This window comes from Pseudomonas sp. 3MAES_34.3B, from assembly GCF_058145875.1.
Map to the genome: position 1 here is coordinate 2,560,761 of NZ_CM176960.1, position 57,671 is coordinate 2,618,431.

The 57,671-nt window shown below is 63.1% G+C and carries 39 protein-coding genes (2 of these 39 cut by a window edge); 22 read left to right on the plus strand and 17 right to left on the minus strand.

Going from position 1 to position 57,671, the window contains the following annotated elements:
• The 4 genes from AC3Z8Y_RS11465 to araH form a co-directional block, all read left to right on the plus strand.
• On the plus strand, positions 1-125 hold the end of the coding sequence (locus AC3Z8Y_RS11465; protein ID WP_490089791.1) for an SMP-30/gluconolactonase/LRE family protein. Its footprint begins 766 nt before the window's first position; only the last 125 of its 891 coding nucleotides appear in the window; its start codon lies beyond the left edge, outside the window; the stop codon is at positions 123-125.
• 126 nt (positions 126-251) lie between these two features.
• Entirely contained in the window at positions 252-1,256 is a 1,005-nt protein-coding gene (locus AC3Z8Y_RS11470; protein ID WP_225774054.1) for a substrate-binding domain-containing protein, read from the plus strand.
• A gap of 23 nt (positions 1,257-1,279) precedes the next feature.
• The gene (araG, locus tag AC3Z8Y_RS11475; RefSeq protein ID WP_490089792.1) at positions 1,280-2,830 is read left to right on the plus strand and encodes an L-arabinose ABC transporter ATP-binding protein AraG; all 1,551 of its coding nucleotides are present in this window, start codon (positions 1,280-1,282) and stop codon (positions 2,828-2,830) included.
• The gene (gene araH / locus AC3Z8Y_RS11480; RefSeq protein WP_490089793.1) at positions 2,823-3,791 is read left to right on the plus strand and encodes an L-arabinose ABC transporter permease AraH; all 969 of its coding nucleotides are present in this window, start codon (positions 2,823-2,825) and stop codon (positions 3,789-3,791) included. Before araG ends, araH begins: the two co-directional genes overlap by 8 nt.
• 9 nt (positions 3,792-3,800) lie before the next feature.
• Here the strand turns inward: araH and AC3Z8Y_RS11485 are convergent, their stop codons facing one another.
• A complete protein-coding gene (locus AC3Z8Y_RS11485; protein WP_490089794.1) occupies positions 3,801-6,416 on the minus strand; it encodes an ATP-binding protein in 2,616 nt (871 codons plus the stop codon).
• Positions 6,417-6,625: 209 nt separating this feature from the next.
• Between AC3Z8Y_RS11485 and AC3Z8Y_RS11490 the strand changes: the two genes are divergently transcribed.
• Positions 6,626-9,193 carry a M10 family metallopeptidase C-terminal domain-containing protein gene (locus AC3Z8Y_RS11490; RefSeq protein WP_490089795.1) on the plus strand — a complete coding sequence of 856 codons (2,568 nt, stop codon included), beginning with the start codon at positions 6,626-6,628 and terminating at the stop codon, positions 9,191-9,193.
• Between the two features lie 78 nt (positions 9,194-9,271).
• Here AC3Z8Y_RS11490 and AC3Z8Y_RS11495 read toward each other — a convergent pair whose 3' ends face one another.
• The 4 genes from AC3Z8Y_RS11495 to AC3Z8Y_RS11510 all read right to left on the minus strand — a co-directional run bounded on the left by AC3Z8Y_RS11495 (position 9,272) and on the right by AC3Z8Y_RS11510 (position 13,748).
• Complete coding sequence (locus tag AC3Z8Y_RS11495) at positions 9,272-11,782, minus strand: ATP-binding protein (protein WP_490089796.1); 2,511 nt, start codon at positions 11,780-11,782, stop codon at positions 9,272-9,274.
• A gap of 20 nt (positions 11,783-11,802) precedes the next feature.
• On the minus strand, positions 11,803-12,108 hold the full coding sequence (locus AC3Z8Y_RS11500) for a DUF6482 family protein (protein ID WP_490089797.1): 306 nt from the start codon (positions 12,106-12,108) through the stop codon (positions 11,803-11,805).
• 81 nt (positions 12,109-12,189) lie between these two features.
• Positions 12,190-13,287: a tartrate dehydrogenase gene (locus AC3Z8Y_RS11505; protein WP_490089798.1), complete on the minus strand. Its 1,098-nt coding sequence runs from the start codon at positions 13,285-13,287 to the stop codon at positions 12,190-12,192.
• 131 nt (positions 13,288-13,418) lie between these two features.
• Positions 13,419-13,748, minus strand: coding sequence for a hypothetical protein (locus AC3Z8Y_RS11510; protein ID WP_490089799.1), 330 nt, complete (start codon positions 13,746-13,748; stop codon positions 13,419-13,421).
• A gap of 482 nt (positions 13,749-14,230) precedes the next feature.
• On the opposite strand from AC3Z8Y_RS11510, the gene AC3Z8Y_RS11515 reads away from it, so the two are divergent.
• The gene (locus AC3Z8Y_RS11515; protein WP_490089800.1) at positions 14,231-15,685 is read left to right on the plus strand and encodes an aminotransferase-like domain-containing protein; all 1,455 of its coding nucleotides are present in this window, start codon (positions 14,231-14,233) and stop codon (positions 15,683-15,685) included.
• Between the two features lies 1 nt (position 15,686).
• On the opposite strand, the gene AC3Z8Y_RS11520 is transcribed toward AC3Z8Y_RS11515, so the two are convergent.
• On the minus strand, positions 15,687-16,136 hold the full coding sequence (locus AC3Z8Y_RS11520) for an acyl-CoA thioesterase (RefSeq protein ID WP_490089801.1): 450 nt from the start codon (positions 16,134-16,136) through the stop codon (positions 15,687-15,689).
• Between the two features lie 209 nt (positions 16,137-16,345).
• Here AC3Z8Y_RS11520 and AC3Z8Y_RS11525 point away from each other — a divergent pair, with 209 nt between their 5' ends.
• Positions 16,346-17,758 (plus strand): serralysin family metalloprotease, encoded by a 1,413-nt coding sequence (locus AC3Z8Y_RS11525; protein ID WP_490089802.1) that lies wholly within the window; start codon positions 16,346-16,348, stop codon positions 17,756-17,758.
• A complete protein-coding gene (locus tag AC3Z8Y_RS11530; RefSeq protein WP_490089803.1) occupies positions 17,751-18,137 on the plus strand; it encodes an AprI/Inh family metalloprotease inhibitor in 387 nt (128 codons plus the stop codon). Before AC3Z8Y_RS11525 ends, AC3Z8Y_RS11530 begins: the two co-directional genes overlap by 8 nt.
• Before the next feature lie 13 nt (positions 18,138-18,150).
• Here the strand turns inward: AC3Z8Y_RS11530 and AC3Z8Y_RS11535 are convergent, their stop codons facing one another.
• Positions 18,151-19,338, minus strand: a complete 1,188-nt coding sequence (locus tag AC3Z8Y_RS11535; protein WP_490089804.1) for an MFS transporter — start codon at positions 19,336-19,338, stop codon at positions 18,151-18,153.
• A gap of 182 nt (positions 19,339-19,520) precedes the next feature.
• Between AC3Z8Y_RS11535 and AC3Z8Y_RS11540 the strand changes: the two genes are divergently transcribed.
• A complete protein-coding gene (locus AC3Z8Y_RS11540) occupies positions 19,521-20,258 on the plus strand; it encodes an SDR family oxidoreductase (protein WP_490089805.1) in 738 nt (245 codons plus the stop codon).
• A 9-nt stretch (positions 20,259-20,267) separates the two neighbouring features.
• On the opposite strand, the gene AC3Z8Y_RS11545 is transcribed toward AC3Z8Y_RS11540, so the two are convergent.
• Positions 20,268-21,374 carry an SMP-30/gluconolactonase/LRE family protein gene (locus tag AC3Z8Y_RS11545; protein ID WP_490089806.1) on the minus strand — a complete coding sequence of 369 codons (1,107 nt, stop codon included), beginning with the start codon at positions 21,372-21,374 and terminating at the stop codon, positions 20,268-20,270.
• Positions 21,375-21,670: 296 nt separating this feature from the next.
• On the opposite strand from AC3Z8Y_RS11545, the gene AC3Z8Y_RS11550 reads away from it, so the two are divergent.
• Together AC3Z8Y_RS11550 and AC3Z8Y_RS11555 are read left to right on the plus strand one after the other, a co-directional pair.
• Positions 21,671-21,928, plus strand: coding sequence for a helix-turn-helix transcriptional regulator (locus AC3Z8Y_RS11550; protein ID WP_490089807.1), 258 nt, complete (start codon positions 21,671-21,673; stop codon positions 21,926-21,928).
• Positions 21,918-23,177 (plus strand): type II toxin-antitoxin system HipA family toxin, encoded by a 1,260-nt coding sequence (locus AC3Z8Y_RS11555; RefSeq protein WP_490089808.1) that lies wholly within the window; start codon positions 21,918-21,920, stop codon positions 23,175-23,177. Before AC3Z8Y_RS11550 ends, AC3Z8Y_RS11555 begins: the two co-directional genes overlap by 11 nt.
• A 226-nt stretch (positions 23,178-23,403) precedes the next feature.
• Here the strand turns inward: AC3Z8Y_RS11555 and AC3Z8Y_RS11560 are convergent, their stop codons facing one another.
• On the minus strand, positions 23,404-24,411 hold the full coding sequence (locus tag AC3Z8Y_RS11560) for a hypothetical protein (protein ID WP_490089809.1): 1,008 nt from the start codon (positions 24,409-24,411) through the stop codon (positions 23,404-23,406).
• Between the two features lie 70 nt (positions 24,412-24,481).
• Here AC3Z8Y_RS11560 and AC3Z8Y_RS11565 point away from each other — a divergent pair, with 70 nt between their 5' ends.
• The 4 genes from AC3Z8Y_RS11565 (at position 24,482) to AC3Z8Y_RS11580 (ending at position 34,135) form a co-directional block, all read left to right on the plus strand.
• The gene (locus tag AC3Z8Y_RS11565; protein WP_490089810.1) at positions 24,482-24,832 is read left to right on the plus strand and encodes a hypothetical protein; all 351 of its coding nucleotides are present in this window, start codon (positions 24,482-24,484) and stop codon (positions 24,830-24,832) included.
• A 1,309-nt stretch (positions 24,833-26,141) separates the two neighbouring features.
• Positions 26,142-27,989, plus strand: coding sequence for a hypothetical protein (locus tag AC3Z8Y_RS11570; RefSeq protein ID WP_490089811.1), 1,848 nt, complete (start codon positions 26,142-26,144; stop codon positions 27,987-27,989).
• A gap of 1,333 nt (positions 27,990-29,322) precedes the next feature.
• Positions 29,323-33,339, plus strand: coding sequence for a hypothetical protein (locus AC3Z8Y_RS11575; RefSeq protein WP_490089812.1), 4,017 nt, complete (start codon positions 29,323-29,325; stop codon positions 33,337-33,339).
• Positions 33,323-34,135 (plus strand): hypothetical protein, encoded by an 813-nt coding sequence (locus tag AC3Z8Y_RS11580; protein ID WP_490089813.1) that lies wholly within the window; start codon positions 33,323-33,325, stop codon positions 34,133-34,135. Before AC3Z8Y_RS11575 ends, AC3Z8Y_RS11580 begins: the two co-directional genes overlap by 17 nt.
• Positions 34,136-34,157: 22 nt before the next feature.
• Here the strand turns inward: AC3Z8Y_RS11580 and AC3Z8Y_RS11585 are convergent, their stop codons facing one another.
• Entirely contained in the window at positions 34,158-35,120 is a 963-nt protein-coding gene (locus AC3Z8Y_RS11585; protein WP_490089814.1) for a glycosyltransferase family 9 protein, read from the minus strand.
• Between the two features lie 71 nt (positions 35,121-35,191).
• Complete coding sequence (locus AC3Z8Y_RS11590; RefSeq protein ID WP_490089815.1) at positions 35,192-36,325, minus strand: site-specific integrase; 1,134 nt, start codon at positions 36,323-36,325, stop codon at positions 35,192-35,194.
• A 79-nt stretch (positions 36,326-36,404) separates the two neighbouring features.
• Between AC3Z8Y_RS11590 and AC3Z8Y_RS11595 the strand changes: the two genes are divergently transcribed.
• From AC3Z8Y_RS11595 to AC3Z8Y_RS11615, 5 genes are all read left to right on the plus strand, one after another.
• A complete protein-coding gene (locus AC3Z8Y_RS11595; protein WP_490089816.1) occupies positions 36,405-37,370 on the plus strand; it encodes a DNA-binding protein in 966 nt (321 codons plus the stop codon).
• 102 nt (positions 37,371-37,472) lie between these two features.
• Positions 37,473-40,295, plus strand: coding sequence for a PAS domain-containing hybrid sensor histidine kinase/response regulator (locus AC3Z8Y_RS11600; RefSeq protein WP_490089817.1), 2,823 nt, complete (start codon positions 37,473-37,475; stop codon positions 40,293-40,295).
• 127 nt (positions 40,296-40,422) lie between these two features.
• Positions 40,423-42,996, plus strand: coding sequence for a glycosyl hydrolase family 28-related protein (locus AC3Z8Y_RS11605; protein WP_490089818.1), 2,574 nt, complete (start codon positions 40,423-40,425; stop codon positions 42,994-42,996).
• Positions 42,997-43,180: 184 nt separating this feature from the next.
• Entirely contained in the window at positions 43,181-44,065 is an 885-nt protein-coding gene (locus tag AC3Z8Y_RS11610; protein WP_490089819.1) for a cache domain-containing protein, read from the plus strand.
• Between the two features lie 144 nt (positions 44,066-44,209).
• Positions 44,210-47,350: an autotransporter family protein gene (locus tag AC3Z8Y_RS11615; RefSeq protein ID WP_490089820.1), complete on the plus strand. Its 3,141-nt coding sequence runs from the start codon at positions 44,210-44,212 to the stop codon at positions 47,348-47,350.
• Positions 47,351-47,905: 555 nt separating this feature from the next.
• Here AC3Z8Y_RS11615 and AC3Z8Y_RS11620 read toward each other — a convergent pair.
• The 4 genes from AC3Z8Y_RS11620 to AC3Z8Y_RS11635 form a co-directional block, all read right to left on the minus strand.
• Positions 47,906-48,910: an SUMF1/EgtB/PvdO family nonheme iron enzyme gene (locus AC3Z8Y_RS11620; RefSeq protein WP_490089821.1), complete on the minus strand. Its 1,005-nt coding sequence runs from the start codon at positions 48,908-48,910 to the stop codon at positions 47,906-47,908.
• Positions 48,907-50,592: an arylsulfatase gene (locus AC3Z8Y_RS11625; protein WP_490089822.1), complete on the minus strand. Its 1,686-nt coding sequence runs from the start codon at positions 50,590-50,592 to the stop codon at positions 48,907-48,909. Before AC3Z8Y_RS11625 ends, AC3Z8Y_RS11620 begins: the two co-directional genes overlap by 4 nt.
• Before the next feature lie 80 nt (positions 50,593-50,672).
• Positions 50,673-52,046 carry a DUF1329 domain-containing protein gene (locus tag AC3Z8Y_RS11630; protein WP_490089823.1) on the minus strand — a complete coding sequence of 458 codons (1,374 nt, stop codon included), beginning with the start codon at positions 52,044-52,046 and terminating at the stop codon, positions 50,673-50,675.
• 9 nt (positions 52,047-52,055) lie between these two features.
• Positions 52,056-53,690 carry a DUF1302 domain-containing protein gene (locus tag AC3Z8Y_RS11635; RefSeq protein ID WP_490089824.1) on the minus strand — a complete coding sequence of 545 codons (1,635 nt, stop codon included), beginning with the start codon at positions 53,688-53,690 and terminating at the stop codon, positions 52,056-52,058.
• A 469-nt stretch (positions 53,691-54,159) separates the two neighbouring features.
• On the opposite strand from AC3Z8Y_RS11635, the gene AC3Z8Y_RS11640 reads away from it, so the two are divergent.
• Together AC3Z8Y_RS11640 and AC3Z8Y_RS11645 are read left to right on the plus strand one after the other, a co-directional pair.
• Positions 54,160-55,218: an aromatic ring-hydroxylating dioxygenase subunit alpha gene (locus AC3Z8Y_RS11640; RefSeq protein WP_490089825.1), complete on the plus strand. Its 1,059-nt coding sequence runs from the start codon at positions 54,160-54,162 to the stop codon at positions 55,216-55,218.
• Positions 55,219-55,229: 11 nt separating this feature from the next.
• On the plus strand, positions 55,230-56,180 hold the full coding sequence (locus AC3Z8Y_RS11645; protein ID WP_490089826.1) for a PDR/VanB family oxidoreductase: 951 nt from the start codon (positions 55,230-55,232) through the stop codon (positions 56,178-56,180).
• 16 nt (positions 56,181-56,196) lie between these two features.
• Here AC3Z8Y_RS11645 and AC3Z8Y_RS11650 read toward each other — a convergent pair whose 3' ends face one another.
• On the minus strand, positions 56,197-56,910 hold the full coding sequence (locus AC3Z8Y_RS11650) for a GntR family transcriptional regulator (protein WP_181120866.1): 714 nt from the start codon (positions 56,908-56,910) through the stop codon (positions 56,197-56,199).
• 79 nt (positions 56,911-56,989) lie between these two features.
• Positions 56,990-57,671 carry the 3' portion of a maleylacetate reductase gene (locus tag AC3Z8Y_RS11655; RefSeq protein ID WP_490089827.1) on the minus strand. The gene runs 386 nt beyond the window's last position, so only the last 682 of its 1,068 coding nucleotides appear in the window; its start codon lies off the right edge, out of view; the stop codon is at positions 56,990-56,992.

Genomic DNA, 57,671 nt, shown 5'->3' on the forward strand with positions numbered 1-57,671 from the left:
CGGACCTTCGTACGCTGTACCTGACATCAGCGATACCGGCCCACGGGGCCACAGCCTTGGACGGGGGTGTGTACTCCGCGCAGGTGAACGTGAAAGGCACGCCGTGCACTCGCTTTGCTGGATAAAAAAACCGCGCCGTTAATGGGTGACACTTCGTTACATATTGGATCGGCGCGCTGTGCTTGACTGAACTCGCGGTATTCGGCCCCGTCGGTACCGTTCGGCTTTCTAACAAGAACAAGGAGTGAGCCATGCCCCTTACCAAAGGGTTTCGCGTCTTTTGTGGCGCTGTAGCAACCACCGCCGCGCTGAGCTGGGCAGGCCAGGCTCTGGCCGCTGACCCGGTCAAGATCGGCTTCCTGGTCAAGCAACCCGAGGAGCCCTGGTTCCAGACCGAATGGGCGTTCGCTGAAAAAGCGGCGAAAGAAAAGGGCTTTACCCTGCTGAAGATCGCCGTTCCCGACGGTGAAAAAACCCTTGCAGCCATCGACAGCCTTGCCGCCAACGGCGCCAAAGGCTTCGTGATCTGCGCGCCGGATGTGTCCCTAGGCCCGGCCATTGTCGCCAAGGCCAAGGCGAACGACCTCAAGGTAATGGCGGTAGACGACCGCTTCGTGGACGCCAAGGGCAACTTCATGGAGGACGTACCCTACCTGGGCATGGCCGCCTTCGAAGTGGGCCAGAAGCAGGGCGCGGCCATGGCCGGAGAAGCGAAGAACCGCGGCTGGGACTGGAAAGACACCTGGGCTGTGATCAACACCTACAACGAGCTGGACACCGGCAAGAAGCGCACCGACGGTTCCGTGGACGCGCTCAAGAAAGCCGGGTTGCCTGAAGACCACATTATCTTCGCCCCTCAGAAAACCCTCGATGTGCCAGGCAGCATGGACGCCACCAACTCCGCGCTGGTGAAACTGCCCTCTGCGGCCAAGAACCTCATCATCGGTGGCATGAACGACAACACAGTGCTGGGCGGCGTGCGCGCCACCGAGAGCGCCGGGTTCAAGGCAGCCAGCGTGATCGGTATCGGCATCAATGGCACTGACGCCATTGGCGAACTGAAAAAGCCTGACAGTGGTTTCTTCGGCTCCATGTTGCCTAGCCCGCACATCGAAGGCGAGAAGACAGCCACCATGGTGTTCGAGTGGGTCACCACTGGCAAGGAACCCCCGAAATACACCGCCATGGACGAAGTGACCCTCATCACCCGGGCAAACTTCAAGCAAGAGCTTGAAAAAATCGGCCTGTGGAATTGAGCCAGGCGACGAGGACCTTCCCGATGTTGTCGACCGTTTCGCAACCCGGCGCCGCCCAGGCGCTTTCCTTCAAAGGCATCGGCAAGCAGTTCCCGGGCGTACGCGCCCTGGCCGATATCAGTTTCACCGCTTACCCGGGGCAGGTACATGCCTTGATGGGCGAAAACGGCGCGGGCAAGTCCACGTTGCTGAAAATCCTCGGGGGCGCCTACACGCCCTCCGAGGGTGAACTGTGCCTGGGGGAGCGCAGCCTGAAGTTCCGTAATGCCGCCGATAGCTTGGCCAGCGGCATCGCAGTCATCCACCAGGAGTTGCACCTGGTACCAGAAATGACCGTGGCCGAGAACCTGCTGCTCGGGCATTTCCCCTCACGCCTGGGGATCGTCAACCGTCGCGCCATGCACAAGCGGGCGCAGGAGTTACTGCGTGGGCTGGCCGAGGAAATCCATCCGCAGACGCGGCTCGGCGATTTATCGCTCGGCCAACGGCAGCTGGTGGAAATCGCCAAGGCCCTGTCCCACGACGCACGTGTGATCGCTTTCGACGAGCCCACCAGTAGCCTTTCCGCACGGGAGATCGACCGGCTGATGGACATCATCGGCCACCTGCGCGACGAGGGCAGGGTGGTGCTGTACGTGTCCCATCGCATGGAAGAAATTTTCCGTATCTGCGACGCGGTGACCGTCTTCAAGGATGGCCGTTTCGTGCAAACCTTCGAAGACATGGCGGTGCTCAGTCACGACAAGCTCGTGACCTGCATGGTCGGCCGGGATATCCAGGACATCTATAACTATCGCGAACGCGCCCACGGCGAACTGGCACTGGATGTGGATCGCCTGCTGGGCCCTGGCCTGCGCGCGCCCGCCAGTTTCTCGGTTCGCCGCGGCGAAGTGCTGGGCTTTTTCGGCTTGGTCGGGGCAGGGCGTACGGAGCTGCTTCGCCTGCTCTCCGGGCTGACCCCCGCAAGCGCCGGCACCCTCCAGCTGGACGGCAAGCGGCTGAAGCTGGCGAGCCCGCGCGATGCCATTCAAGCGGGCATTCTGTTATGCCCCGAAGACCGCAAGAAAGAAGGCATCGTGCCGCTCGCCAGCGTGGGCGAGAACATCAACATCGGTGCCCGGCCTCGGCATGTGCGCCTGGGCTGCCTGTTGCGGGGGCGCTGGGAGCGTGACAACGCTGAAAAGCAGATTCGCGCACTGAACGTCAAAACCCCTTCAGCCGACCAGGCAATGCTCTACCTGTCCGGTGGCAACCAGCAAAAGGCGATCCTTGGGCGCTGGTTGTCCTTGCCCATGAAGGTATTGCTGCTCGATGAGCCTACCCGGGGCATCGACATCGGGGCCAAGTCAGAGATCTACCAGATCATTCATAACCTTGCCGCCGATGGCGTAGCGGTGATCGTGGTGTCCAGCGACCTGATGGAAGTGATCGGTATATCGGACCGTGTGATCGTGATGTGTGAAGGCGAGATCACCGGTGAACTGCCCCGCAACCGGGCGAACGAATCCAGCCTGCTGCAACTGGCCCTGCCCGGCGCCCGTACAGCCCCAGAACAAGAGGTGAACCATGGCTAGCGTACCCCATACCCCGTTGATTTCCGCGCACCGCCTGAACATGCGGCGTTTCCTGGATGATTGGGTCATGCTGCTGGCCGCCATCGCGATCTTCGCCTGCTCGGCGATCTTCATCGACAACTTCCTTTCGCCCTTGAACATGCGCGGCCTGGGGCTGGCGATCTCGACCACCGGGATCGCCGCCTGCACCATGCTGTTCTGCCTGGCCTCGGGGCATTTCGACCTGTCGGTGGGGTCGGTGATCGCATGCGCCGGGGTTATTGCCGCCATCGTGATGCGCGAAACCGACAGCGTAGCGTTAGGCGTAGGGGCGGCCCTGGGCATGGGGCTGGTAGTAGGGCTGATCAACGGCATCGTGATCGCCAAGCTGCGGATCAACGCATTGATCACCACGTTGGCGACCATGCAGATCGTACGCGGCCTGGCCTACATCTTCTCCAACGGCAAGGCCGTGGGCGTGATGCAGGAAGATTTCTCGATCTTCGGTAACGGCCAGCTGTATGGCGTGCCCGTGCCCATCGTGATCACGCTGCTGTGCTTTTTGTTCTTCGGCTGGCTGCTGAACTACACCACCTACGGTCGCAACACCATGGCCATTGGCGGTAACCAGGAAGCCGCGCGGCTGGCCGGGGTATCGGTAGACCGTACCAAGATCATCATCTTCGCGGTGCATGGCGTGATCGGTGCGCTGGCCGGTGTGGTACTGGCATCGCGCATGACCTCGGGCCAACCGATGATCGGGCAGGGCTTCGAACTGACGGTGATTTCGGCCTGTGTACTGGGCGGTGTGTCTCTGGCCGGCGGCATCGGCATGATGCGTCATGTGATCGCCGGCGTCCTTATTCTGGCGATCATCGAAAACGCCATGAACCTGAAGAACATCGACACCTTCTACCAGTATGTTATCCGCGGCACCATCCTGCTGCTGGCCGTGATCATCGACCGCCTCAAGCAGCGCTGAGGCGCTCGCCTACCCGCCAGTGACCTTGTTCACTATCTCTACCAACCGCGCCTGGGAAAACGGCTTGGCCAGGCGCGGGAGGTCCGGCGCCTGGCCCGGCATCATGTCGGCATAGCCAGAGACCAGAATCACGGGCATTTGCGGCCGCTGCGCCAGTACCTGAACGGCCAGTTGCGCGCCGGTCATGTGCGGCATGGCATGGTCGGTGATCAACAGGTCGAAGGCTTGCTGTTCGAGCCAGCCCATGGCCTCTCGCGCCGAACTCGCAGGGCGAACCTGGTGGCCCAGCTCCCGCAGCATTTCCACGGTATTGGTAAGTACCAGCTCGTCATCATCCACGGTAAGGATGTTCAGTACCTTGCCGGTCGCCGCAGCAACGGGCGACTGCGCCAGGGCGGCTGACGGTTCTTCGGCGCCAGGGGCAGGGCTTGCCGGTAGCCACACTTCGGCCGTGGTGCCACGGCCCGGGTTGCTGCGCAGGCGCAAGGTTCCACCGCACTGCTCCGCCAGGCCAAGTACCATGGACAGGCCCAGCCCGGTGCCCTTGCCGACGCCCTTGGTGGTGAAGAACGGCTCGGCGGCGCGCTTGAGCGTTTGCTCATCCATGCCTTCCCCGGTGTCGGTCACGCACAGGCACCAGTAGTCGCCCGCAGCCAGTTGGGGGTCGCTGGCCGACACCTGCTCAAGCCGGGCGCCAAGGGTGATACGCCCCTGGCCACTCATGGCATCGCGGGCGTTCACTGCCAGGTTCAACAGTGCGGCTTCGAGCTGGTTGGCGTCGGTACGCACCCAGGCGGGCGTCGCGGGGAAGTCGGTGTCCAGTTCGATTGTCGGCCCCAGCGAGCGCTGCAGCAGCTCGTTCATGCCGGCAACCAGTTCGCCCAGCTCCACCGTTTCAGTGCGCAGATCCTGGCGCCTGGCAAAGGCAAGCATGCGTGCAATCAGAGAGGCACCGCGTTCTGCCCCTGCCTTGGCGTTGTCCAACAGGCGCAGCAAGGCCGGGTCGCCAGGCATGCGCCGGCGCAATAGCTCCAGGCTACCCAGTACGGCCATCAGCAGGTTGTTGAAGTCATGGGCGATCCCTCCCGTGAGGTTCCCCAGCGCTTCCATTTTTTGCGCTTGCTGCAACGCCTGCTCGGTGCGCCGGATGCTTTCCTGGCTCACCCGCAAGGCCTCGGTTCGCTCGATCACCCGGGCTTCGAGATCCCGGCGGAATCGCTCCTCGCTCTCGCGCCGCTGGATTTCCGCCCGCACCCGTTCGATGTGGGCCCAGGAGCGCTCGCTGACCTCGGTCAACAATGACAATTCCTGCGACGTCCACTGGCGCGGCACGCGGTCATGGATGGCCATGAGCGCTGTGAGGCGCCCGTCTTTCACCAGGGGCATACAGATGGTGGCAGCCAGCCCGATGCTCAAAAACGCGCCGGCCTCGCTGGCATCGAGCTGGGCGGCGTTGTCTTCGAGAATCAGCGGCAGGCCAGCATGCAGGTTTTTCAGGGCAAGCCGACCGAAGCTGGCAAGGCTGTAATGCCCCACAATGCTTGGCGAGCCTGGGGCGCTCCAATCCCCGCGTATGCTGAAGCCGTCCTGGTCGGCGTCCATGTCGGCATACGCGCACACCGATACGCCAAGGTGCTCGCCGAGCAGGCGAGTGGTGATCGCCATGATCAGATCCGCGTCGGTGCTACGAGCGGTTTCACGGTTCAGCGTATCGAGGAAGCGCAGCCGCCGCTCGTTGGCTCGCAGGGTTTCTTCGGCCTCGCGCCGGGCGCTGATATCGGTGGCCGCGCCGAACCACTCGAGTACTTCGCCGCGCTCGTCCAGCAGCGGCACCGCGCGTGAATGGACCCAACTGATGCCGCCGTCCAGCCGGCGGACCCGGTGTTCCATACTGAAACTGGACGTTGTGCGAATCGCCTCATCGATCCCTTGACGCACACGGGGCAGGTCAATGGCATCGACATACGCCTGCAGCCAGCCACGCGTAGGTTCCAGGGTGTCCTGAAGCAGCCCCTGGCCATCCAGCTGCCACATTTCTTCCCAGTCCGGTGACAGGCGATAGATCAGGTCGGCCGTGGAACTGACCAGCGTGCGCAGGCGCTCTTCACTGTGCTGTAGATGGCGCTGAGCAAGCACCCGCTGGGTCGTTTCCACCACGATAGCGATCACCCCGGCGGGCTGCCCGCTTTCGTCGTACACCGGCGAATAATCCAGGTCCATCCAGACCTGCTCCGGTTGCCCGTTGCGGTGGAGTGTGAGCTCCTGATCCTTGTAAGCCAGCGTACGCCCGGACAGCCCCACCCGCATCACGTTGTCGTTGAAATCGGCGACTTCCGGCCACCCCTTGCGTACTTCGGAGCCCAGTAGCCTGGGATGGCGGCCGCCGGCAAAACCCGAGTAGGCGTCGTTGTAGATCATGATGCCCTTCACGCCCCACAGCAGCACGATGGGCACGGGAGAAGCCAGCAGCATGGCGGTGATGGTCTTGAGGCTCTGCGGCCAGGTGGCGGTGGGCCCCAGGCCGCTGGCGGCCCAGTCATGCTCGCGTATCAACCGGCCGAGCTCGCCTCCCGCATGAAGGAATTCAGGGCTGTCGGTGGATTGGGCGGTAGTGTCCGGGGTCATCTAAGCGCATGTCCGTTCAGGGCTGGAATGCAGACGCAGGGTCGCGCGCGCATCATAGCAGGCGCGTGGCCCCGAATCTGACGCTTCGTTCGTCTGGAAGTTGCCTATGCTGAGCCAACTAAGCACGGTTTACCGGGTCACAGGCTTCTCGCTGAAGCGATTCCGGGAACCCCGGCCCCAGGCTTACAGTACCCAGACAGGAGCAGTGCATGACCCAGGTTTTCGATGTTCGCGATTATGGCGCCAAGGGCGACGGCAGTACCGATGACACCCAGGCGATCCAGAAGGCGATAGATGCAGCCGCCGCTGCCGGCGGTGGCAAGGTATATGTACCCAGCGGAACCTGGGTGGTGTCTGACAGCGATGGCTCGGGCAATGCCCTGGCGGTTAAAAGCAACGTAACCCTGACTGGCGACGGCGCGGGCGAAACCGTGCTCAAGCTGGCCGACGGTGGCGCGAGCAGCACCACGTCGCTGTTGGGCGTGGCGAGCGGGAGCACGGTACGCGACGCGACAGTGAGCAATCTGACACTCGATGGCAACCAGGCCAACACCAATGGGGAGGTGAGCGGCTGGTCGCAGGCTGGCGCCAACAGCGTGACCAACCTGGTGCTCGATGGTGTGACCGCTCAGGATTTCAGCGGCAGCGGCTTCGACCTCACCGCCCCGGCGGTGAACCTTACGGTGCGCAACAGCACCGCGCAGGACAACACACTGGATGGCTTTGCGTTGGGTGGCAGCCTGTCCGCGGCCACCTTCCAGGACAATCGCGGCGTGGACAACGGCCGCAATGGCATCAATGTCACCCTGGGCAGCCAGGCGTTGTCGCTTACCGATAACGTGGCGTCGGGCAACGGTGCGGACGGCGTTTATGTGCACAATGAAAGTGGCGTGGATACCGGTTACTTCAGCGTGATCGGTGGTGACGTGTACGACAATGCCGGTGACGGCGTGCGGGTGCGAGGGATCGAGTACGGCGGCGTGTACCGCGTGGACATCCACGGCAATGGCGGCTCGGGTGTGAACCTGCAGGGCACCACCCACGTGGAAGTCTCGGACAACGTCATCCATGACAACGCGCAGACCACCGACACCGCGGAAGTGGCCATACGCAGCCTGGGCAGCACCAACGGCACGCAGAACTTCGTGTATGACAACATCATCACCGGCGGCGCGCATTCGACCTGGGGCGTGGCGGAAATTCCGTCCAGCACCGCAGGCGTGGATGGCAGCGTGATCTTCGGCAACGTGATCAACGGCACCCAGGCCGGTGACATCAATGCCGTAGGTACCGAGACCCAGGTCTACAACAACAGCGATGTGTTGATCCTTCGCGGCAGCGCCGCAGCCGATACCCTGACCGGTAGCCGTTCGGATGAAATCATCAGCGGGGGCGAGGGCCGTGACCGTATCGATGGGGGGGCGGGCAATGATGTGATCGTCGGAGGGGCGGGGGCCGACAACCTCACCGGTGGTACCGGCAGCGACGTCTTCCGCTTCACTGCCCTGAGCGACAGCTATCGCACGGCGACTACCTCGTACAGCGACCGCATCACGGACTTCAACGATGCCACCGATCGCCTCGATCTGACTTCACTTGGGCTGACGGGCCTTGGCAATGGGCATGACGGCACGGTCAAGGTGACGTACAACGCAACCACCGATACCACCTACCTGTCGAGCCTGGACGCCGACGCCCAAGGCAATCGGTTCCAGCTCGCGCTCAGCGGCAATCACCTCACTACCCTTGGTGCCGACAACTTCTACTCCCTCACCGCAGGAACGTCTCACAACGATCAGCTCACCGGCACGGCTGCGGACGACACCCTGGCAGGGAATGCCGGCCGCGATACGCTGTCGGGCGACGGCGGCGCCGACCGTTTGCTGGGCGGCAGCGGTGGCGACACGCTTACCGGCGGCGCTGGCGCAGATACCTTCGTCTATGCCAGCACAAGCGACAGCCTGCGTAACGATGCCAGCGGCAGCTATGCCCAGCGTGACCTGATAGTGGACTTCAACAGCAACGGGCATGACCGTATCGACCTGACCGCCCTGGGCTTTACCGGCCTGGGCAACGGCTATGACGGCACGCTGAAGGTGGTCTTGAACCTGGCTGGCGATTACACCGCGCTCAAGTCACTGGAGCCGGACGCCGACGGCAACCGTTTCGAGATTCTGCTCAAGGGCAACCATCTGTATGACCTTACGGCGACGAATGTCCTGTTCGCAAATCCCGATACCACGCAAACCGATACGTCCCAGCCAATCCCTGAAGTGAACGCCACGGGCACCGCCGGCGCGGACACTCTGTACGGTGACTGGGGCAACGATACGCTGCAGGGGCTGGCCGGCAACGACGAACTGGCCGGTAGCGTGGGCGATGACCTGCTGGTGGGTGGGGCGGGCAGCGATCGGCTAACCGGTGGCTCGGGCGCTGATACGTTCCGGTTCGACAGTGTAAGCGACAGCTACGTGGGCGCCGCGGACCTGATCACCGACTTCTCCACGGGCCGTGATGTGCTGGACGTTTCTGCGCTGGGCTTCACCGGGCTGGGCGATGGCACCGACGGCACCTTGAAGGTGACCTACAACGCCAGCAGCGACCGCACCTATGTGCGCAGCAGCGAAGCGGACAGCGAGGGGCACAAGTTCCAGGTAACGCTCGCGGGGGATTACAGCCACACCCTCAATGCCGATCAGTTCGTGTTCGCGGCGGCGGATGCCACCGCCGAGGTCCAGGTGCTGGGCGTAGCTGCTCACACCGACCACACTGCCTGACCCCGCACATTCCTGGCGCCTTATGGGGTCTGCAATACCGTTGTAGGAGGGGGCGAAAGCCCCCGAACCCGCCTGGAGTCAACCCTGCTCGATCAACCCGCGCACTCGCCGGGCCAAGCTGTCCACCGAGAACGGCTTGGTCATCACATGCATACCGTCCTGCGGATCGCCGTTTTCAAACACGCTTGATTCGGCGTAGCCGGTGATGAACAACACCTTGAGGTCTGGGCGATGAACGCGCGCGGCGTCTGCCATTTGCCGCCCGTTCATCCCTCCGGGTAGCCCCACATCGGTAATCAACAGGTCGATCTTCACTCCCGAATTGAGAATCTGCAGCCCGGCGCGCCCATCCGCCGCCTCGATGGCATGGTAGCCAAGGTCTTCGAGCACCTCGGTGACCATGATGCGCACGGTGGGCTCGTCGTCCACGATCAATACGGTTTCGCCAAGCTCTGCACGGGGCGGCGCACCGGGTTGCGTTATCAAGGGCTCGCGCACTTCGCCCAGGTGGCGGGGCAGGTAGAGGGTCACCACGCAGCCTCGCCCGGGCTGGGAGTGAATGCGGGCCTGGCCTCCGGACTGACGGATAAAACCATAGATCATCGACAGACCCAGCCCGGTGCCCATGCCGATCGGCTTGGTGGTGAAGAACGGCTCGAACGCCTTGGCTGCTACTTCGGGCGCCATCCCGCTGCCGGTATCAGACACCGCAAGCGCCACGTATTCACCCGCGCTGAGGTCGAACGTCTGCGCACCCAAGGCGTCGATGGTGCGGTTGCGGCTGCTGATGGTGAGCGTACCGCCGTCCGGCATGGCGTCGCGCGCGTTGATGCACAGGTTGAGCAGCGCGTTCTCCAACTGGTGCGGGTCGATCAGCACGCTCCACAGGTCGGTGCTCAGGTCACTGATGATCGACACCGAGGGCCCCATGGTGCGCGAAATCAGCTCCTCCATGCCTTTTACCAGGCGGTTCACATGGGTAGGCTTCGGCGCCAGGGTCTGCCTGCGGGAGAACGCCAGCAACCGATGGGTGAGGGCGGCGGCACGGCGGGACGCGCCCTGTGCGGCGTTGATATACCGATCCAGATCCTGGATGCGCCCCTGTTGAATACGGCTTTGCAACAGTTCGAGGCTGCCCGAGATCCCGGTCAACAGGTTATTGAAGTCATGCGCAATGCCGCCCGTAAGCTGGCCGACGGCTTCCATTTTCTGAGATTGCCGAAGCTGCTCTTCCGAGCGAAGCAGCTCGCGGGTGCGCTCGGCGACCAGCTGTTCCAGGCGCGCATTGAGCTCCTGCAACTGGTGCTCGGCGCGCCGTCGCTCAATCGCCGTACGCGTGCGCTCTCCCAGCTCGCGGGTGAACTCTATGTCTTCCGGGCTCCAGTGCCGAATATGCTGGCTGTCGGCGAACATCAGCGCCACCAGCCGATCGCCTTCCATCAAAGGTACGTTTAGAAATGCCCGGGCTTCGAACTGCTCGAAACGCTCAGCAGCCGTCACCCGCGAATCGCCCCGTACATCGCTGACGGCAATCACCTTGCCGGCGAACAGGTCGTCTACGTAGCTGCCCAGGTCCCTGAGGTTATGAGGCCCGGCCAGTGAAGCGCGGCCGTCATTGGACCAATCCCGCTGAACTTCGATGATCCCCGAGCTGGCAGCGATCAGCGAATAGCCGGCACGGCCTGCCTCCAGTACGTTGCCGAGAATTTCCGCGGCCACCCCTGCGATGTCGTCGGGGGCGTCCATGGTACGCAGGCGGTCACTGAGGTGCAGCAAACCCTCGCGCCGCTGGGCGGCCCGACGTAGCTCACTCACATCCTGGAAAATCACCATGAAACGGTCGCCGGGTAGCGGATGCAGGCGCCCTTCGTACCAGCGACGCACATCATCGAGCGGGCGAATGAAGGGGCGCGACTGACCGCTTTCAGCCACACGGGCGGCGTCGGAAATCCAGCCCGGCGCAAGGCCCGGAAACAGCTCGCGCAGGGTGCGGGCCCGGACTGCATCAGCTGGGCGGTCCAGCAACCGGCAGCAGGCCGGGTTCACATCAAGGAAGCGCCAGTCGACCGCTTCACCCACTTCATCGCGGATCACCTCAGCCAGCGCAAAGGCTTCATCAAAGTGCTCGAACAGCCCGCGCCAGTGGCGTTCGCTTTCTACCAGGGCCTGCTCGGCCAGCCGCCGTTTGGTGATGTCGGTGAACAGTATTGAAACCCGGCGCAGGGCAGCGTCGCCGATTCGCGCCGCCTGAACCATGAAGTAACGGCCTAGCGCAGTCGCTTCGTTCTCGAACTGCAGCGGCTCGCCAGTAAGGGCCACCCGGCCATAGATCTCGAACCAGTGATCTTCATGGTTTGGCGCCAACTCGCGCATCCAGCGCCCTTCAGCGTTGGCCAGTCCTGTGTGCCGGGCGAACGCATGGTTCACCGTGAGAAAGCGATAATCGTCCGCTTTGCCCTGCGCATCGAAGTGCATTTCGATGATGCAGAAGCCGATGTCACTGGCGTCGAACACGTCACCCTTGAGGCTGTCGAGCTCAGCCCGCAGCGAGGCGTTTTCCGCCAGCAGCTGGTCGCGTGTTCCGTGCACCGCGCGAAGGTCCATAGGTGTCAGAGGCTGCTATGTAGAGGGATCTGCTCCCTCGAATCGGTGGGGCCGCTGTCCAGGCCTACCATTTCGTCGTACACCGCTGGCTGAACCAGATACAGCGGCACGGTATCCGGCACGTCCACCAGGAGCTTGCGCGCCTGGTCCACCGATGCCACATGAAGGGTTTCGCCCTGCGCGTTGAGCACCCGTTGCGACGTTCCCTCAACCAGAGCGTGGAGCGTGTACGAGCCACCTTCCACGGACACCAGACGCAGCTCCTGGATGTGGCCTGCCTTTACCTTGCTGGCGAGATCTTCAACCTTCATGCGATTGCCTCCAATTCAGGGTCTTCATTATTCGAGGTGGGGCTGCGCCACGAGTTCAGTGGCGCTTGCGCGAGGCATGCGTCAGCCACGGCCGGCGCGCTTCACCTGCTCGGCGATGGCAGTACCCAGCGCCAGGGTGTTGGCGCTGCCGCCCAGGTCCGGGGTGAGCGGCGACTCGTCCGGGCCGCCGGCCAGCACCGCCTCGATCGCCCGTACCAGCGCGGCGCCCGCCTCGAAGTGCCCCAGGTGTTCGAGCATCATTGCGCCGCACCAGATCTGCCCGATCGGGTTGGCGATACCTTTGCCGGCGATATCCGGAGCCGAGCCGTGTACGGGTTCGAACAGGCTGGGGAAGGTGCGCTCGGGGTTGATGTTCGCTGAAGGCGCTATGCCGATAGTGCCGGTGCAGGCCGGGCCCAGATCGGAAAGAATATCGCCGAACAGGTTGCTGGCCACCACCACGTCGAACCAGTCCGGGTGCAGCACGAAATGGGCGGCGAGGATATCGATGTGGAAACTGTCCACCTTTACCTGTGGGTAGGCTTCGTGCATCGCCTTCACTCGCTCATCCCAGTAGGGCATGGTGATGGCGATGCCGTTGGATTTGGTGGCGGACGTCAGCGAGCGGCGTGGCCGGCGACTGGCCAATTCGAAGGCGAAGCGCAGGATCCGGTCCACACCCACCCGGGTCATCACGGTTTCCTGTAGCACGATCTCACGGTTGGTGCCGGGGAACATGCGGCCGCCAACACTTGAATACTCACCTTCGGTGTTTTCCCGTACCACATAAAAGTCGATATCGCCCGGCTTGCGACCAGCCAGGGGCGAGCGCACACCCGGCATAAGCCGGCACGGCCGCAGGTTCACGTATTGATCGAAGCCACGCCGGAATTGCAGGAGGGATTCCCACAAGGAAACGTGATCAGGCACTACCGCGGGCCAGCCGACCGCGCCGAAGTACAGCGCGTCGTAGCCTTTGAGCAATTCGAACCAGTTGTCCGGCAGCATTTTGCCGTGCGCCTGGTAATAGTCGGCGCAGGCAAAATCGAAATGGTCCCACTCAAGCTTGAGGTCGAACACCTCGGCGACCGCGTCCAGCGCGCGAATGCCTTCAGGCATGACTTCAGTGCCGATGCCATCGCCTGCTATGACGGCGATGCGGTGAGGTGACTTGCTCATGCCGATGCTCCCTTCAATGGCTGCAGGCATTGTGCCGCCTCCCGGGAACCACTACCAGCGAATGCGCAAAAAGAAAGCCCGGCACGCAATGGCCGGGCAAAGTGGTGATGGCGCCAGGGAGCGCCGCACACTCAGTAGTAGCGATCAATCACATGAATGCCCGAAGCGCCTTGGGCGGCTTGCCACTCGTGCTTGAGGGTATGCAGCACCCGGCTCACGAACTCGCGGTCAGCGGCGGCCTTCTTGCCGACGTAGCCCAGGCCACGACGGTAGGTGCGCAACCGTGCTCGCATGCTCGGCCGCTGGTTTTCGAACTGAGCCTCTTCGGCGTGGGTGCCCAGGCCTTCGACATGGACCTTGCCAGATTCGCATACCCAGAGGATATGGCTGTCGTTGCGGTCCTTGCGGGTAGCCAGCAATTGGGCTAGTTGGTCGATCGTCGGTTCGTCGTTCAGATTCATGGTCATGGTTCCTATACCGCTCATTGGTCTGTCTGGAGGATGGTATGAACCTGATGTAGCGATGACAGGAAGGCACTACACCTGAACGCTGGGCATGGGCGAGGGCGCAATCGGATGCGGAAGGGGATGACGGCAGGTTCACCCACAAGTCTCTCGATAACGCGCCAGGCGCCAACCCGGTGTTCGGGGAAGCAGCTTTCCGGCCAATCTGCCTTGTGGGCAGGTACATCAGGAACAGCCCGGCGGCTTGCCGGACAGGCACAAAGTCGTTTACCAGCTCTCCCGATCGGGGAGACGTCTGCATAATGCAAGGCGCAAATGCTGCCGTCAACGGTTTTGTAGTGAAAATATTCTGGTACTACATATTGTCTGACAATTCAGCAAATCCGGCCTTGAAGCGGTAGCTGCGCCTCGCCATGAAGACTCCAGCGGTTGTTATTTCCTGCGCCCGTGGGGATGATTGCCGGCGAAGGAGGAACCCGATGGCGCATAAGCTCAAACGCTACGAACAACTGGCTGAACAAATCGCTGACATGATTCGTACCGGCGTGCTGGCGGCCCACGAACGGGTGCCGTCGGTGCGCCAGGCCAGTGAGCGGTATGGCGTAAGCCCGGCCACGGTGTTTCGAGCGTACTACTTGCTCGAGGATCGAGGCCTGATCCAGGCCCGCGAACGCTCCGGTTATTACGTTCAGCCACAAGGGCGCCCCCGCCTGGCGAAAGCCCCTGCCGCATCAGCCCCCGGCGCGGCCACGGAGGTGGCCGTCAGTGAACTGGTGTTCAGCGTACTGGGCTCTTTGCGTGACCCGGCGACGGTGCCGTTCGGCTCGGCTTTTCCGGCACCGGGGCTATTCCCGCTCGGGCGCCTTGGTCGATCCATGGGGCGCGCGGTGCAACGCTTGTCACCCCACGCCATCATCGCGGACATGACCGCCGGCAACCCCGAGCTGGCCCGGCATATCGTCCTACGGTATCGCTTGAGCGGAGTACAGCCTGCCGAAGACGAGCTGGTTATCACCAATGGGGCCATGGAGGCGCTCAACCTTTGCCTTCAAGCCGTTACCCAGCCCGGCGACCTCGTGGCAATCGAGTCTCCTGCCTTCTATGCCTCGTTGCAGGTACTGGAGCGGCTCAAGTTACGGGCCGTGGAAATACCGGTACGCCCGGGCAATGGCATTGACCTTGATCACCTGGAAGCCACGCTGGGCCGCTTGCCGATCAAAGCCTGTTGGGTAATGAGCACCTTTCAGAACCCTTTGGGCGCGTCGCTCGACGATACGGACAAGGCGCGGCTGTGCGCGCTGCTCGCCAGCCGCCAGGTGCCCTTGATCGAGGACGATGTGTACGCCGAACTGTACTTTGGAACTGTTCCCCCCAAGCCTGTTAAAAGCTTCGATCGCGAAGGCTGGGTGATGCATTGTGGCTCGTTTTCAAAAAGCCTGGCGCCGGGCTACCGGGTGGGATGGACTGCCGCCGGGCGATTCGCCGGTGCGGTCTCGCGCCTCAAGTTGATGACCACCATCTCACCGTCGGTGCCCGCGCAGGCGGCCATCGCCGACTATCTGCAGTACGGCGGCTACGACCGGCACCTGCGCAAGCTGCGGCACTGCCTGGAGGACCAGCAGCGGGCCATGCTTGCTGCGGCGGCCCGGTATTTCCCTGCCCAAACCCGAGTGACACAGCCCCAGGGCGGGTACTTCCTGTGGTTCGAGTTCCCGCGTGAGGTCGATGCCCTACGGCTGTTTCGCCAGGCAGCGGCGACTGGTATCAGCCTGGCGCCCGGGCCTATCTTCTCGGCCACCCAAGGCTTCACTCACTGTGCAAGGCTCAACTGCGGCCATCCGTGGGATGCCCGCAGCGAAGGTGCAATGCAGACCCTCGGCCAGCTGCTGGCCGAACAACTCGAGCCTGCGGCGGCGCATACGGCCGGCGTGTAAATCATCCGTGAGGGGCCAGGCACAACGGCAATAGCGCGGTGCGCAATGGGGCGGGCAGGGTACTCAAGGGCCGACGGCTGGCCGCATCCACGTACACATGCACAAACTGCCCCTGGGCCGCTGCCGTGGGGCTGCCCGGGGCGAAAATCGCCAGTTCGTAGCGCACACTGCTGGTGCCTTGGGTGGCAACACGCAGGCCGATTTCCAGTGCCTGGGGGAACGCCACCGACGCGAAGTAATCGCAGTGGGTATGCACCACCAGGCCTAGCCAGTCGCCGCCCGGTTTCATATGGGCTTGCTCCAGAAGAAACCGGTTCACGACAGTATCGAACCAGCTGTAGTACACCACGTTGTTCACGTGGCCGTAGCAATCGTTGTCGGCCCACCGGGTTTGAATCGGCTGCCACTGTGAAAAGGCGCCGCGAGGCAGGGGCGTGCTGCGAGCAGTCATGGTCTATCCTTTTTTTCGCTCGAGAGTAGCCACAGTTTTGCCGCTCGGCCAGCCGTCGAGGAAACAGGGCCCGCAACGCCACGAGGCGCTGCGGCGCCTTTCGTCGCCTCTGGCAAACGCGTTATGGCAGGCATGCCAGACATGTGCCAGCTTGGATACATCAGGCTGCGCCTGATCACGCTCGCCATAATTACAGTAGGGTTATCGAGATGTCTGACCTTGAGCTTGCAGCTGCCGCCACCGACCTGTCCAAACCCAGCAAGGCTTACCAACGCCTGGACGAGTACCGCCATGCCTCAGACCGCGGGACGGGTAACATCAATGGTCACCCGTCTTACACCGTGGACGAGGCGGCTGCCCAGATCGACCGCTATGGCTACCATTACACCGATACCAACGGTAACGGCACGGTTGCGCTGACCTACAGCTTCACCGAACGGGAGCCCTCGGACTTCGACAGCAGCCTGGGGGATTTCATCGCCTTCAATGCGCAGCAGCGCGCTCAGGCCAAGCTTGCGATGCAGTCCTGGGCCGACGTGGCGAACGTGACCTTCACGCAGGCGGCGAGCGGGGGCGAAGGCCATCTGTCCCTCGCCAGTTACTCCACCTCCTACGGCGAGGCGGCATTCGCCTATTACCCCACCGGCGGCAGCCGGGATGGGCAATCCTGGTATTGGGTGAGCGACAGCTATCAATACAACGCCCAGGCGGCCGTCAATACATATGGCGGGCAAACGCTGGTGCACGAGATCGGCCATAGCCTGGGGCTGGCACACCCGGGCGACTATGACGCCTGGAACGGCGTGCTTGGCTACGAGGACGACGCGGCCTACGCCGAGGATTCTCGCGCCTACAGCGTGATGAGCTACTGGGATGAATACAACACCGGGCAGGATTTCAACAACGCCTATGCCTCGGCGCCGCTGATGGACGATATCGCCGCCATGCAGCTGTTGTACGGCGCCAACGAAGACACCCGTTCGGGCGGTACGGTGTATGGGTTTCATTCCAACAGCCACCGTGCGGAATCAACTGCGACGTCATCTTCCAGCACCTTGATCTTTTCGGTGTGGGACGGCGGCGGGATCGATACCCTGGATTTCTCTGGCTACACCATGAACCAGAAGATCGATCTTCACGACACGAGCTTCTCGGACGTCGGTGGCCTGATCGGCAACGTGTCCATTGCCCAAGGTGTGACGCTGGAAAAAGCCTTCGGTGGCAAGGGCAATGATTACCTGATCGGCAATGAACTAGCCAACGAGTTGAAGGGCAATGCCGGTAACGACTTGATCGCAGGCGAGGGCGGTGCGGACAAGCTGTGGGGCGGGGCGGGTGACGATACCTTCGTTTTCTTCAAGGTGTCTGATTCCACGGCTGCCGCGGCGGATCGGTTGATGGATTTCGTCAGCGGGCATGACCGTATCGACCTGTCGGGGTTGCCTACCGATGGCTCCGACACCATCCATTTCACCAAAACCCTGGACGGCACCGCCGGGGCCGCGGTGTTGCGTGATGCCAGCTACGGCACCAACCTGTCCATTGACTTCAACGGGGACCACAGCGCGGATTTTGTGATCAAGATCCTTGGCGAAGCCCATACCAGTGACTTCCTTGTCTAAAGCACCCCTGGGCGCATTGCTGGCCACGCTGTTGGCCGGCAGTGCGTTGCTACCTGCCGCTGCCACCAGCCTGGCGCCTGCGAATACCCGGGCCGTCGCCGGCGATTGGATGTTGTTTCCCGAGGGGCAGCCAGCGCGCGGCTGCCGCCTCACCCTCACCCAGGACGGCCAAGCCCACAGCAACGGCGAACGCTGCGAAAGTCAATGGCTGGGCGACCAGGCGGTCGCGAGCTGGGCCAGCAAACCCGATGGCATCACCTTCGCCAGCCGTGAACGCCGCACGCTGTTACTGCTCACCCCCATTGGCCCGGATCGGTTCCGCGGACGCAGCCGTGAGGGGCAGGTGTTGTGGCTGGAGCGCGCCTCGGCCAGTCAGTAACGCAGACGCCTTGCTACCGGGTGCTGATCAGCCGAGCCAGCCACAGGCTCAGCCCGAACGCGACCAGTGCCAGTATCACCATCAGGTCAATCATGGCTTCAGCGCCCCAGTGCGCCAACACGTACCCGCAGGCCACAGGGGCCAATGCCTGCGCTATCAATGCCGGGCGGGCCATGCGCCCCGCCACCACGGCGTAGTCGGCCGGTTGCACCACCAGCAGCGGCAGCGTGCTCTTCACGATTGCGCGCAGGCCGTTGCCCGCGCCGTACGCGACCAGCCCGAGTGCAACGGCGGCCGGCGCGAAGCCCACGAGCAATAGGCCCAACGCGGTAAAGCCGCTGGACAGCAATGCGGTCGTCAGAGGCGCCTGGCGCTTGGCGACCAGGTCAACCACCCGGCACAGCACCTGGGCCGGCCCGATCAGCGCACCCAAGGCAATGGCTGAACCCAGGCTATGCCCGCGGGCCTGTAATACCGTGATCAGCACCAGTGACAAGCAGGTCATGAGCGCCGCCGCGATGGCGAACAATACCGTCATGGCCCAATAGATCGTCGGCGGCACGGCATGCGAATTACCGGTTGTGGATCTGGCGTTGGCAACACGAGGCGGCGGCGCGGTAAGGGCATAACGGTACAAGGGGTACAACGTAACCAGCGCCACTATCGCGTACACCCCACAGGTGAGTCGCCAGCCCAGGGCATGCACCATGAAAGCAAGCAGGGGCCAGATCACTGTGGTGCAAAAGCCGGAAATCAAGGTGACGCCTACGATCACCGGCCGCGCGCCCAGCCCATAGGTAGCGCCAAGGGAGGTGAACAGCGCGTCGTACAGGCCCGCCGCCATGGCCACGCCAATGATCACCCAGCCCAGCCAGTAAATGGGCAGCGAAGGGGCCACGGCCAGCAAACCCAAGCCTGCCGCCAGGAAAAACCCGTGACTGGCGAGCACCCTGCGCCCGCCCAGGCGGGCAATCAGCCGGCCACACCACGGCGCCAGCAAACCTGCCACCAGCAGGCCGATGGACGCGCCGGCCAGCACCGCCTGGTGCGACCAGCCGGTACTTGCGGCGATAGGGTCTGCGAGTACACCGAGGAGGTAGAACGACCCGCCCCAGGACAGAATCTGCAACAGGCCCAGCACGATTATCTTGCGGGTGTGAGGCTTTGGTGTGGGCAACGGAGTGGATGTAGAGCTGTTCAACGAGGCCTCGCAGGCGGGCTGACCGATCAGGCGGCGATAATAGCGGCTGGGCCGCAACGTTCGAAACAGCTTTACCGGCAGCAAAAGGCAAGCTTGCTGCAGGAACCGGCTAATGCAGGGCGGTCGGCGGGAGGTAGGCTTTTCTCCATGCCCATCTTCAGGGCAATTATGGAGGGAATAGCATGCTGAACATTCAAGGCAAGGTTGTAGCGATCACAGGCGCCAGCAGTGGCATCGGCGAGGCCACCGCCAGGCTGCTGGCCAGCCGGGGTACACGAGTGGTACTCGGCGCACGCCGTACCGATCGGCTTGAAACCCTCGCCGCTGATATTCAGGCCACCGGAGGGGAGGTGGAGTATCGCGCCGTCGATGTGACACGGCGGGAACAGGTGCAAGCGTTCGTGGAGCACGCCGTTGCCACGTTTGGCCGGATCGACGTACTGGTGAACAACGCCGGGGTAATGCCCCTGTCCCGCCTGGATGCGCTCAAGGTCGATGAGTGGGATCGGATGATCGATGTGAATGTCCGTGGTGTACTGCACGGCATTGCGGCCGTTCTGCCGCGCATGCAGCAACAGGGCAGTGGGCAGATCATCAACCTTGCCTCCATCGGCGCCTATGCGGTCAGCCCTACCGCGGCCGTGTATTGCGCCACCAAGTTCGCTGTACGGGCTATTTCCGAAGGGCTGCGTCAGGAGGTAGGCGCGGCCGTTCGAGTGACGGTTATCTCCCCGGGCGTCACCGAATCTGAACTCGCCGACAGCATTTCCGACCCCGGTGGCCGTGACGAAATGAAGGCCTTTCGCAAGGTCGCGATCCCGGCAGAGGCTATCGCACGCGCCATTGCTTATGCCGTGGAGCAGCCCGACGACGTGGACGTCAGCGAGTTGATTGTGCGCCCCACGGCCAGCCCGTACTGACCTCCCGGTTCAGCCCTGCTTGAAGGCAGCGTCCCGGGTGTTTACATACAGCGCATACAGGGAGTGGGAGCTGGTCATGAACAGCCGGTTACCTGCGGCGCCACCAAAGCAGAGGTTAGGGCAGCGTTCGGGCAGATGAATATGCCCGATCGCCTTGCCCTGCGGGTTGAACACCCTCACCCCATCGAGCTGCTCGGGCTTGGCTTCACGGGCGCCAGAACTGCCCCAGCCACACCAGAGGTTGCCGTCCTCGTCGCATTTCATCCCGTCCAGCGCGCCGAACTCCAGGGCCTCGATGTGCTTGCGACGCTCGCCCAGGGTACCGTCCACATTGACGGTGTAAGCCCATACCAGTCGGTTGGGCTTGGCGCGCCCCTCGACCACGTAGAGCGTTTTTTCATCCGGCGAGAAGCACAGCCCGTTGGGGCCCAGGAAGTTTTCGATCACCCGGGTGATCTTCAGGGTTTCGCCATCAATGCGGTACACGGCATCAGGTAGCTCGGGAGTGATCTTGTGGCCTTCATAGTTGTTGCCAGTCTGGAAGGGCGGGTCGGTAAACCAGATCGAGCCGTCACGTTTCACCACCACATCATTGGGCGAGTTGAACCGCTTGCCGTCGAACCCGTCCGCCAGCACAGTGATGCTGCCGTCCGGCTCGGTGCGGGTTACGCGGCGGCCCTCGGTGGACGTGGTGGAGCCCTCGCAGACGATCAACCGGCCTTGGCGATCACGGGTCAGCCCGTTGGAGAAGTTGGAGTTGTAACGGTATACACCGAGGGTGTCGCTGATCTCGTCCCAGCGCATGATGCGGTTGTTCGGCACATCGCTGAACAGCAGGTAGCGGCCATCGCCCGACCATACCGGGCCTTCGGGCCAGTGCAGGCCGGTGGCGAGCTTTTCCACGCCAGCATTGAAGACCCGATAGCCCATGAAGCTGTCGTCCAGTATCTCGATCAGCGGGTCGGGATAGCGTTGGCTGAGGGGCTCGGCGGCCGGGGCCGTACGCGGTAGCGCCGTTACGCCGGCGGCCATGGTTGCCAGTGCGGCAGACTGCTTGAGGAACGAACGCCGCGAGTTAGTGGCCGGTTGTCCCACAAGTTGTTCGGTGTTACCCATCTTCGGTTCTCCCACGATTGTTTTTATAGTGTGCGAAGCGAGTGCGGAGCCGCTTGCCAGAGCCATTTATGGAACGGCAAAAGCGAACGCTACGGTCGGAGGTTAGCATGGGATAGTCATAGGATGTCATACAGTACCCATGCGAAAATAACGCTCGCCTGACCATAGTATTCCCGATCGGGAATATTATCGGGTATTCGATGCAATTATCTATAAATGTTCCCGATCGGGAACATAATGCGTTGATCAGCAACTTCTTGAGGGGTATATTCCCGATCGGGAACATTGAGGTGGCCATGACAGCGTTGAATACGACCGTCCAGTTAGGCAGCGCCATAAGGGTTGAGCGCAAGACCTTGGGCATGACTCAGGAGGCGCTGGCGATGGCAGCCGGAGTGGGGTTGCGCTTCGTGGTAGACCTTGAAAGCGGCAAATCCACCGTACGCCTCGGTCACGTGATGAGGGTTATTGAAGTACTGGGTTTGCAGCTTGAACTGACCGGGCAACATCAGCTGCCCCCGTTTGAGCCAGAGGGGCCTGTATATGGCTCATGAGCTCAACGTCTGGCTTGGCGAGGCCTGCGTAGGAACCCTGTATCTCGCGGGCGGCCGGATGAACTTCAAATATGACGCTCAATGGCTCGCAAGGCCAGGTGCCCATGCGGTGTCGAACATACTGCCGCTACAAAGCGCTTCATTTCCGGACACTATCGCCCGCGCTTTCTTTGCAGGCCTGCTACCTGAAGGGCACGCCAGGTTGATGCTGGCTCGGCAATTACAGGTGTCTCGGCAAAACGACTTCGCGCTACTTGACCGCATCGGTGGAGACTGTGCCGGCGCGCTGACGTTGCTACCTGCAGGTCAGTTGCCTGAGACGTCCAGAAGGGACGTGCGATGGCTGGATGAAAAGGGCCTGTCTGACGTGCTCGCCCAGCTCCCCATGCGGCCCATGTTGGCGGGGGAAGAAGGCCTGCGCTTATCTCTGGCTGGCGCTCAGGACAAACTTCCCGTCGTATTCGACGGTCAGCGCATCGGGCTGCCGCTGGGCTCTCAACCCAGCACGCATATCATCAAGCCGGCTATCGAAGCTGTGGAAGACAGTGTCGCTAACGAGCACTTTTGCATGTCGCTGGCGAGGGCCATGGGATGGTTGGTAGCGAATACTCGGATCCAGGAGGCTTCAGGCCACAAGTTTTTGCTTGTGACGCGTTACGACCGCGCGGGTCCGAACTGGCAGCAGCTTACCCGTCTTCAGCAGGAGGATTTCTGTCAGGCACTAGGGATTGTGCCGGAGATGAAATACCAGAACGAGGGCGGGCCAGGCTTTGCAGCATGCTTTGAGATACTTAGGCAGGCAGCCCGGCCAAGCGCACCTAGCGTGTTGAGACTGATGGATTACGCCGTGTTTAATGCATTGATCGGCAATCACGATGCGCACGCCAAGAATTTTTCGTTATTGCTCAGCCCACGGGGCTGGGGGTTGGCGCCTCTGTACGACGCTCTTTCCACGGCCATCTATCCCGCGCTCAGTTCGAAAATGGCGATGAAAATAGGTAGCCGCTACAAATTCACCGAGCTGGAGGTTCGCCATTGGCAAGCATTTATAGCCGGGGCTGGATTCAATTGGGCGTTGACGCGAAAACGCATACTGGAAGTCACCCACACCCTTCCTGCTCGGGCTCGAGAACTGGCTATCGCAGCCCCCCATGCGGGTAATGCCGTTGTAGGCCGCATCGTCGAGCTGATCGAACAACGGGCCGCCCTCACCCAAACTCGCCTCGCCCAACACGCACGTACTGTGTAGGCAATCGCTTACATCGCAGCGGTAGAATCGCCTCTATTGCCGCCTCGTCGATAACCGTAATCTACACACATCCAAACGGCGCCACGGAACAGGTGCCGGGTATCAAGGATGATCGACCAGAGGCCTTGGAGGCCACCAACAGGACGTTGGATGGTCTGGAATGAAAACCCGCCCCGGCTTCGGCTACGGCGGGTTTTTTATTGTCTTCGATTCGCCGCGCGCCCGCTCACGGCAATGTGCCCAGCTCACGCTGGCTTCGCACGTCGTTCAATATATCGGTCACGATGAAGTACCACTGCTCGGGCAATATTCCTGCGGTGCCGACGTCGGCCTGCCGCATGAACGGAGTGATCACCAGTTGGCTACACAGGGGGTTTTCGGCCACCGCGCCTGACAGCTGGCCACCGAGCCGATCTACATAGCCGAACAATTCTTTCCAGTCCGCCCGGTTCGGGCCGCTGGACGTTTTGGCGGGGTAGTCCTGGTCGGCGTACAGCGCCTGTGAGGGCGTGGGATGGAAATAGATCACCACACTGGAGAAATTCTTCAGCCCCGGTGGTACTGCCACCCCGAACCAGTTGGGGCTCACAGCGGCGCCGTTGGCTTGAAGCTCATACAACAGCGCTGTGTAATTCACCTGCCGGGCCCCAAGATCCAAGGGCACGCTATTGCCTTCCACGTCCGGCGGTGCACTGGTCAGCAGCTGTTTGTCGAACGCCTGCGGCCCGGTGCCGCGGGTATAGCGGGCCCGGGGTTGCGGGGTAGGAGCTTGCAACGCGGTGTCGTTACGCACTGCGGTGAATTGCCGCGTGGCCTGTGACACGGCCGCTTCTGTTCCGCCCTGGGTGGCATCGTCACTGCGCGCCGCATCCAGGAACATGAAATCGCGTATCAGGTGGTGGAGGAAATTCACCGAGCCCACCGCATCCTTGTTGTTGTTCCCGCTGGCACCGCCCACGGCGCTGTTGGTCGCGAAGGGCGGCAACGGTGGCACCTCAGCGAGCGTGGTCGCCGGGGTGTAGTTGGCCCAGCGTGCCCGCGGTGCACGCACGATGACGGTTTCATCGCCCAGGCTGAAAGACGCGCTCTGGTAATAGGCCCGCTTGCTCACACCGGGCGGCGCCACCGGGAAGGCGTTGGTGTCGGTCACGAACTGCGTGGGGTTGGCGGGGTCGGGGGTTTGGCTGATTTCACTGTCAAAATCCCAGATGCCCTCGAGCACCAGGCCGAGCACATTGAGGGCGTTCCTCTCCCTGGCGATAAAGTTGTTGATGTAATGCCCGGCATTGCTGGCGCTGGCCAGGATGACCCGGCGCAGCGCAGGCGCCGAACTGGAGCTGGAGCTGCTGCTTGAGCTGCTTGAACTGCTTGAGCGTTCGCTGGACGAGCTTTCACTGGAGCTACTGCTGGAACTGGACGGCACGCTGCTGCTCGACGACGAACTGCTACCTGGCGGCGAGCTGCTTGACGATGAACTGCTGCTGGGTAGCGACGGCCGGCTGCTGGAGGACACGCTGCTGCGCGAGGGCAGTGAACTATCAGACGACGAACTGCTGCTTGGCCGCGAGGGGCTGCTGCTCGATGAGCTGCTGCTGGATGGAGGCTGCGGTCGGCTGGGCGAACTGCTGCTCGACGATGATGGCGAGCAGGGGTAAGCCGGTGGCGCGCAGGTGGCCTGTGCGGGCGGATAGGGCGGGTAAGGTGGGTAAGGTGGATACGGAGGATAGGGCGGGAAGGGTGGAAACGGCGGGTAGGGCGCGCACGGCGGAGGCTGGCCTCGCGGCCCGCATACGTGTTCCACCTCCTGCGCCAGGCACGCAACGGTGCGGCACAAGGCCTCGAGGAGCTTCAGGCGCTCATGGCGTAGCCCCTCATCGCACGCCTGTGAGCAGAGGTACGCTTTGATCCGATGCAGCTCCTCCTGCACCGCGCGGTTGTCCTGAGAACAATCAGCCGCGGGTGATCGACGACTGTCGCATAACTGCTCCAGTTCCTCCCGAAGCTGCCCGATACGGCGACGCAGATCGGGCTCATGCGGTGGTTCACGGTACGGCATGTCGATAACCTCCTGATCGCCCTTCCGGGCAGGGTGTTACCGGATCACGCTGGACGGGGCCGAGGAAGCGGCCGACGTCGACGTCGGAGATCGGGTGGGGGAAGGTGCAGGCGCCGGGGCGGGCGCGGGTGCAACCGGCGCGCAATTACTGGGCGCACAACCGCAGACCGCCATAGGCGGGTAGGGTGGAAACGGCGGAAAAGGCGGAAAAGGTGGGTAAGGCGGATACGGGGGGTAAGGGGGCATCATTGGGTATCCGCTGGAGGCGGGGCCGCACTCAGCCTGCCTTTGACCCAGCGTGCACTGCAGTTGCGCGAGCGATTCGGCCAGGGCGCACAGGGCTTGATCCATGCAGTGATCGGCTTCCCCCTGCGCTTCGAGGTAGCGACGCACCTCGATCAGGGTGCCGAGCAGTGCATCGTCACAGCGTTCATCGTCATTGCCATAAGCAGCCACGGGATTTTCTCCGTGAGGACAGGCGGCGCGCGCCCGCGGCTGCCTCACGAAACTCTAGCACTTCCTCCAGAGATGGCTAATCTGAAGTGGCCGCCCTCGGGTGAGGGCCGTTCGCATGCATTTCGCGGCTTGTCCTCTTGAACCTCAGGAGACGTTGCGTGAAAGAGCCAGGCCCTCGACTCCCGCGTCGACCCCCCGGTAATGCGCACGTGCCCGGCGGCGCCGCGTGGCCGCCCTATCCGCCGTACCCACCTTTTCCGCCTTTCCCGCCGTATCCTGCGTTCCCGCCTTATCCACCCTGTGCACCGCAGCCAACGCCGTGCACCGGCACGCTTGCGGGCGACCCTTCAGGCGACAGCGGCGACGACGGGGTACCGCAAGCGGAAGAGGAGCGGGGTACGCCTCTCCGGTTCCCCGCCCAGATCGAGGTACGCCGGCCTGACGACCTGCTGGTGTGTACCCTGACCTTCACCGGGCTTGCCTTCTTCGAAGGGCCGCCACGCCTGGAACGCGCCGCCGCCCAAGCCTTTATCACCGTTACCTTTCCGCCACAGAGCTTCGGCGAAGAGGCGTTCCTGCAAACGGCGCAGCAGAGCGATGGCGCCACGGTACAGCCTCTTGAGGTAACGACCGACGCGCACTATCCAAAGCAGAACGTAGCGGGCACTGATGACCGGATCCCGACCACATTACCATTGGCCAGAATACGCATGGCCGGGGCTAGCCGGATTGTGGTGGTCATGCCGACCGAGGTGGGCGCCGTGGCGTTCAACCTGCCCAGTGTGTTGGCGGCGCTGCGGGATTGGCCCATGCAGTTGGCGCCTGGCGCGGTGCCCGAGCCCTCCAGCCTGGTGATTTCCGCCGTAGTGGAGCCGGTGGGTCTTGCAGACGGCGCTGTCACGCCGGCACCGCCGCCGCTCCCTGCGCTAAGGTTGCCGCCACAAAGGCCCGCCGCGCACGTTACCGCGCTGGAGTTGCCTTACCGCGTGTTCAGCTCACCCTTGGCACCCGCGCGTTGGCGGCACAGCCCCTGGCCGGTGGTGCACCAGGGCCGCACTGAGCTGTGGCATACCCGCTTGGCCGGGAACGATGCGCCCACTGGCCCGGAAAGCCCCAGCCGGTTCAGGGCTATATGGTCTGAGGATTACCGGCCGCTGACCCGGCTGAGCGAACTGTACGCACTGATGAGCTTGCCGGGGCCGCCGCCCCCTCAGCGCAACCCTGCCTTGATCCGCATGCCGTTGGACCTGGTCGACCGGGCGATGCTGGTGACCCTAATGGCCGGCTTCGATGCCACCCGCCCCAATGGCCGCGCCTATGTGCCCAAGGGCAGCGAGGCAACGCGGCTGCACCTGTCTGCGTTGGGCGGGTTGCTGGATGCCGAAGGCCACTGGGATATTCGACCGCAAGGCATCGACCTGCAGCAATGGCGGCACCAGGCCACGCTTGGGCGCGACCATCAGGTGCGGGTGGTGTACGCCGGCTGGCTGTGCCCGTTCCGCCATCCGGCCTCCCTGGTGAAGGTGACCGAGCGGCAGTTCCAGTCGATCAACGGGCTCGGCTCGGCGAGGGTGGCCGTGCTGCGACAGCGATTTTTTGTGGTGGTGCGCCAGCCGCGCATGGCTTATACCGGCGCGGGCCATACCCATCACGGCCATGACTTTCCGTTCACCCAGGTCGAGGTGCTCACCCGAGCAACGCCCGACCTCGTGGAGCCAGGGTTCGGCCTGAGCGCGCTTGCCGCTTCGGCGACAGGTGGCGACCCTTATCAGGCCGCGAGCATCGCGCCGCGGATGCTGTTCTGGCCGATGACCGCTGCCAACGGTGCGGTTCAGATGACCGATGTACGTTTTGACCTTGCAGCTACCGACCTGGTGGGCAATCGGGTCACCTTCTCCATGCCACTGTTGTTCGTGGGCGAGCCTGCCAACCAGAACCCCTTGGCCAGCGCTGCACTCAAGGCTGCCTACAACGACGCGCCGGTGAAGCTCAGGCGCCGGGCATCCATAGGCGGCAGCCCGGTGGCCTATGCGCCGGTCACCGAAGGCGATGCGGCGATACGCGGCTGTCCACGGACGACATCACCTTTCAGGCCGGCGATGCCACCGCCAACGCCGAGCCGGCGTTTTATCCAGAGATCGAACGGGCCACGGTGGCAATCAATGCGGTGCAGAAGCTGCTGGGCAAGCCGGGGTTCGTCTCCGAGGTCGCGTACCCGGACGTGTATGCGCAGCAAGGTTTTGCCACCGGCGCCAATGCCGGGCAGGTGTTCCTGCAACTCACTTCGGCGCTGCCGCTGAGCTTTGGCGGCAAACCCAGCGACGCCAAAAGCGATGCCTTGGGCGCGCTAGCCTCGCCGCAAATGAACCTGCTGGGGCTGTCGCGGCTCGCGGGGCCGGTCGCGGGGCAGGCGGTGAGCGGCGTGGACGACGTGCGCCAGGCGCTGACCAACGCGGTGAAATCGCAGTTCGACCCCAAGGATTTTTTTGGCGACGCCACCTTGCTGGGGGGTATCACGCTGAGCGACATCGTTCAGGCGAGTGCCTCATTGGCCGGGGGCGAGGTGCCGAAAATGCTCACCACGCAGCTGCCTGATTACGCCGAGGCACGCTTTGACTGGGAAAGCGTGATTTCGGTGAGCGATGGCCGCAACCTGATTATCCCGCGCGCCGACCCCGGCGGGCCGGAAACCCGCCTCACCATGAACAGCCTCATGCGGACACCGCTCAACCCCGCCGCACAACCGCTGTGCCAAGCGCAAGCGACGCTCAACAATTTCAAGATCAACCTGTTCGGGTTCGTGATCCTCTGGTTCGAGCACCTGAACTTCAGCGCCGAGCGCGGGCGCAAGCCTGACGTCTCCGTGCAGCTGCGGCAGGGCGAAGAAGCTGTGACCTTCGGCGGGCCACTGGAATTCGTCAACGGCCTGCGGTCGCTGATTCCAGGCGGTGGCTTTTCCGAGGGCTCGGGCATCGCCGTCACGCCCAGCGGCATCAGCGCGGCGTATTCACTCACCCTGCCGGCGGTTGAGGTAGGGATATTCGCCCTGGCAAATGCCTCGCTGAGCGCCAGCTTCAACCTGCCATTCGATGGCACGCCCGCGCGGGTGAATTTCTATTTCTCGCGCCGCGAGCATCCGTTCAGCCTTACCGTCTCGCTGCTGGGCGGCGGTGGCTTTTTTGGCATAGGTGTGTCGGCGGCAGGGGTCAACGAGATCGAAGCTGCGCTGGAGTTCGGCGCCGTGGTGGCGATCAACCTGGGGGTGGCTTCAGGCAGCGTCGAAGTCAAGGCGGGCATTTACTTTCACTGGCTCGAACCCTCGCCCGGGGATGGCAGTGTGGAGCTGGCCGGCTACGTGAGGATCCATGGCGAGCTGTGCGTACTCGCACTGATTTCAGTATCGCTGACCTTCAACCTGCAACTGGGGTACCTCAAGGAAGGCGGCAAATCCCTGGTGTACGGCGAAGCCACGCTCACCGTGGAGATCGAAATCCTGATGTTCAGCACCTCGGTGTCGGTGCAGTGCCGGCGAGAATTTTCCGGCGCCGAGGGTGACCCCAAATTCATCGAGCAGATGCCCGATAACCACACCTGGGCAACCTATTGCGACGCGTTCGCCCCGGTGAGCTCCTGATGGCCCGCCAATCGCTGGTGTGCACGGCGCTGCCGAACGGTTACACCGCTGACGGCCAATGGCTGCGGCTGTCAGTGCTGATCTCGCCGCGGCTGGATGCCCAGGCCGCCCCCGCGCGATTGGCCAGCTTTTTCCCGGACTGGGAGGACTGGCCCCATACCCTGAGCGGCGCCCGCATCGACGTCACCTGCCAGGGCATCACGGTATCTGTGGCGGCCGATGGCAGCGGCACAGAGGATCGCCTGGACCCGACGCTCGGGCTCGCGGATTCGGCCGTGTGGCACGCGTTGTTCAACGCTGACACCTTTGTGCGCAGCTACGCCTTCCGGGACCTGTCCGGGCACGAGGTGCGTTCATTCGATAGCGTGGGCCTGATGGAACGGATACAGGGCTTGTACCGCAACCTTGCCGCCAGCGCTGGAGACGCGTTGCCTCGGGTGTCGGACTTCATTGAAAACCCGGGGTGGGGTGAATGGATTGGGGCGGTACGCCGGCTGGATTCGATCCGCGGCGGTGACGGCGGCTTGGAGGCCCCGCAGGAACTGATGCTCGCGTTGCAGGCCTTGCGCGGGTTCCATGCGCCCCTGACTGCACCTGTCAGGCGCACGGCCAAGCGCACCGATGACCCGCGCATCCAGGCCAGTTGGCATGAGCACACCCGTGCCTCCTTGCCCAGGCCCGAGGACCTGGCCGGCACATTGGACTTTCACCAGATCATCGGTGCCATGGGTTCCTACCCGTTACTGCTGCGCAAGCTGGGCCTGGTGGTGGACCTGTTGCTGTCGCCCGACCACTTCACGGCCGGTGAGGACCTGGCCCTGCAGGTGGCGGTACATTTGGCGCCTGGCAGCCTGAGCATTACAGCTACCCCGGTGGCCACGCCCGTGACCCGAACCACATTAAGCGAAGCGGTGTTTACGGCGGCCCCCGACGCCACGGCCGCCTTCCCGCTTGAAGGGGGCTTGCTGAACCTTGCCTCCGCACGCGTAGGGCTGTTGCAGGCTGATGTGGATGGCGCCGGGTTGAAGGTCATGAATTTTGCGAGGTCGCTGGGCCGCCGGCTGAAGCCCGATCAGCGCGTGGACCCAGTCACCCGCCATGAAGACACCGTTGGCGCGCCAGCCTTGCGCACGGCAGGCTGGATGCTGGTCCAGCGCCAGCGAAGCGCCTGGCTGCAGAGCCGCTTTGCGGTAAATCAACTGCGCAATAACGCCGTAGAGCTGCAACTGGCCGGAACGCCAGCGGCGGTGGAGCTGCGTGCCGAAGACCTGGTGCGTGGTTACCGCATCGACATCTGGGACGCCAGCAAGGACCGTTGGGAGTCGCTGTGTCGGCGGCGGGCACGCTATTCGCTGAACGACGGTGCACTGATCGTGGAACCCGATGGCGAAGAAGAAGGCACCGTGCGGCTGGCCGCGACCACTTCGCCAGGCCCTGCCAGCAAGCCGAAGGTTATTTCGCTCCACGAAGCCCTTGTCACCTGGACCGGATGGAGCCTCGCGGCGCCGCCGCCCGGGCGTAATATCCAGCCCGACGACAGTGTGGACACCGCGCCCGCTGGCAGCGAAGCGGCGATGCCTCCAGGGCTGAAGTTCTCTTCGACGTTCAAACCGGTGCCGTTTTCGCTACCGCCGTTGCGCTACGGCCACCACTATTGGTTCCGTGCCCGCGCGGTGGACCTGGCGGGTAATTCGCTGCCCTACATCCCCGGCAGTTACGGCGCAGAGCAACCGGCCGCTCAGGCGCTGCCGTTCCTGCGCTTCGAACCGGTGCTGGCGCCGGTGCTTGGCCTGGTTGCCAGCCACGGGGTGGTTGAAGGCCCGGGCCCGGGCGAGTCCATGGGCCATATGGTGATCCGCAGCTTCAACGATGGCCCCGAGGACGTTACCGAAGTGAGTGGCGAGCGCGCCCGCCGCGCATTACTCCCGGCCCGCGTCAGCGCCCGCGAGGCGGAACTGCATGGCATGCTGGATGACGCCGGCCGTTTGAATGCAACCACATTCAGCCTGCTTGCGCACAGCCATGACCGTGACGGCCGCGACCCGGCCGCAGTGCTGCGTGAGGTCACCTTGCCCATGCCCGGCCCGACCGTTTTCGCGGTACATGAATTGGGCCGCGACATGACCTACCTTCCCGAGCCTTACGCCCGCCGCGTGGCCGTGCGCATTTTCGATCACCCCAATATCGCCCCCACGCACATCATCACCGTGCCCTTTTACCCGGAAACGACATGGCCCCAGGCATTACCTTTCGTGCTGGAGGTGTACCACGACGAAACCGAGCAGCCCAGGTTCGATGCGGGTAGCCACCGTGTATTGATCCCCTTGCCCAAGGGGGTGAAAGCGCGGGTTCGCGTGTCCTGCCAACTGGATGAAGAGGCACTCGCCACCTTGGGGATTTTCCAGTGGCTGGATGCGCCGGGTCAGGCGGAGCAGCGCACGCGAGCACTTGAAGGCCAGCATTGGATGCTCACCCCTTGGCAGGAAGTAACCGTAGTGCACGCGGTGCAGCGGCCATTGAAGTTGCCGACAGTCACCCACGTCGCCATGTTGCCGCGCTCGCTTGGCGCAACCTCTGTGCGCCCGGTGCTGCAAGTGGGCTGCTCGGTCGCCAGCACCGACCGGCTGGACCTGCTTGCCCGCTGGCATGAGCCGGTGGAAGCCGACAGCGCGCCTCAGGCGCGTCAGCGCGAAGACGTTGCCTTTTCGGTCAAGCTCACCGACCGCCAGACCTATGCGACGGTGTTTGACGGCAACGCCGCTGGCGGCTACCCCGAACACACCCTCAGCGCGCCGGATGTTATTGGGATAAACGCGCTGGCCGATGAGCGCCTGGTACCCAAGGTGCATGAACTGCAAAGCACGCACTATCGACGCATGACCTATTGGTTCGACGCCACCACCCGCTTCCGTGAGTGCTTGCCGTCAGCGGTGCTGCTCAACGAAGCCGGCACGCCGACGGACGAACACATCAAGGTCACCGGCATGCCGGTCACTACGTGGGTATTGAATTCGGCGCCGCCCGCCGCGCCGGCGTATCTGTACGCCGTACCGACATTCGAATGGTCGCGAAGTCTCGACAACCAGGGCGGACACCGCATCGAGCGGCGCGGTGGTATCCGTATCTACCTCGACCGCCCATGGAACGGCTCAGGGTATGGAGAAATGTTGGCCGTGGTATTGCCGCCTGCGGGCTTTCGGGGCGAGCCCAACACTGATCCGCGCGGCCATCCGCTGCGCCACTACGTAAGCCAATGGGGGAGCGATCCGGTATGGGGCGCACGGCCCGTGCCTGGCCTTGCGCCACGGCTGGAGGACTTTCCGCTGGCCCGCACTGCGCCCGACCCGCAAGGCGGTTGGCTACCCCCGAATGCGCCTGCCGCCGAAGCCGACCAACCGCCCGGGGCCTTCAATACCGATCGCCTTGCGCCGCCTGGTTTTTCGCCGCGCACGCTGCCTGTGGCCGTGGCGCCCCATGACGTGCGGTGGGACGCCGAGCGCCGCCTGTGGTTCTGCGACATCGAAATTGCCCATGATGGATACTTCCCGTTCATTCGCCTGGCATTGGCCCGCTATCAGCCGGCTTCTGAAGACGGCGCGCACCTCTCCACCTGCGTTATGGCCGACATCATTTCGGTAGCGCCTGAGCGCCTGCTGGCTATAGGGACGATCGCCGAAGGGCAGTGGCAAGTAACCCTCTCCGGTACCCGCTATACCGAAGGCGCAGAGCACGTAGGTGGGGGCGAGGTGGGCGTGTGGGTAGAGCGCCTGGAGCCTCGCCTGGGTGAGGATTTCGGTTGGCTGCGGTTTCCCGAGGCCGTGGTGGAAGGCGGCCCGGGCGAGGCGCCGGTGCTCTGGAATGGCCAGGTCATCCTTCCGGGGGCCCCCGGTAACTACCGCCTGGTGGTTGCCGAATACGAGGTGTACTTCGTCGATGACCCGGCCGGCTTGGCGGCCCCGCCAAGCCGCAAGGGGCGACGGCTGGTCTTCGTGGAGCACCATGCCCTTGGCCAGTGAACGGCTGTTCTGTTCACCGGAACCGGGCGTGGGGCTGGTGATCGCCACCTTCGCGGCTGTGCCCTATGTGCACTTGGCGCTGGAATCCCGCTGCCGCCTGTACCCACAGGTGCCGGTGCTGGTGCACGATGACGGTAGCCCCCAGGCCCCGGCGCTTCGAGCATTATGTGCGCGGTACGGGGTGGCATTCAGCTGCAACCCGCACCGCTTGCGCCATACGGTAGGTGACCTGTCAGCGTTCGTTGAGGGCCTGGAATGGGCCGAGCATCTGGGGCTGGAGCTACTGGTGAAAATGTCGCGGCGGTTCATACCGCTGGTGGACTGGCTGCCCGGCTTGCAGCAGTTGGCATGGGTTTCTCAATACGCCACATACAGCCAACGCTGCACTGGCAGCGGTTTCGGCTTTCGCACCGAATGCGTCGGTTTGCACGTGCCTGGTTGGCGCAACGGCGGGCCGTATGAACGCCTCTGCGAGCGTACTCGCTTGAACGAACCGCTGTTCGTGGAAGGCTACATGCATAACCTGGCGCGGGCGCTTCACCGCTCGCCCTGCGAGGTCAACGGCGAGTACGAGATGCAACACCCGCGCCCCAGCGAGGCGGATGCCTATGGCGCCTGGCCCCTTATGCCAGAGAGCCGCTGGGAGCGTAGCGCAAACCTGTTGTGGCACGATTGCGACACGCCTGTGGAGTACGCACGGCTTGCGCTGCTCTATGGCCTGGCCTACAGCCCGATGGATTTCGAAGACCCGAACCAAGGGGCTGGGTTGGGGGTAGACACGCCAGGGGCCGGCTGACTGAAGGCGGGCGGGCGATGAGCTACCTTGCGAGGTAGTTGATAGCGCCCCCTTCGAAATACAGCTCAGTACCTCGGATCACGTCGTCCACCGTCACCATGTGAAGGCACCGCGGCAAGCCATTGATCACGTCCACGCACAGGCTGTCAGGCGCATCTTTTTCGTCTCCGTCCCCCAGCGGCAGCACACGGGATTTCCAGCAGCCGCCGCTTGGGCAACAGGTCAGCGCGCCGGCGCGGTGCAGGTATTGGTGGGTGGGGTAGGCTTCCCAGTGCGGCGGCTCGCGCCCGCCGGCCACCACCACACAGGGTCGCGCGCGGGGCAGGCCGGGTCGGGTTTCCACTGCCGCGGCGAGGTGCATCAACAAGGTGACAGGGCACAGCACCCCCTGCGCGTGATACACCAGGCGTACCAGTTGGCGCAGGTCCGTTCGGCCGCGCAGGTCGATCACCCCATCCAGCGGCGGGTGTTCATGCCCTTGCTCGCCCACCTGCACGAACAGGATTCGGCCCGTGAAATGGTCCACGACCTGTTGGTAACGATCTGCAGCCCACCATTTGGCGGTGTAGTCCGCCTTGCCGCCGGCTACCACGATCCAGAACGGCAGCGGTGCCCCCACCTGTTCTTCGACTTGGGACATCCAGGCTTTTTCCTCGTCGTGGAGGTGAATGTCGCCGTGAAACCTTGAAGGGCGCAGCGGGACGCCAAGGCGGCTTTCCAGGAACTGGCAAAACCCATGAATGAAGTGGTAGGGCAGCTCATTGCTGTGATTGATCAGCGGGTACTCACATTCGATCACTTCCACGCCGGCGTCGCTTTCCAGCAGCGGCGTGATGTAAGGGTTGTGTTGCCACAGCGCCGGGCAGGGCGTGCGCACGTCGGTTTCGAACGCGCCCGGATGGTTGCGGTGCAAGTCACGCACGGCGGCGGTCAACATCACGATGTCGCCAGGGGATTGATGGTTACGCAGTATCAGCCGGCGCATGGTCGGGTACTCCGCGTTTGGGAGGGGTACCTGTCCACGATAGCGCACGCTGGTGGCTTCCCGCTTGCGCGCTACGTGCGGTCGGCTTCCGTGGCTGTGCCCTGGTCGGGTTCGGCGGCATCCAGGGTGCGCAGCAATCGGGTCGCCTTGCTGTCGAGCAATGACCCTGCCTGGAAATAGCCCATCACGGTGCTCACGCTACGGTGTTCGGTCATCGCCATCACTTCACCTAACGGCACGCCTTGGCGACCGGCTTCGGTTACGAAACCCGAGCGCAGGCTATGGGCGGCCCAGTCACCCTCGAGCCCTGCCAGCTGCGCCCGCCGCTGCACGATACGCGCCACTTGATCCCCGGACAGTCCCGATGCACCTACTTTCCCGCCTTTGTACAGCCGCCGGAACAATGGGCCTGACGCCGCTGGCGCTGCGGCAAGCCAGGCCGCGAGAGCCTGTGCGGCCTGGCCCTGCAGTGGCTTGTCCCGGCGCACGCCCCCGGTGTCGGTTTTGGTCGCACCCAGGGAGTACAGCCAGGTGTTCTCATCGAGGCGGCGCACATCCTCCACCTGCAGGCCCACCACCTCCGAGCGACGCCGGCCGCCACCGCTCCAGGCCAGCAACAGCAGCGCACGGTCACGCACGCCGCGAACGCCATCCGTACAGGTCGCCAGCATCGCTTGCAAGGGCCCGGCGACGATCGCGGTTTTCTTTCGCACTGCCACGCCCTGACGCGCTTGAGCCTTGCGTGCCTCACGCAGCAACGTCTTGAGCGCGGGCGCTTCGGTCGGGCTGTCCCAGCCGCGAATGCGGTGCCATTTGCCCAGCACGGCCAGGCGGTGCAGAACCGTGTTGTAGGTCAACGCACCAGGCTTTGCCTTGACGCGGGCACCCACAAGGGTGGCGTCGACCGCCGGCGGAAGCAGATGTGCCCAGCTGCCGTCGCCGAGCGGCCGGGCCAGGTGATCGAGCACGAACTGTATCGCTACCGGCGTTGGCAGCGGCGTATTGCCAAGGCCGCTGCCATAACGAAGTTGCAGCCAGCCGGCCCAGTACGCCAGCGCGCTGCGGTAACTGCGCACCGTATTGGCTGCCGTACCCGCCGCTACGAACGCGGCGGCGGCGTCCTGAGCGTTGGCGGCCAGAGAATGCGCATCCAGACGCCCTTCCAGAGTCTGCAAATGTTCGAATGTATTTTCTATTACGTTCAACGTATTATATTTCCAGTACTAGAATTATAGTGTCGGATAACAATTAATTATCAGACCTAATATAGCGGAGCAGGGGCAAATGGCGATAGGTGTGCCGGAAACGGCAGTGTTCGAAGCAGCAGACGCAGTACTGGCCCGTGGCGAGCGGCCAACGGTGGAACGCGTGCGCCTGGAGCTCGGCCGCGGCAGCCCGGCACGGGTCGGCGCACTGCTGGATCAGTGGTGGGAGCAGTTGGCGGGGCGCTTGCGCGGCGAAACCCGGCTGCCGGGTTTGCCCGCCGAAGTTGCACAAGCCTTCGTTGCGATCTGGCAGCAGGCGACCACCTTGGCGCAGGCCGTAGTCGAGCAGTCGGTGGCAGCGCAGCGCCAGGTGCTCGCCGAGGAGCGCGAGCAATTGGCAACGGCTGAGGAGCAGGCGCGCCAGGATGTGGCAGCGGCCCGCCAGCAGGCGGCCGAGGCAATTACGGCGAGGCAGGCCGCCGACACTCGGCTGGCTGACCTGGAGCGGTTGCTGGAGCAGCGCCAGTCCCAGATCAATGACCTGCAGCAGCAGCGGCAGGGGTCGCACGAAGCGGTGCTGGCCCTTCAAGAGAAGGTTCAAGGGCTTCAGCAAACGCTGCTCGAGGCGCAGCAACGGGCCGAAGCCGAGCGGGTGGCCCAACAAGCCTATACCCGTGGAGTGGAGGATCGGGCCCATGCTGAAGTGGACCGTGCGCGTGGAGAAGCCAAGCTGCGCCTCACGGAGCGCCGCGAGCTGCAGCGTCAGCTCGAAGTGGCACAAGGGAAAGTCGAAGAAACCCGTGCCGCACTTAACGACACCCAGCGCAACGCGGCGGCCCAGCTAGCTCGTGCCGAAGCGGCGACGGAGCAGGGCGCGTGGCAACTTCAGGCCTTGGAGGTGCAGCTCTCCGATGCACTGCGAGCCCTTGAGGTAGCGCAGCACGCGGCTGTGGCACAGCAGGCTCGGGCGGAAACGCTAGAGGGGCAACTTTCCGAGGCTCGAGCCTCGCGGCCCCGCCGAGGTCGAGGGAAAGTGGACCTGTAAAGCAGGCGGCGATCGAGGTTACTGCATTCAATTGCACAAAAACCCGCCTTAGTCTGTCGCATACCAGTAGCAGACAGGTGCAAAGGCACCATAGGAGCAACGATGCACGACGTGGGTGACCTGGAGCAGAGTGCTGTTCGCCAACGTGCGGTGTTCAGAAGTGCTGTGGACTTCGCAATGATCCTCACCGACACAGGCGGCCGCATCACTGACTGGAACGTCGGTGCAGAGCGGATACTGGGTTGGACCGCCGCCGAAATGCGCGACCAGACCGCAGACAGGTTTTTCACCCCCGAGGACCGGGTCAGTGGACGGGTCCACGATGAAATGCGGCAGGCGCTGAATAAGCAACGTGCCTCCGACGAACGCTGGCATTTACGTAAAACCGGCGAGCAGTTCTGGGCCTCCGGGGAAATGATGCCGCTGTATGCCGATGACGGCTCGCACCTGGGCTTTTTGAAAATCCTTCGCGACCGTACGCAAGAGCACCTTCAAGGGCTGGCGCTTGCACAGGCCCAGGAGCGTTACCGGCTGGCTGGAAAGGCAACCAACGACGCCGTGTGGGACTGGGACCTGAGCACGCACCATGTGCTATGGAACGAGGCGCTGGAGCAAGCATACGGTCATCGCCTGGCCACTATTGAACCCACAAGCCAATGGTGGCTGGCACAGATCCACCCGAAAGACCGCTCCCGGGTCCATGCGTCCATACAGGCAGTGATTGACGGCACAGGTAGCGCCTGGTCGGACGAGTACCGGTTTTTGCGCGCCGATGGTTCATACGCTCAGGTGCTGGACCGCGGCCACGTGATCCGCGACGAAAAGGGCGAGGCGGTTCGCATGATCGGCGCGATGCTCGATCTGACCCAGATGCGCGCCACTCAGGAAGCATTGCGGCTGAGCGAGGAGCGTTTCAAAACCATACTCGATACGGTCGAATCAGCCTTTGCGATCGTCGAAGTCAAGTTCGACGCTAGAGACCATCCCATCGATTATCGGTTTTTAGAGGCCAACCCGGCCTTCGAGCGGCAGGCCGGGGTTGATCTACAGGGCAAATGGGTCACCGAATTCGCCCCGAACCTGGAGCCTTTCTGGTTTGAAACCTATGGTCATGTTGCGAAGACCGGTGAGCCGGTCAGCTTCGAAAACTATGCCTTGGCATTTGATCGCTGGTTCGATGTGCGTGCAGTAAAAGTGGGGCAGCCCGAGCAGCGGCAGATTGCGATCCTGTTTGACGACGTCACCGAGCGGCGAACCGCCCAGGAGCGCCTGCGGGTCAGCGAAGCGCTGGCGCGCCAGAACATTGAACGTGTGCAACTGGCGCTGGCAGCCGGTGCGATCATCGGCACTTGGCACTGGGACCTGCTGGCAGACCGTGTAACTGTGGACAGTGCGTTTGCCGAGGCGTTTGGGCTGGATCCGTCATTAGTCGAGAGCGGCATCCCCCAAGCGCGCTTGATGGGCCATGTACACCCGGATGACGTGGCCAACCTTGCCGCGGTTATAGCGCAGGTGGTTGAAAGCGGTACCGCGTTCATTCACCAGTACCGTATACGACGGCCGGATGGAAGCTACTACTGGATCGAAGCGAATGGGCGCGTAAATCGACATGAAAACGGCACTGCGATCAGCTTTCCCGGCGTTCTGATTGACCTTGAAGAGCGCCGCGCTGTAGAGGCGGAGCGCGATCAGGCTACCGCGGCGCTGCGCGCCCTCAACGAAACCCTTGAGCAGCGGGTGGCGGAGCGGACCGAGGAGTTGATGCACGCCGAGGAGCAGCTTCGACAAGCCCAGAAAATGGAGGCGGTGGGGCAGTTGACGGGAGGGTTGGCCCATGATTTCAACAACCTGTTGACGGGCATTTCAGCGGCTCTTGAACTGATGGGTTCGCGCATTGCTCAGGGGCGCTTTACCGACCTGGAGAAATACATGGTGGCCGCTCAAGGTGGTGCAAAGCGTGCGGCGGCCCTCACACATCGGCTTCTGGCGTTCTCAAGACGCCAGACCCTCGACCCGCGCCCTACCGATGTGAACGGGCTGATCGAGGGGATGATCGAATTGATTCAGCGAACTGCGGGACCCGGTATCCAGATCAAAATGGTAGCAGGCAGCGGCCTATGGCCCGCTATGGTGGACCCTAGCCAGCTGGAGAACGGACTGTTGAACCTCTGTCTGAACGCGCGTGACGCGATGCCGGGCGGCGGCCGTATCACGATCGAGACCACCAACCTCAGGTTGGACACTGAAAGCGCGCGGACTCAGGGCATCGAGGCAGGGGATTACTTGTCGGTGTGCGTCACCGACACCGGAACAGGCATGGCGCAAGATGTCATCTCGAAAGCCTTCGATCCTTTTTTCACTACCAAACCCATAGGTCAGGGGACCGGCCTGGGCCTCTCGATGATTTATGGCTTCGCCAGGCAATCCGGCGGGCAGGTACGAATCCATTCCAGGGTAGGCGAAGGCACGACCATCTGTATCTACCTTCCCCGCCACTACGGTGATGTCAGCCGCGGGGAAGGGGCGGCACCGGCGGGCTGCGGCCCAGCTGCCGCTAGCGGGGAGACGGTATTGGTGGTTGAGGACGAGCCTACCGTGCGTATGTTGATCATGGACGCTTTATCTGACCTCGGGTACACCTTGATCGAGGCCGCTGACAGTGTGGCTGGCCTCAAGCTGTTACGCTCCGATGTCAAGATTGATCTGCTGGTGACTGATGTAGGTTTGCCTGGAGGCCTGAACGGACGTCAGATGGCAGATGCCGGGCGGGATGTACGGCCTGGCCTCAAGGTCTTGTTTGTCACCGGCTATGCGGAGAACGCGGCCATCGGTCAAGGGGTGCTAGGGCCGGGAATGGAGGTACTGACCAAGCCCTTTGTCCTGGATACCCTGACCTCCCGGGTGCAGGAGCTTCTGGCGCAGTAAAACGCCGAGGCGCGAGGTGGGTACGCCTCCAAACGCTGCCTGCGCTTTGGCCGTCCATCCATCCTCCCGTCACTGGACCCACACCACGCTAGAGTCATGGGTACTCTCTTTGCCCAGGCCCGCCGACATGAGTACGCTCTTCAATGTGGTGGATTATGGCGCCAGGGGTGATGGCCGCACCGATGACACGCGCGCCATCCAGCAGGCCATCAACGCCGCGGCAAGCGCGGGCGGCGGGCAGGTAGTGTTACCCGAGGGCACATACCGGGTGAGCGGCCCCAACAGCGATGGGGCCTGCCTCACGCTCAAGACCAATGTTCAGCTGGTGGGCATGGGAGTGGCCGGTACCGTCCTGAAGCTGGCCGATGGCTCAAGCACGGATATCGACGGTATCGTTCGGGCTTCGGCTTCGCACAACACCATCAATGCCGGGGTCCGAAACCTCACCATTGACGGCAATCAGGAACACACCAGCGGGCTTGTGCACGGCCTGGTGACCGGTACGGATACCAACCTCAACGCCCACACAATCGGTTTTGCAGTCAGTGGCGTGGCCTTGGTCAATTGTAGCGCAAATGGCCTGCTGGCCAATGCCCTCACAATGCGCCTGCAGGTAACCGACAGCCTCGCGACCGATAACGGCAACGACGGCTTCAGCACACGTTTCCTGAACGAAAACTATCAGGACAAGAGCGATTCGGTGCAGTTTTACGATAACGAAGCGGCCCGCAACGGGGGTGATGGCGTCGATTTCCAGTGCGGCTACTATTCGGCCGTCCATAACCTTACCTCACATGACAATCGGGGTAACGGCGCGGTGCTCGAACGGCTGCCTGTGGAGGCCCAGAACAAAGGCGAAGCCCTGTTGAGGTACGCCGACGTGTATGGCAATAGCGGGGCAGGGGTGGTGGTACGAACCTTCAGCCCTGATTTCGCCCAGGTGGCCGCTCACGATAACGGCGGCCCGGGGTTCAGCTTTGAAGGTACTGCAAGCGCCTATATCAGCCAGAGTGAGCTCAGGAGCAACCAGCAGGCAACGGCGCCGGGCGCGACGGCAGCGCAGCTGCTGATAAAGGGCTATGTGGATGCCGACGGTATGCTACACCGGCCTGCGGAAAGCCTGAACATCGACACCAGCAGCCTGGTTGGCGACGGCAAGGCCACCGTGGGCATTGCGGTAGAGGACAGCCTCAACCAACCGCTGCACAGCATCTCCGGTACGGTGTTCAGCGGCTTTGCCAGCGCGACTGAGGGGCTGAGCGACACCGCCAACAACGTCGATATGATCAACCGCATCTACGGTTCGCAGGGTGTTGACGTACTCAACACAGCGGTGGGTGCCATGGCCTTGTTTGGCGAAGGCGGAAACGACACCCTGGTAGGTGGCGGTTTTGTCGACCGCCTTGTAGGTGGCGCTGGCGGCGATACCTTGACCGGTGGCGCGGGTGCGGATGTATTCGTGTTCACCCGAGCCAGCGATAGCTACGGCAGCGGCTCGAACACAACGTTCGACGTTATCACCGACCTGGCGCCCGGCGTCGACATGCTGGACCTGACCGCACTGGGCTTGCAAGGCCTCGGCGACGGCTTGAACGGCACCGTCGCGCTCACTTACGACTCAAGCCTGGACCTCACCTGGCTACGCAGCCTGGCCACCGAAGGCCCGAGCGTGGGCTTTCAGGTTGGGGTGGCAGGCGACCACCGCATAGGTTTGAGCAATGGCGATTTCGTGAGCCTGCGCCAAGGTACTGCTGATGCCGATACGCTGGATGTGAGCGGCACAAACGCCGCCACCGTGCTACGCGGCGAAGGCGGCGATGACCGGATAACGGGCGGCGACGGCAACAACCGGCTGGTGGGTGGCACGGGCGCGGATTCCCTCACCGGCAATGGCGGTGCGGACGTGTTTGTGTATGAGCAGGTCACGGACAGTTTCGTGAACGACCGCACCGGGTTCGCGTCGGTGGACGTGATCCATGACTTCGGCCCGTTCCCCTATGGCAGCCATCCCGACATCGACCGTATAGATCTCACGGCGCTGGGCTTCACCGGGCTGGGAGACGGCCATTCCGGCACGCTGGTACTCACCGCCGGGGCCAATGACAGCGTGGTGCTCGAGTCGCTGGAGGCGGATGCCGACGGTAACCGCTTCACCCTTCAACTGGACAACGACACAGGCTTCACCCGCTATGGCCTGAACCTGACCGAAGCGTTCTATTTCCAACCAGGTCCGATTTTACCGACCCCGGCCCTGAGGGTGCTCGGCAGCCAGGCCCGCGATTCGATGCGCGACGGTGAGGAACACACAGAGCTCTTGGCGCTGGGGGGCAACGACGAGATATTCGGCAACGGAGGTGACGATATCCTTGATGGCGGGCTGGGCCAGGACAAGCTTGCGGGAGGGTCCGGCGCGGACACGTTCAGGTTCAGTGCGATGGGCGATAGCGTGCGGGGCGACAACGATGTAATTCTCGATTTCTTGGCCTTCAAGGACAAGATCGATGTTTCTGCGCTGGGCTACATCGGCTTGGGCGATGGCACCGAGGGCACCCTCAAGGTGCTCTACAACAGCGACCTGGACCGCACCTATCTCAAGAACTTCGAAGCTGACACGAGCGGCGAGCGATTCGAGATTACCTTGCTGGGCCAACTCGATACCCAACTGAGCAGGGAAAACTTCATCTTTGCTAAACAGGGGTAAACTCGAACTTCGACCTCATCGTTCGAGCATCACGGTCTACGCCATCACGTTTCACAATACCTCCCAGCGCTCGATACGATTGGAAGGCACCGCTCCCCCCGCGCTACATTCCCTCGAAATCATGCTGCCCAGTGGGTGGTTTTCTGCATAGAACCTCATCCAGAAATAGAAAAGCGAGATGACCATGAGTGGTAGCGTCGTAAATCTGCCCGGTGCAGCCAGGCGTATTTTCCGCTGTGTCGTAGGGCTGGGCCTGGTGTTCTCCAGCATCGTTTCCCAGGCTGCGGACGCACCGGCGGATCCTGCAGCAAACGCGCTGCTCAAGCGCGCTGTCGATTATTACCAGCTGCAGGGCGACGCGGCGCTGGCCGCGTTCAGCCGGCAAGGTGAGTTCATCGACGGTGACCATTTCATCTTCGTTGTGGACAGCCACGGGACTTTGCTGGCCAGCGGCGGGCCTTCAGCCGTGCTGATCGGCCGTGAGGTTTCCAAAGTGCTTGCCCCTGAGCTGAAGGCAGCCTTCGATCAGGCACTGGGCGCCAAGCAGGATGCCAGTGCAGGCGTACAAACCGTTGAATACCGCTGGGACAACAAAGCCCAACGCCGGGTTGAGCTCAAACGCGTGTACTTTCAAAAGGTCGGAGACCGCGTGATTGCCGCCGCGCAGTCTGTGCCACGCGCGAGCGCCAACCAGGCGCAGCAGTTGCTGAGCAAGGCAGTCGCCGCGATCCAGAAAGACCCGGAAGGTACGTTCAAGTCGATCAATGACTTGTCTGCGCAGTTCCATGAGGACGACTTGTACGTGTTTGTGGTCGACGCCAACACGCAGCGCTATGTTGCCCATGGGTACAACCTGCGCTTGCTGGGCGTGGATTTCGCCAGCATTCATGACCCAGCGGGAAAGCCGGTAGGTGCGCCGATCATGGCATTGATGCGTAAGGCCGAATCGGCAAAGTACGACTACCGCTGGAAGAATCCGGTCACTGGCATTGTCGAAGACAAGTACGCGTTGATCCAGCGAGCGGGCCATTACCTGGTGGTCGTGGGCTACTACCGCGGCGCGGACTGAGCACAGGCGCGTTCGCCCGGTTCAGGTACCACCTGACCGGGCAGCCATCCCAGCTCACCGGCCAGCGGAATTTCACGTATCGGCTTTGACACACTTGGCGAGCAAACCTATACCCTGCTTTCACCTCGCAGGCAGGGTCGTCCAATGGATAGCAAGCACCCTGGTCAGCCACGGCAGTCGGCCACCCACCGCACGTCAGCATTTCCCTTTCGCCCCACCCATCTGAGCCTCGCCCTGCTGGCTGCGCTCGGGGCGTTTACCACGGCGCCAGCCGCGGCGAGCTGTGGCAGTGGCAGCATCGGCACGGCGGTGACCGAGCCTTGTGTGCTGGAGCGCAACACAAACCTGGTGATTACCAAGCAAGGCTCGATCGATGTGCCTGAGGGCGCGGCGGTGAGCATCCTGCACCCCACGTCAGGCGTTAACCACGTAACTAACAGCGGTACGCTGCGCGGCTATCGGGCGGTGTTGATTGACAGCGCGAGCGTTATCGGAGCCATACACAACACCGCCACCGGTGTGATGGAAAGCCCCAGCGGGACGCCATTACAGGTCAGCGGCAGTACCTTGACGGGTAATATCACCAATGCAGGCACCATCGCTGCCTCCACCTATGAGTACGGCATTCGCCTGGAAGACAGCACTCTGAAAGGGTCGGTGGTAAACAGCGGCTTGGTGGAAAGCGGAATCATCGTGCTCGAAAGCCGCGTAACGGGTGATATCGCCAACAGCGAAACCGGGACGGTTGAACTCACCGCCATTTACGGCAGCACGTTGGAGGGATCAGTGCGTAATGCCGGGGATATGACAAGCCCGTTCAGGGGGTTGTCGGTCTTCGATTCGGTGATACGCGGGGACGTGCTTAATTCCGGCACCATGGGCGGGCCTACAGGCCTTTCGATTGGCTCTAGCACGGTACAGGGCCGGGTGGCGAACAGTGGGCTGATCAACGGCACGGCCCAGGCGCTGAGTATTTCAGATACCACGCTACGTGGCGGCCTGAATAACACCGGCGAAATCAACGGCTACGGCCAGAACGTAATCACCTCCAGTACCTTGGGCGGCCTGGAAAATTCCGGCACTGTGCGCAGCTTCACCACTGCCTTGGTGCTGGACAACACCTATGTGCGTGGCAACGTTGCCAACACCGGCAGTTTTCTAACCTCTAGCAGCGGCCACGCCGGGCTAGAGCTGATCGCCGGTACCGTCACCGGCAACCTGAGCAATGCCGGCACGCTCAACGGCGGGCCGCGTGGCTACGGGCTGATCATTTCACGGGGTACCAGGATCGAAGGCGACCTGGTCAACAGTGGCTACGCCATTGGTTACCAGGGCATACGCCTGAACGACACGACCCTAGGTGGGAGCCTGGTCAATACCGGGCGATTGCTGGGCGGCCTGGCCAGTTGGCAGACGGAGGGGCAGGGCCTGAAAGTAGTAGGCGGGCGCATCGAAGGAGACCTCATAAACCGCGGCGCCGTGCAGGGGCGCGAGGACGCGATCATTCTGGCCAATACGCGCATCCAAGGCCAGATCATCAACACGGGCTTCCTCGTCAGCCCCAATGCGCTGCGCCTGATCGACACGCAGGTAGACGGCGGCCTGGTGAACGCTGGCACCATCGCCGTGCGCAAAGGCGAAACGGGCTATGCCTTGTCTGTGGATGCCGATAGCCGCCTGGACAACATTTATCTCGCAGGTGACCACGCTCGTTTCGAAGGCCGGGTCTATGCGCCGCGCACCACGGCGACGGTTTACAGCACCGCCCGCTACGTGCTCGAAGCCGGGGACCACTGGACCATCGATAAACTGGTAAACCGCGGCACCCTGGAGTTGGCCGCGCCGGCCAGCCGCACCGCCACGCCCGCTACCCTCGACGGCGATTACACCCAACGCAGCGGTGCGGTGTTGCGCACCGATGTGGCTGACGCCAGCCATTACGGCAAGCTGGTGGTGAGCGGCACCGCGGTGCTGCCCAGTGCGGCACGCATCGACGTTGATGTAACCCATGCCAACCAGCCGTTCACCGTGACGACGCTGCAGAATGTTCTGAGCGCCGAAACGCTGAAATCCGACGGCACCTTCGCGGTCACCGGCAATTCCGCGCTCTTTGATTTCGGTGCAGTGAAAGACGGCAACACCGTGGACCTGACGCTCAGCTCGCACGACTCCAACGGTGCCAGCATGGCGGCAGCCAACGCAGGGCGGGGCGAGCTGGCCCGCGTGGCTAGGGTGCTCGATGCCCAGTTCAGCCAAGGCGGCGGCAGCGTACTCGCGCCGTATTTCGTCAGCGCCAGCAGTGACGCCGAGGTCGCCCATAGCCTCGCGCAAACCCTTCCGCTCGATAATGCCGGGCTGCGTGCCAGCCAGGCGGCACTGATGGAAATCAGCGACGCGCTGCAACAGCGGTTGTTGCCGACCGGGCAAGGCATCGTGAATTACCAAGGGGTGGCGCAACCCACCCTCTGGTCGCGGCCGTTCAATACTTTGGCCAGCCAGGGCCGCGGCTCGCGTAGCGATAACAGCGGCAACGTGATCGGCATGGACACCCAGGCAGGCTCAGGTCGCCGGATCGGCCTGGCCTTCGCCTACGCCCGTGGCGATACCGCAGGGGACGGCGCGGGGGCTAACCAGAGCAGCCGGCTGGACCTGTGGCAGTTCAGTGGTTATAGCGCCTACACCCTGGCGCCCGACACGGAGTTCATGCTCTATGCCGGGGCTGGCCACAATTCGGTAGCCGGCGAGCGCAGCCTCAGCCTCAGCGGGCTCAACAGCGATGCCAAGGCCGAATACGACAGCCTGTTTGCCACGGTCGGCGCAAGCCTGGGCCATGCCTGGCAAATGAGTGAAGCCACGCGGGTGATCCCGGCTTTACGGCTTGACTACAACCATATCCGAGACGATGCCTATAACGAAAAAGGCGCGAGCGCCGTGGCGCCGCTGTTGCTGCGAGTGGATGCCAGAGAAACCGACCAGCTGATCGCCGGGCTCGACGGCCGTCTGGAGCATGCCTTCAGCACCGGCGGTAGCCGCCTGGCGTTAACCGTGGGCGTCGGGTACGACCTGATCAATCAGGACAATACGGCCACTGCCAGCTTCGCCGGCGCTCCAGATCAACGCTTCACCGCTGGCGGCGCCAGCGCTAGCCCCTGGCTGCTGCGCGGCGGGCTGAGCCTGATCACCCCATTGCCACGCGGCGCGGAGCTGTCGCTGAACTACAGCGCGCAAAGCCGCAGCGACTACGATGCCCAGGCCGCGACCGTGCAAGTGAATGTGCCGTTTTGAGGTAACCGCGTGCGTGTTTTTCGCGAGCCGTAGCTGGGAGGCAGGACCCCGCTTCCCACAAGGCAAGATGCCTCTCATGGAACAAGCTGTTTCCAGTGCGAGAGCAGACCTTGTGGGAAGCAACTGTCTTGCGCGGTTTTCTTAAGCCCTCATTCGCGAGCTCCGCCTTCGGCTTCGCCCTGCTCACAGAGTTCATCCTAAGATCCTGAAAGAGCTTACTCACCTGTGGGAAGCAACTGTCTTGAGCTGTTTCCTTAGGCCTTATCTTCGAGCTTCGCTGGACGGCCGGTCCTGCCAGTCCTACAGGTTCAATGCAGGCCCTTGTGGGAGTAGGCGCCAGCCTGCGAATGAGGCTCATCGGAATCCCGCGCCAAACCGTTTCCCGGGCTCCGCTGCGGCTCCCCCCGGTCCTACTGAGTTCTAGACCAGCTCCAGGGTTCAACGCAGGCTCTGGCAGAAGGCTCTAACCCTGTGGGAAGCGGCGGGGCCGGCCACCCGGCGCCAGCTCGCGAAAAAATCCGACTATTCGCGAGCTGGCGCCAGCTGACCTACCGCTTAATTTTTCTCCAGCCGACGGGTCGTCCGAAACCCCACATGCTCAGTGGCCAGGTTGGCTTCCTGGCGCTCACGTGCCGCGACACGGTAGCGCATGCAGTAGTTGGACGCACAAAGGAACGAGCCGCCTTTGATGACTTGCCGTGGCACGCCAAGGATAGGCGTGAAGCCCAGCCGGGCGGGGTCACCGTTGGCATGATTCTGCAAGGTGCCGGTGTACAGGTCGGTCGTCCATTCCCAGAGGTTGCCGATCATGTCGAACAGGCCATACCCATTGGGCGTGAAGCAGCCGACCGGGGCGACGCCCGGGTAGCCGTCGGTGGCGGCGTTATCGAAGGGAAAGATGCCTTGCCAGTAGTTCGCGGTGGGCTTGCCCTGGGCATCCACCGGCGCAAGCGCGCCTTGCTCCCCGTCGTGCCCGCCCCGGGCGGCGTACTCCCATTCAGCCTCCGTGGGCAACTCATTGCCTAGCCACTGGGCGTAGGCCTGGGCGTCCTCCAGCGTCACCAGCGCTACGGGCTGATTCCCGGGTACCGGCTTGGCCTGAGCCGGCCCGGTGGGTTGGCGCCAGCTGGCCCCGGCTACGAAATGCCACCACGGCATGGACTGCTCGCTCAGTTGTGCCTGCGTCGGCACCTGAAAGAGCGCGCCACCGCCGGTGCGTTCGGCTTCCGTCACGTAGCCGGTGGCCGCCACAAACGCCGCGAACTGGGCCTGGCTCACCTCGGTACGGTCGATCATGAAGCTCCCGACCTCGGCCGTGCCCAGCATCACTTCGTCCGGATAACCCTGCTGGCTGCCGGGCCGGTAGGTGCCACCCGGGATTCGCTGCATGCCCGCCAGCGGGTTGGTTGGCCAGCCGGCGGGGATACCGTTGTACCCCGAACAGCCCTGCGGTGTACCCAGGGGCGCATCGCTCGAAGGTAACTGCCGCAGGCCGAGCAGCACCCCACTCAGCGCGACCGCCAGCAGCCCTGCTAGCGCTGCGCGCCTCGCTCGGGTCATGGCGCCGTGGCCGCCGCCGGTGGCACCACCACACCCACCTGGCGCGCATAGGCTTGCCAGGCAAGCCGCAGCCGCTGCAGCGTTTCGGGCTGGCTGGCGGCCAGGTCATTGCGCTCGCCACGGTCCTTGGCGATGTCGAACAGCTGCCAGTTCAACGGTTGCGGGGCGCCGCCGAAACCGGCCTGCGGGCGCATGCCCAGTAGCTTGAGGTTGCCTTCGCGGTAGTACAGGTTGCCAAACAGTTCACCGGCCAGCACCGGCGCTTCGCCGTGGGGCGCGCCTTGGCCTTCGAGCATGGGCAGCATGCTCTTGCCGGTAATCGGATGCTTGGGCTGGCCTTGATAGCTGTCACCGGGGTCGTTCATATGGGCAAGCGCCAGGAACGTCGGCGCCAGGTCGTCGACGCGGGCGATACCGCGCTCCATGCCCTGGCGACGCAACGCCGCGGGCAGCTGCACGATCGCCGGCACGCTGATACCGCCCTCGGCGGTGGTGCCCTTGAACAGGTGGAAGGGCGCCGCGCTCACCTCAGCCCAGCGCACGCCATAGTCGATCTGCGAGCCTGGCTTGCCCAGGTTGGCCAGGCTGTTGTCAGTGTGTGGGCCGCGCGGGTAGAACTGTTCGTGGCGTTCGGCGGCCGCGCCGTTATCGGACATGAACAGGATCAGCGTGTTGTCCAGTTGCCCGCTCTGCTTGAGGTAATCGAGTAACCGCCCCACGTTATGGTCAAGGTTGTCGACCATGGCCGCGTACACTTCCATCTTGCGCGCTTCAATCGCCTTGCCCTGCGCGTCGAGCTGATCCCAGGCGGGTAATTGCGGGTTGGCAGGGAGCGGCTGCGCCGGCTCGAAATCCTGCGGCAGGATGCCCAGCTGCTTTTGCCGCTCGATCCGCGCCAGGCGCACCGGGTCGTAACCCTGGTCATAGCGGCCACGGTATTTCTCCAGGTAGGCGGCGGGTGCCTGCAAGGGCCAATGTGGCGAGGTGAAGGCGGCATAGGCGAAGAATGGTTTGCCATTCTTTTCACCCGCCTTCAGGTAGCTGATCAGCTTGTCGGTGTAGAAGTCGGTGGAATAGAAGTCATCCGGCAGCTCGGCGGGCTTGCCGTCCTCGCGGTAGTGCACCTGCTCGATTTTGGTGGGGTCCACGGCGGCAGGCTTGAAGTGTGATGCGCCGCCTTCGAGCAGCGTGAACGAGTGCTCGAAACCGCGGGCGTCCGGCCCCTGGCCTGGCTCCAGGCCCAGGTGCCATTTGCCGACCATTTGGGTGCTGTAGCCGCCGTCTTTCAGCAGTTGCGCGATAGAGTGGGACTGCTGATTGAGGTACCCCTCATAGCCCGGCTTGCCTTGCTGGAACGGCAACAGCCCCTCAGCCATGCTGCCGAGGCCCGCCAGGTGGTTGTCAGTACCGGACATCAGCATCGAACGGGTAGGTGAACAGGTAGGCGCGGCGTACATGTTGGTGAGCACCAGCCCCTGCTTGGCGAGGGCGTCGAGGTTGGGCGTATGGATCTCACCGCCGAAAGCACCCAGGTCGGAATAGCCCAGGTCATCGGCCAGTATCAGAAGGATATTAGGCCGGGGATCGGGGCGTTCGTTGGCAGTGACAGAGAGTGTGGGGCAGGTCGCGACAAATAAAAGGCTCAGCGCGAAACGCTGCCAGGCGGTGCGGGATTGGGTCATGGAAAACTCCGGAAGAAAAGACTCAACGCAGGCGAGGGCGGCCACGGCACGCTACAGGCGCGCCGCGGTCGTTTCAATCCTCAGCGAACGCCTTGCCCGGCCATGGCGGCGGGCGAAAACTCCGACGCGTTGTACTGGTCGACCACCTTGTATTGCGAAGGCAGGCCGGCGTACACGTTCTGGATAAACCAGGCGCCGGAAGTGAGGTCATAGAAGCCTGAGGACAGCTGTGCCTGGGCGGGGATGTCTGGCATGTCGGCAGGCAGCGACCACAGGGTTTTGGCCAGGTGGCCGTCCGCGTCCCAGCGGTCGGCGAGCAGCGCCTGCCAGGTGTCTTCATCCAGGTAGTAACGGCCCTTGGGCAGTTGGTGACGCTTGCCCGGGGCCAGGTCGGCATCGACTGCCCACACCCGGTGCAGCTCCCAACGCACGTAGTCGGGGTTGAGGTGATGGGCGCCCAGCAGGTCTTCAGGCTTGGCGGCGGTCTGGAACTTGTTGGTGTTGTAAGGGATGTACATCTCCTTCTTGCCCACCAGCTTCCAGTTGAAGCGGTCGATTCGGCCGGCGAACACACTCAGTTCGTCAAAGCTCATCACTCCGGCCGTCGCGGGTGTGGGCGTATCGCAGCAGGCATTGGGCAACTTGCGCACCCGACGCTGGCCAGTCAGGTACACGTGGGCCGCGGACTTTTCAGCATCGATGTTCGTGTGGCCGATGATCTGCTCGCCGGCCCGGATGGGTGGCCCGGCGTTGACCATGCGGAACAGCCAGTACTCGCCCTCGAAGGTTTCCGGACTGCCGTTGGGGAAGTAGTAGGGCATCTGCTGGATGGCATTGCCGTCCGTGGTCATCACGGGCTTGCCGTCGGCGGTGATCAGGTAGTGGCGGAAGTGCATTTCCAGCGCCGTGCCGCGCCAGTTCAGCAAGTGGTTCCAGATGGCTTCGGCGCCGTTCTGCGGGATCGGGAACGGGATGCCACCGTAGGCGCCTTTGGGCACCGGGCCACTTTCACTCTCGGCCATGGTCGCGCGGGTCGCGTTCTTGAAGGTGTTGTCGTATACCCACTGAGGCGCCGCTGCGGTGCGATGAGTGGGGTATACGTCGATGCGGTAGGTGTCCGGGAAGCGCTTGAACATCTCCTTGCTGCCGTCGCTCAGTTTGTCGGCGTATTGGGCCAGGTTTTTGGCGGTGATGCTGAACAGCGGCTTCTCGGCGGCGAAGGGGTCGAGCCGTTTGCCGCCCGGCTTGTAGGCCGGGTCTACATGGGTGTCACCGCCGGTCCAGGCCGGGATGCTCCCGTCGGCGTTGCCGGCGCGCTCCGCACCCATCGGGGTAAGGGTACTGTTGAGCTTGGCGGCGTCTGCGGCGGAGGCGGCCACACCGAGTGGCGCGTGCAGCACCCAGGTGCTCAACATGGCCAGGCTGAGGGTCTTCAGGGTCGTCTGGAGGGTCATGGGCAGCCCTTAGTAGGTCGTTTTAACGGAGAAGGCCAGGTAGTCCCGGTCCTTCAGCGATTGCAGGTAATTGAATTGCGACGTGGCGTTCAGGTTGGTGTCTTCGGGGCCGTAGTAGTGGGTGTAGGTGAGCCCGAACGTCACGCGGTCCATATAGGTGGCGGTGACGCCGATGTTCATGTCGCCGCCGTTGTCGGTGCCGAAGCTGCTCACCACCGAGGATTTACCCAGCGGGAAGTAGCTCGCCCCCATGGGTACGCTCACATCGATGCCAGGGAACAGCTGGCGGTAGGTGGGCGTATAAACAAAGCGCAACCCCAGGCCGTCATCGGTGGCGCCGGGGTCCAGCGCCGAACGGTTTTTGGTCACGCTCAGCAGGTGGTTCCAAGCGACTTCCGCGGCCAGGCTGCTTTCTTCGGCGATGAATGACGGGCCCAGCGAGGCGAGCACGTTGAGGTTGATGTGCGCGGTGCGCCCTACGGCGTACAGCGGATGGTCACTGTTGTCCGCGCCACTGCCGGCGATCACGGTCTGGCCGTTGGAAACCAGCGGCATGTTCCAGCGCAGGGACGCTTCGCCGGCAAAGCTGTACTCATCCACCGTGGTGGCGAAGCTGGCGCCCAGTGCCCGGATGTCTTCGGGGTACACCCAGTAGTAATCACCCACCTGCCCGGTGGTGAAGTTCGGCCCGGTGGCGCTGCTGCGCAGGTACAGCTTGGGGCTTTTGTCGTGGTACTGGATGGCGTACAGGCCGTAGTCCACCGATTCTCCGGCAAAGCGCAACTGCAAGCCGCCCTGGCCGGTATCGCGGGCATCCTTGTCCTTGCCATGGAAGAACGCCGCCGGGCTGTCGGCGCTTCCACCCAGCGCGGTGGGGAAGGGCGCGCCCACGATAAGCCGCTCGTTGCCTTCACCAATGGTGTCACTGCTGGAGAAATAACTGCCCGCACCCGGCAAGCGGTTTTCTTCCCATTCCAGTTGGTAGAACGCTCCCAGCGAGATGTCATCGGTGAGCTGGAAGGTGCCAGACAGCTGATTGACCGGCCGGGTGATTTCCTTGAACTGGGTATTGGGCACCGACTGCGCCTTCACGATATCGACCGGGGCCATGCCGCCGGCAATGCCGTTGGCGCCGAAAAACAGGCTTTCGCCCCAGATCAATCCGTGGCGGCCGGCACGTACCGACACCGCCTTGTCGCTCAGTTGGCCGTTCCAATATACAAACGCATCCAGTACCTCGGCATCACCGCCGTGCAGGTGGCGAGTATCGTCTGTGAACTCGTCATAGCCCACTGAGCGGGCGTTGGCACGGCTTGCATCGTTGTTGTCGTTGTCGCCCTGGTACACCGTGTCGTACCAACCCGCCGCGCTCACACGCGCACCTACCTGGCGGTATGCCAGGTCCAGCTCCGAGAGAATATCCAGGCGGTTGGAGATCAGCCCCTTGCCGAAGGCGCGGTCGCCATCGTCCTGGTTCAAGGCGGTCTGCCCCGAGGTCAGCTTGTTGCTTGGGCTTTTGGTTCTCCAGGCGTTGCTGTATTTGAAGGTGTTGTCCCAGCGAAGCTTGATGTCGGATTCGCCCGTGTCGATTTCCATCGCTTGAGTAAGGGGGGCTGACAGCAACACCGCCGCCACTAAAGCCATTTTGGGTGAGCCGTGCCGCATCCGCAGGGCGCGCCTTGGCCGGTTGATCGAGCAACCTGTCATAGGGTGAACCTCTTGTTGTTGTGAATTATTGCGAGGTGCCAGGGCGCCGCGGCGAAAGCTCGCGGGTGTCGGCCTGGGGGAGATAGCGGTCGGGCAGTAGGGGTGCGGGGGCGTTCGAAAAGCTCATTCCAATCCCTCGGGTTCTTGTTTTTATGGCAATGCATGCGGGGCATTTTTGTGAGCGAAGCCTGCCACCGGGTTACGGATTTTTACTAATCGCGTGCCCGGATAAGACGTATGGCCAAATTCGATACCCAAGTGGGCGTAGGAATAGCGATGGCTACGACGGGCTCTGTCGGCGATTTCTATGGATCCACAGTGAGCCATGCGGTGTTATTAGCCTTGACTTCACTTAGTGATATCGCTTTCTATGGATCCATACAACTACAAGAACCCGGAGGCCCTCATGTATCCAAAGAACACCTGGTATGTTGCCTGTACCCCTGACGAACTCGCCGAAAAGCCCCTCGGCCGGCAGATTTGCGGGGAAAAGATCGTGTTCTACCGGGGCGCGGAAGGCCAGGTTGCGGCCGTGGAAAACTTCTGCCCCCACCGCGGCGCGCCCCTGTCACTGGGCTATGTGAAAGACGGAAAGCTGGTATGCGGGTATCACGGCCTGGTGATGGGCTGCGACGGCAAGACCGTGGAAATGCCCGGCCAGCGCGTCCGTGGCTTTCCCTGCAACAAAGCCTACGCAGTGGTGGAGCGGCACGGGTTTGTGTGGGTATGGCCGGGTGACCAGAACAAGGCCGATCCTCAGCTCATCCCCCACTTGGAATGGGCTGAAAGTGACGATTGGGCCTACGGCGGCGGGCTGTTCCACATTGGGTGTGATTACCGGTTGATGATCGACAACCTGATGGACCTTACCCATGAAACCTACGTGCATGCCTCCAGCATCGGGCAAAAGGAAATTGATGAAGCGGCCCCGGTGACCACGGTGCAGGGCGACGAGGTAGTGACTGCCCGGCACATGGAAAACATCATGCCCCCGCCGTTCTGGCGCATGGCGCTGCGCGGCAACAACCTGGCCGATGACGTGTCGGTCGACCGCTGGCAGATCTGCCGGTTCAGCCCGCCCAGCCACGTGCTGATCGAAGTGGGCGTCGCCCATGCGGGCAAGGGGGGCTACCACGCGCAACCTGAGCACAAGGCATCGAGCATCGTGGTGGATTTCATCACCCCGGAAACCGAGACCTCCATCTGGTATTTCTGGGGCATGGCGCGCAACTTCAACCCGGGTGACGAGGTGCTGACGGCGAGCATCCGCGAAGGGCAGCGCACGATCTTCAGCGAAGACCTGGAGATGCTTGAACAGCAACAGCAAAACCTTCTCGCGCACCCCGATCGCAACCTGCTGAAGCTCAACATCGACGCGGGCGGTGTACAAGCGCGGCGGGTGCTGGACCGCATGATTGCCCGGGAGCGCTCACCGGAAACCGTGCTTGAGGGTGCCCAACAATGAGCGGGCCAGCCATGCTAGACGTCGTGGTCACTGCGCGCAGCCATGAAGCGCTGGATATCTACAGCTATGTACTGACCGCAGCCGATGGCGGCAGCCTGCCTGCTTTTACCGCCGGGGCACACGTTGACGTGCACTTGCCGGGTGGCCTGATCCGCCAGTATTCGCTGTGCAACGCCCCCGGTGAACGCGACCGATATCAGATTGGTGTGCTAAAGGACGCCGCTTCCCGTGGCGGCTCGCAGTGCATGCACGAGCGTATCAACGTGGGCGACCGCCTGCAGATCAGCGAGCCACGCAATCACTTTCCGTTAGCGCTCGAAGCGCGTCGCAGCCTGTTGTTTGCGGGCGGGATCGGTATCACGCCGCTACTGTGCATGGCTGAGCAACTGGCCGCAAACGGTGAGGATTTCGAGCTCCACTACTGCGCCCGTTCGGAACGGCACGCGGCCTTCCTGGAGCGGCTCGGCGGGCCGGTGTTTCAGGGTAGGGTAGTGGTGCATTTCGACGAAATGGCCCATACCCACCTGAATGCCGCCCGTGTGCTTGCTGCCCCCCACCCCGACACGCACCTGTACGTGTGTGGCCCCGGCGGCTTCATGCAGCACATTCTGGATACCGCCGCAGCCCAGGACTGGGCGCCCGGGCAGCTGCATCGCGAGTACTTCGCCGCCGCGCCCGTAGGCCCTCAGGCTGCCGGGCACTTTTCGGTAAAGCTGGCCAGCAGTGGCCAGGTGTTCGACGTTGGGCCGGACGAAACTGTGGTTCAAGTGCTGGAGCGCCACGGTGTGGACATCGCGATTTCGTGTGAACAGGGTGTATGCGGCACCTGCCTCACGCGCGTGCTGGAAGGGGAAGTGGACCACCGCGACCTGTTTCTCACAGAGGAAGAACAGGCCGCGAACGATCAGTTCACGCCATGCTGTTCGAGGGCCAAGTCACCCCTGTTGGTGCTCGACCTCTGACAGCCTGCGAGGGGGCTCATTTGCCACGCGATATCACGGTGAAGTCCGGGCTGCCCTCGGCCTCGCCGAACACCTTGGCGTAACGCAGGGTGGCATTGGCGTGCTCGCGCATGATGGCCTCGGCGCGAGCACCCTGACGATTACTCAGGGCGTCGTACACGGCGTGATGCTGCATGTGGGCAAAATTGAAGCGGCGGTATTCGCGCACCATGGCATGGCGATCGATCGCCAGCGCCGAGACCGAGGCGAAGGGACGGTGATCATTGCGGGCAAGCGCTTCGGCAATCGCCGCATTGCCACTGCTGGCGACGATCACCTGATGAAAGCGCATGTTGAGGTCGTGGTACACCTCAAGGTCCTGTTCGGTGACATACCCCTTGGCAAACAGGGCATCCCCTTGTTCCAGGCATTCGAGCAACGCCGCGTGTGCCTGCTCGGACAGCCCGCGTTCGGCACTCTGCCGCGCGGCCAGGCCCTCCAGTACCCCGCGTACCTCGACAGCGTTGGCGATATCGTCCGCGCTCAGCGCCCGCACTTGAAAGCCGCGGCCACCGTGGCGTACCAACAGCCCCTCCTGCTCCAGGGTGCGAAATGCAATACGCACCGGCATCCGCGATACGCCGAAGCGCTCGGCGGTAGGAATTTCCATCAGCCGCTCGCCGGCGCCCAGCTCGCCAGAAGCAATCATCTTGCGCAGTGCGACCAGCACCAATTGGCCCGGCTTGGTCATTGAATGCGATTCCCTGTCAATGGCCGGCTATGGTACAGCACCGGCATTGCCGCGAGAAACAACGCCTGCCGGGTTCACCTCAGGCTGGCGAGGCACCCTCATAAGCGTCCTGCAGCAGCTGACGTATCCCGGCCGCTTCGATAGGGCGGGGGTTCCAGTAAGGGTTGGACAGGGCAATGTCGGTGGCGCGGTCCAGGTCGGCCTCGGTCAGCCCCAACGCTTTCAAACTGGTAGGTGCGCCCAAGGAACTGGACAGCTTGAATAGCGCAGCGGCTGGGCTGCAGTCGTGATCATCCAAGGCCCGGTTGATGCGCGACAGCGCCGGCGCCGCGCCCTGGTTGTAGGCAATGGCATGGGGCAGCACGATGGTGTGGGTCTGGGCGTGGGGGAGGTTGAAGCTGCCGCCCAGCGTGTGGCACAACTTGTGGTGCAAGGCCATGCCCACATTGCCTAACACCGTGCCGCACAGCCACGCACCGTAGAGGCAGTCGCCGCGTGCGTCGAGGTCCTCAGGCGCCTGATAGATACGCTTCATGCCCTGGGCCAACGCGCGAATGCCTTCTTCGGCCATCAACGACATCACCGGGTTGCCATCTTGCGCATACAGGCCTTCCGCCGCGTGGGCGATGGCGTTCATCCCGCTGGTGATGGACATCTCAAGCGGCAGGCTGACTGTCAGCGAAGGGTCATAGATGACTGTTCGGGGCAGTACCCGCGGGTCCTTCCCGGTGCGTTTGAGGCCGTTTTCGGTCAAGCCGTAG

Bases quoted from the DNA above. Each gene is read 5' to 3' on its own strand.
- AC3Z8Y_RS11630 (WP_490089823.1), bottom strand. From the start codon at position 52,046: ATGACCCTCCAGACGACCCTGAAGACCCTCAGCCTGGCCATGTTGAGC.
- AC3Z8Y_RS11645 (WP_490089826.1), top strand. From the start codon at position 55,230: ATGCTAGACGTCGTGGTCACTGCGCGCAGCCATGAAGCGCTGGATATC.
- AC3Z8Y_RS11575 (WP_490089812.1), top strand. From the start codon at position 29,323: ATGGCCCGCCAATCGCTGGTGTGCACGGCGCTGCCGAACGGTTACACC.
- AC3Z8Y_RS11625 (WP_490089822.1), bottom strand. From the start codon at position 50,592: ATGACCCAATCCCGCACCGCCTGGCAGCGTTTCGCGCTGAGCCTTTTA.
- AC3Z8Y_RS11610 (WP_490089819.1), top strand. From the start codon at position 43,181: ATGAGTGGTAGCGTCGTAAATCTGCCCGGTGCAGCCAGGCGTATTTTC.
- AC3Z8Y_RS11555 (WP_490089808.1), top strand. From the start codon at position 21,918: ATGGCTCATGAGCTCAACGTCTGGCTTGGCGAGGCCTGCGTAGGAACC.
- AC3Z8Y_RS11635 (WP_490089824.1), bottom strand. From the start codon at position 53,690: ATGGCTTTAGTGGCGGCGGTGTTGCTGTCAGCCCCCCTTACTCAAGCG.
- AC3Z8Y_RS11565 (WP_490089810.1), top strand. From the start codon at position 24,482: ATGACCCGGCGCAGCGCAGGCGCCGAACTGGAGCTGGAGCTGCTGCTT.
- AC3Z8Y_RS11545 (WP_490089806.1), bottom strand. From the start codon at position 21,374: ATGGGTAACACCGAACAACTTGTGGGACAACCGGCCACTAACTCGCGG.
- AC3Z8Y_RS11540 (WP_490089805.1), top strand. From the start codon at position 19,521: ATGCTGAACATTCAAGGCAAGGTTGTAGCGATCACAGGCGCCAGCAGT.
- AC3Z8Y_RS11485 (WP_490089794.1), bottom strand. From the start codon at position 6,416: ATGACCCCGGACACTACCGCCCAATCCACCGACAGCCCTGAATTCCTT.
- AC3Z8Y_RS11500 (WP_490089797.1), bottom strand. From the start codon at position 12,108: ATGAAGGTTGAAGATCTCGCCAGCAAGGTAAAGGCAGGCCACATCCAG.
- araG (WP_490089792.1), top strand. From the start codon at position 1,280: ATGTTGTCGACCGTTTCGCAACCCGGCGCCGCCCAGGCGCTTTCCTTC.
- araH (WP_490089793.1), top strand. From the start codon at position 2,823: ATGGCTAGCGTACCCCATACCCCGTTGATTTCCGCGCACCGCCTGAAC.
- AC3Z8Y_RS11580 (WP_490089813.1), top strand. From the start codon at position 33,323: ATGCCCTTGGCCAGTGAACGGCTGTTCTGTTCACCGGAACCGGGCGTG.
- AC3Z8Y_RS11595 (WP_490089816.1), top strand. From the start codon at position 36,405: ATGGCGATAGGTGTGCCGGAAACGGCAGTGTTCGAAGCAGCAGACGCA.
- AC3Z8Y_RS11510 (WP_490089799.1), bottom strand. From the start codon at position 13,748: ATGAATCTGAACGACGAACCGACGATCGACCAACTAGCCCAATTGCTG.
- AC3Z8Y_RS11600 (WP_490089817.1), top strand. From the start codon at position 37,473: ATGCACGACGTGGGTGACCTGGAGCAGAGTGCTGTTCGCCAACGTGCG.
- AC3Z8Y_RS11640 (WP_490089825.1), top strand. From the start codon at position 54,160: ATGTATCCAAAGAACACCTGGTATGTTGCCTGTACCCCTGACGAACTC.
- AC3Z8Y_RS11505 (WP_490089798.1), bottom strand. From the start codon at position 13,287: ATGAGCAAGTCACCTCACCGCATCGCCGTCATAGCAGGCGATGGCATC.
- AC3Z8Y_RS11620 (WP_490089821.1), bottom strand. From the start codon at position 48,910: ATGACCCGAGCGAGGCGCGCAGCGCTAGCAGGGCTGCTGGCGGTCGCG.
- AC3Z8Y_RS11615 (WP_490089820.1), top strand. From the start codon at position 44,210: ATGGATAGCAAGCACCCTGGTCAGCCACGGCAGTCGGCCACCCACCGC.
- AC3Z8Y_RS11525 (WP_490089802.1), top strand. From the start codon at position 16,346: ATGTCTGACCTTGAGCTTGCAGCTGCCGCCACCGACCTGTCCAAACCC.
- AC3Z8Y_RS11605 (WP_490089818.1), top strand. From the start codon at position 40,423: ATGAGTACGCTCTTCAATGTGGTGGATTATGGCGCCAGGGGTGATGGC.
- AC3Z8Y_RS11585 (WP_490089814.1), bottom strand. From the start codon at position 35,120: ATGCGCCGGCTGATACTGCGTAACCATCAATCCCCTGGCGACATCGTG.
- AC3Z8Y_RS11515 (WP_490089800.1), top strand. From the start codon at position 14,231: ATGGCGCATAAGCTCAAACGCTACGAACAACTGGCTGAACAAATCGCT.
- AC3Z8Y_RS11490 (WP_490089795.1), top strand. From the start codon at position 6,626: ATGACCCAGGTTTTCGATGTTCGCGATTATGGCGCCAAGGGCGACGGC.
- AC3Z8Y_RS11650 (WP_181120866.1), bottom strand. From the start codon at position 56,910: ATGACCAAGCCGGGCCAATTGGTGCTGGTCGCACTGCGCAAGATGATT.
- AC3Z8Y_RS11520 (WP_490089801.1), bottom strand. From the start codon at position 16,136: ATGACTGCTCGCAGCACGCCCCTGCCTCGCGGCGCCTTTTCACAGTGG.
- AC3Z8Y_RS11550 (WP_490089807.1), top strand. From the start codon at position 21,671: ATGACAGCGTTGAATACGACCGTCCAGTTAGGCAGCGCCATAAGGGTT.
- AC3Z8Y_RS11470 (WP_225774054.1), top strand. From the start codon at position 252: ATGCCCCTTACCAAAGGGTTTCGCGTCTTTTGTGGCGCTGTAGCAACC.